The sequence below is a fragment of the Bradyrhizobium sp. SZCCHNR2028 genome (assembly GCF_032380995.1).
Lineage (GTDB): Bacteria > Pseudomonadota > Alphaproteobacteria > Rhizobiales > Xanthobacteraceae > Bradyrhizobium.
In genome coordinates this window covers 1-56995 of the sequence record NZ_JAUHJF010000006.1, presented here as the reverse complement: position 1 = coordinate 56995, position 56995 = coordinate 1, and the positions used below count along the sequence as shown (strand labels likewise).

The window sequence follows — 56995 nt, the reverse complement described above, 5'->3', positions numbered from 1 at the left end:
TGAAGCTGCTGCTGGATCTACCGCGACCGCGGCTTCTCCGGCCGAGGCCGCTGCTGCCGCCGAGCCCGTCCTGGTCGAGGTCTGGCGGCCGGGCGGGCGCTCGGAGGAGCGCAGGCCGCGCCACGACCATCATCATCGCGGCCGGCCCAACCGTCCGCAGCACGAGCGCGGCCAGGCGGCCGCTGGGACGACCCCGGCCGAGGGCGGCGAGGCGCGCGAGCGCCATCATCGCGGCCAGGGCCGGCGCGACCGGATGAAGGAGTTCGGCAAGGACTTCCGCAAGGGCCCGCCGGAGACTGGTGCGGCTCCAGCCGAGGGTGCATCAGCGCCGGCGCGTGAGGAGCGCGGGCCGCGCCGCGACCATGACGCCAAGGGGCGCGACCAGAACCGCGATCGCAACAAGGGCGGCAAGTTCGGTGGTGAGGGACGCGGCGGCCGCGACTTCGGCAAGGGCGGTCGCGACAAGCGCGACGGCGGTCCGGCGCTGCGGCCCTACGCCTCGAGTGGCGGCGGAGGCCGGGATCGCGATCGTCCGGTCGATCCCAACTCGCCGTTCGCCAAGCTTGCCGCGCTCAAGGAGCAGCTCGCGGCGAACAACCGCAAGGATTGAGCGGCAAGATCGGTTGGCAAGATAGGTTGGAAGGACAACGCCGACGTCCGGCACCCCGTCAGAGCGCCAGCGCCTCGACAAATGGCTGTGGCATGCGCGGCTGGTGAAGGCGCGCACCAGCGCCGCGGCACTGGTGTCGTCGGGCCATGTCCGGATCAATGGCGTGCGCGAGACGTCGCCCGGCCACGGGGTGAAGACCGGTGACGTGCTGACCATCGCGCTCGACCGCAGCGTGCGCGTGCTCAAGGTGACCGGCTTTGCCGAGCGCCGCGGCGATGCCGCCTCCGTGCGCGGACTGTACGATGATCTGGATGGCGGACGGTCCTGATGGATTGCGCCAGATCGATTGCGCCAGAGCAATTTCCGGTTCAGTTCTTCGCCCCGCTTCACTTGCGGCACAACACGTCCTGCGCTAGTCCAAGCCAGCCGAATTGTCGATCCGTTCCGGAGCCTTGGATGACTTACGTCGTCACCGAAAACTGTATCAAGTGCAAATATACCGATTGCGTTGAGGTCTGCCCGGTAGACTGCTTCTACGAGGGTGACAACATGCTGGTCATTCATCCGGACGAATGCATCGATTGCGGCGTGTGCGAGCCGGAATGTCCGGCCGACGCGATCAAGCCGGATACCGAGCCGGGGCTGGAGAAGTGGCTGGGCGTGAACGCCGAATATGCCAAGTCCTGGCCCAACATCACCCAGAAGAAGGACCCGCCGGCCGACGCCAAGGAGCACGACGGCGAGGATGGAAAGTTCCAGAAATATTTTTCGTCGAAGCCCGGCGCCGGAGACTGACGGTCGTCTCGCGACCTGCGCGTTCACCAGCGCGCACCGGCCTGCGGGGCGCCGTCGCGCCGATCGAAATCGTTACGCGGAAACAATGGCCTAGAACACCTCTTGCGGCGAGCGGGACGCGCTGCACGAGTTGTTCTATTCCGGCACGCTTCACTTAACCCTAACTTCGTGGATCCGTCACAATACCGCCCCTGCGGCCTCTAAATCATTGATTTTTGCGGCAAATGTGCTATATATAGCACATTCTCAGAGCCGAACCCGGCCATGCGTAACCTTTTTTGGCCGCCCTTTTAGGTTCCCGCAACATCAAACAGGGGCGTGGCAGTTCCGCGCGCAGGCTGTGTCACAGAAAACGCGTAAAAAGAGTGCTTCCAAGAGTACAAAAAAAGCCGCCGCGGCCAGCCGCAGCGTTTCCAAGGGCCGTGCCCGGACTCCTGTAAAGGAGATTCGGGCTGCCGCGAAGGCCTCGGCTGCCAAGTCCACTAAGAACAAAAGAAGCGCAATGCCTGAAAAGACTGCCAAGACTGCCGCGAAAGCATCCGCCGCGAAGACCACTCTTGCAAAGGACTCTGTTGCCAAGGCTGCGCCTGCCAAGGCCGCCGCTGCGCCCAAGGCTGCCACCAAGACCGCCGTTCCTGCCGCTGCTGCCCCTGTTGCCAAGCCCGCTGTCGCCGCCAAGCCGGCTGCTCCCGCCGCGGCCGCGCCGCGCGTCGAGGAAAAGAAGCTGCCGACCCAGCGCCAGGGTTTCAAGACCAACGAATTCGTCGTCTATCCGGCTCACGGCGTCGGCCAGATCCTGGCCATCGAGGAGCAGGAGATCGCGGGCGCCAAGCTCGAGCTGTTCGTCATCAACTTCATCAAGGACAAGATGACGCTGCGCGTGCCGACCGCCAAGGTCGCCAATGTCGGCATGCGCAAGCTGTCCGACCCGGCGCTGGTGAAGAAGGCGCTCGAGACGCTGAAGGGCCGCGCCCGCGTCAAGCGCACCATGTGGTCTCGCCGCGCCCAGGAATACGAAGCGAAGATCAATTCGGGCGACATCGTCGCGATCGCGGAGGTCGTGCGCGATCTCTACCGTTCGGAGTCGCAGCCCGAGCAGTCCTACAGCGAGCGCCAGCTCTATGAAGCGGCGCTCGACCGTCTGTCGCGCGAGATCGCCGTCGTGCAGCACTCGACCGAGACCGAGGCCGTCAAGGAGATCGAGACGCAGCTCGCCAAGAGCCCGCGCCGCGGTGCCAAGACCGAAGCCGATGCGGTCGCCGAAGGTGATGCCGACGCCGAGGGCGATGATATCGACGGCGACGACACCGCCGTGGCCGACGAGGCCGCCTGATCGACCGTTAGCGCGTTTTCCAATTAGTTGCTTACGAAAGCCCGGCCGAAAGGTCGGGCTTTTTGTTTGGGATGCACGTCGACGGCACCGCTTCATGGCCATGGTGTAGACGTGCTCGCCGTTCGCGAGTTGGCGATGGACTGCGTGCGAAGGTGGGGCGCTGGTCGCACTTGCTCCGCTGTCGTCCCGGCGAACGCCGGGACCCATAATCCCGGGCGCCTGCAAGGACGCTCGCTGGAGCTCCAGCGCTCAAGCCATTTGCACTTGTGGTTATGGATCCCGGGTCGGCGCCCGGCAACGCTGTCGCGTTGCCGGTCTTGCCCGGGACGACAGTTGTGGTGTGGCCGTCCTGGCATGGTATCAACCCGCCGGAGCAAGCGGGGAATCCGTCCCTCAGCCCGTCACTCCACCACGATCTTGACGCGGTCGCGGACCTTGACCTGGGCGCGGGCGTCGAGGCCGTTGAGAACGCGGAAGCGCTCGACCGGGCGGTCGACGCCGGTCATGCGGTGCGCGAGCGACTCGACCGTGTCGCCCGGCTGCACGGTGATCACCTTGATGCGCAGCGGCCGCGCCGACTGGATCTCCTCCAGGCTGAGCCGGCGGAACGAGTTCACCGTCTCCCGCGCATTGCGCTCGCTCTCGGTGGTCTTCTGGCGCGAGGCGAAGATGAAGCGGTAGACGTCGCTGCCGACGCGCAGCGCGTAGACCTTGAACTGCCAGGGATCTCCGCTCGCCGAGGTCGAGGCCGCCGGGAAGCCGTTGATCGTCAGCTCCTCGGTCGCCGACTTGTCGACGTTCTCCATCCAGCCGGAATTGAGATAGTCGCCGAGCGTCTGCTGGGCCGGCACGCGCACCACGTCGAAGCGCATCGCCTGGGCGCCGCCTTCGCGCACGCCAATCACGGCCTGCGCGGTGTTGTCGAGCGTGAAGTTCTCCGGCGCCTGGAAGGTGAAGCCGAGCTTCGGATGCAGGAAGCGCCGTCCGCGCACGAAGCCCTCGCTCGGGTCCTCGCCGTAGACGATGTTGTCGACCGCAGCCAAGTAGGTCTCGCGGTCATGCTCCCTGGCCTCGGGGGAGACGTATTGCTTGGCGATGGCGGCAGCGTTCTGCACCCGCTCCGGCGTCGCCGGATGCGACGACAGGAAGTCCTGCGCGCGCGGGTCGATCGCCACCTTGCCGGCCTTCAGCTCGGCGTTGCGCTCCATCGAGCTCAGGAAGCGCGCCGCGCCGTAGGGATCGAACTTCGCCTTGGCGGAGATGCCGACGCCGATGCCGTCGGCCTCGAACTCCTGGGTGCGAGAGAAGCTCGCCATCGTCAGCTTGGTCTTGGCGAGCGCCAGCGCCGTCAGGTCCGGATCGTTGCCCATGTCGGAGACGACGCGGGTCACCACTGCGGCTTGCCGCGCCTGGTCCTCGCGAATCGCAGCATGGCGCGCCAGCACATGCGCCATCTCGTGGCTCAGCACCGACGACAATTCGGAGGTGTCGTTGGCGAGCGCGATCAGGCCGCGCGTCACGTAGAGCTGTCCGGTCGGCAGCGCGAAGGCGTTGACCGCACCGGAGTTCAGGATCGTGACCTTGTAGCCCTGGTCGGGCCGATCGGACACGGCCACCAGCCGGTCGACGATCTTGCCGATCAGGCCCTCGAGCTGGGGATCCTCATAGGCGCCGCCATAAGTTGCGAGAATGCGCTCGTGCTCGCGATCGCTCGCCGGCGTCGTCTGCACCATCGCCGGCTTCGGCCGCGGCGTCGGCATCGGCGCCGTCGCCTGCTGCAACTTGCCCATGTCGCTGCAACCGGACAACGCCAGTCCCAGGCACAGCAACGCCGGTGCGATCCACGAACCGCAGTTCATCACCGTCATGCGCTTTCGAACAGACAGGCTCACGTCGCTACTCACGTACCTTAGCGGTCAATTCCCGCTCAAAATCTCGATCTGGGCGATCTGCGTCAGTTCCAGTCTCGGACCCGCATGCGCTTCGATCCAACCGCGCACGCGAACCTGTCGATTCGCAAGTGATTTGACGTCGACGCCGGCACCTTCCAATACCGCCATCATACGCTTTGGAATAGTCACCGCGAAGCCCCGTGTCCAGCTACGAGCGAAGTTCAGATAAGTTGTTGTCCCCGTCTGTCGTACGGACAACACCTTCCCTTCGACAACCGTAAATTGCCCTAGGCGAGACAAAATATCGTCTGGACTTTCCGTGTTTTTTATGACGGTCCCAATCTTCCAGAGACCGCGTCCGGCGCTGCGTGCCTCGGCTTCCGCCGCACCCAGGCTGAGGGCGCAATCCCGGTCCGGCAGGTCGATCCCGCGCAGCACGGCGCCCTGTCGGAGCAGCTCGCTCTGCACCGGCTGGTCCGCACCGGCCACGAAGGCGAAGGCGCGCTGCCGGCCGTAGCGGTCCGGAGTGTCGTCCTCGCCGCGCAGCACGACGTCGCGGCCGCGCAGCAGCACGCCCAGCGCATCGATCGCTGCCGCGCGCTGCTCCTCCGGCGGCACCTCGATGCCGGCGAGCCTGACCTCGCGACCGTCGTCGAGACGGACGCTGCGTGCATCGATGATCTCGCTGACGTGTCCTTCGCCGAGCTCGGCGAACATGCACGGCGAGGCGTGACTCGCCGACATCATCGCGATGGTCGCGACGCTCGCGCCGAGCGCAATCAGCCTCCATCTGCTCCGCATCCTGCGCTCTCTCGTCATGCTGCATCATCGCACGAAATTTCCATTCCACTGAGCGGAAAGCGGCGACCGGCGATGCTTTTGCTGAGCGTGCTGAGCGCTTGCCGCCTGCGGCCACGTACGCCATGATGCGAACTATCAAAGAGGCCGTCGCCATGTAGCGATGCGCCCGGCAGGGAGGATATCTATGACCAGAACCATCCGCGGCGCGGCGGCGTCGCTGTTCATGCTGGCGTCGGCGCTGACGTTCTCTGCGGGCGTGGCGCATGCGCAGAGCAAGCCGCCGCTGAAGATCGGCGGCATCCTGGACATGTCGAGCCTCTACGCCGACATCACCGGTCCCGGCAGCGAGACCGCGGCGAAGATGGCCGTCGAGGATTTCGGCGGCGAGGTGCTGGGCCGCAAGATCGAGGTGCTTGCGGCCGACCATCTCAACAAGGCCGATCTCGCCGCCAACATCGCCCGCGACATGCTCGACAACCAGGGCGTCGAGATGATCTGGGATGTCGCAGCCTCCGCCACCGCGCTGGCCGCCGGCGAGATCGCCAAGGCGCGCAACAAGATCATCATCTTCAACGGTCCCGGCTCTGTCAGGCTGTCCAACGAGGCCTGCGGCCCGTACACCGTCCACTACGTGTTCGACACCTTCGCGCAGGCCAATGTCACGGGATTGGCGGCGGTGAAGTCCGGCCTCGACAGCTGGTTCTTCCTGACCGCCGATTACGCCTTCGGCCAGGATCTGGAGAAGGACACCACCGCCGTGGTGGTGAAGTCGGGCGGCAAGGTGCTCGGCAGTGTGCGTCATCCGCTCAATACATCGGACTTCTCCTCCTTCCTGCTCCAGGCCCAGGCCTCCAAGGCCAAGGTGATCGGGCTCGCCAATGCCGGCGGCGACACCATCAACGCGATCAAGCAGGCGGCGGAGTTCGGCCTCAGCAAAGGCGGCCAGAAGCTGTCGCCGCTGCTCGCCTTCGTCTCCGACATCGACAGCGTCGGGCTCGAGACGGCGCAGGAGCTTCTGGTCGCGGAAGCGTTCTATTGGGATCTCAACGACGACACCCGCGCCTTCACCAAACGCTTCATGGAGCGCACCAGGCGCGTGCCGACCTCGGCCCAGGCCGGCGTCTATTCCTCCGTCACGCACTATCTGAAAGCCGTGAAGACGGCCGGGACGACCGATGCGGACGCCGTCATGAAGGTGATGCGGGCGACACCGATCAACGACATGTTCGCCAAGGGCGGCCGCATCCGCGAGGATGGACGCATGGTGCATGACATGTACCTGTTCGAGGTCAAGAAGCCGTCGGAATCGAAGGGGAAGTCCGACGACTACAAGCTGCTCGCGACCGTGTCGGGCGACGAGGCATTTCAGCCGCTCGAGGCGTCGCGCTGCCCGCTTGTGAAGAAGTGACGGCCGGGGCCACGGCATTCCGGGGCGCGCCTGCGCAAGGCGCAAACTCTGCCACGACATCCGTCGTTCCGGGGCAACGCGCAGCGTTGAACCCGGAACCTCGATGTGAGTCCATCAGCTCGGGATTCCGGGTTCGACGCCGCCGTGTCGCCCCGGAATGACGGGAGACATAACACCGGGAAACAACAAGGAGCGCCGGCCATGACCACCAACACGACAGTCCTGCAGCATCTCGACTCCGGCCTGCTCACGATCACGATGAACCGTCCGGAGCGACGCAACGCGCTCAACAGCGACATGACCAAGGGCCTGGTCGAGGCGGCGCATCGCGCGGCCAATGATCCCGAGGTGCGCGCCGTGCTGCTCAAGGGCGCCGGCGGCACCTTCTGCGTCGGCGGCGACGTCAAGGCGATGGCCGAAGCCAAGACCGCGCCCTCGTTCGAGACCAAGGTCTCGACCTTGCGCGAGCGCATGGAGGTGTCGCGGCTGCTGCACCAGATGCAGAAACCGGTGGTGGCGCAGATCGACGGCGCGGCCGCCGGCGCCGGCCTGTCGATCGCGCTGGCCTGCGATCTGCGGGTGGCCGGCGAGTCGGCCAAGATCACGACGGCCTTCGCCAAGGTCGGGCTGTCGGGCGATTTCGGCGGCACCTACTTCCTCACGCAACTGCTCGGCAGCGCCAAGGCGCGGGAGCTGTATCTGACCTCGCCGGTCCTGACGGCGCAGGAGGCGCTCGCACTGGGCATGGTCACCAAGGTCGTGCCCGCCGCCGAGGTCGAAGCCGCCACGCGCGCGCTGGCGCTGTCGCTGGCGCAGGGGCCGAGCGTGACGCTCGGCTACATCAAGCGCAACATCAACAATGCCGAGACGATGACGCTGGAGGCCTGCTTCGACGCCGAGGCGATGCACCACTCACGCTGCAGCGACACGGAGGATCACAAGGAGGCGGCGAAAGCCTTCGTCGAGAAGCGCGCGCCGGTGTTTCAGGGTCGGTAGCTCCGCGTTCTCCGTCATTGCGAGCGAAGCGACGCAATCCAGGGTCATGGCCTGAGCTCTGGATTGCGTCGCGTCGCTCGCAATGACGCCGCGGGCTTGTGTGAACACGTGATTCCTCAAAGAGGGCTGCGATGCCTTACCTCCACCTCCGTCAGATCTGCCTGGTCGCGCCCCGGCTCGAGCCGGTGGTCTCGGACATCACCGCGATCATGGGGCTGGAGGTCTGCTACCGCGATCTGCATGTCGCCAAATACGGACTGGAGAATGCGCTGCTGCCGGTCGGGCCGATCCTGCTCGAGGTGATTGCGCCGACCCGCGAGGACACCGCGGCGGGACGCTTCCTCGACAAGACCGGCGGCCGCGGCGGCTACATGGCGATCTTTTCCTGCGATGATCCCGATGGCCGCGCCGCCCGCGCCAACGAGATGGGTGTGCGGACCGCCAACGTGATCGATCATCCGCCCTATCACGGCGTGCAACTGCATCCGCGTGACTGCCGCGCCGCCTTCATCGAGCTCAATCACACCGAGGGCAGCGACGATGTGCTTGGCGCCTATCCGCCCGCCGGGTCGGATTGGACGCGCGCGATCCGCAGCGACGTGACGACGGCGATGACCGAGGTGGTGCTGCGGAGCCCCGAGCCGACCTCGCTCGCCGCGCATTGGGGGCGGATTCTCGACGTGGTGCCGGCGGCCGGCAGCGATGGTGTTGAGCAGTTGTACTTGCCGAACGCCCGTATCCGTGTCGAACCCGGCGAGCGCGAACTCATGAGCGGCCTGACGTTCCGCGTCGCCGATGCTGCACGTGTGACCGACGCCGCGCGCGCCCGTGGCTATGCGGTTTCAGGCGGTTGTTTCACGATTGGCGGCGTTGCCTTCGCGTTGCAGGGGGCGGTCGCCAGTTAGTTGCTCGTCATGGCCCGGCCATGACGACGTTGGAAGCTCGAGGCTCGTCACCGCCCCTTGAAGTTCGCGAAGCGCCGCTCCTCCGTTGCCTTGACGCCTTCCTTGAAATCCTCGGTCGCGCGCAGCCGGGTCTGTTCGGCGAGCTCGTGCTCGGTTGCTGCCATCACACGGTCGGCGAGGCTGGCGCGCATCGTCGCGCGGGTCGACAGCAGGCCGAGCGGCGAGCATTCGGCGATCTCGGCGGCGAGCTTCATCGCGGCTGTCCGCACCTGGTCCTGCGGCACGCATTCATTGGCGAGCCCCATCTTCAGCGCCTCTTCGCCGGTGACACGGCGGCTGGTGTAGAACATCAGCTCGGCGTTGTTCTTGCCGATCAGCTCGGGCAGCGTCACCGTCAGCCCGAAGCCGGGATGGAAGCCGAGCTTGGTGAAATTGGCGGAGAAGCGCGCTTCCGGACAGGTGACGCGGAAGTCGGCCGAGACGGCGAGGCCGAGCCCGCCACCGATGGCGGCGCCGTGCACGGCGGCGACGACCGGTTTCTTGCAGCGGAAAATCCGCACGGCCTGCATGTAGAGATGGTTGATCGCCCCGAGGCTGTCGGCCGGATCGCCTTTGGCGCCGGCCGCTTCCTGCGCCTGGCGCGCCGGATCGGTGAAGTTGGCGCCGGCGCAGAACGCCTTGCCCTGCGCCGCCAGCACCGAGGCGCGGATCTCGATGTCGCGGTCGAAGCCTTCGAGCGCGTCGGCGATCTGGTTGATCAGCGAAATGTCGAAGAAGTTGAGCGGCGGCCGGCGGATCTCGATCAGGCCGACATGGCCGTGGATCTCGACCCCGATGTCAGGAAAGTGGGTCATGGTTGTGGTCTCCGATTCTGCTTTCCGGGCGTCATTGCCAGCGCTATCAGTTCGCGACCGTCGGAATGCTGTCTGCCTCACCGCAGTCCCAGCCCGCGCGCGATGATGCCGCGCAGCACCTCGGTGGTGCCGCCCTGGATCGTCAGCTTCGGCGCGGTTTGCATCGCAAATGTCAGCTGGTTCTCCAAGGTTTCGCGATTTCCTGCGTTCTCCTCGACGAAGGCGGCGAGGTCGCGGACGCGGTGCGGCAGCTGCTGCTCCCATACCGTGCCGACGTCCTTGACGATCGAGGCCTCGACCACCGGCTCCTTGCCGGCCTGCAGCATGCCGGCGACCGACACCGACATCCGCCGCATCGCATGCAGCTGCGCCACCAGGCGGCCGATGCCCTCGGCGCTGCGCGTGTCCGGATCGGGACCGATCGCGCGCACCAGCTCGGTCAGCACGTAATAGGTTTCGAGGAAGCGCTCCGGTCCCGAGCGCTCATAGGCGAGCTCGGAGGTCGCCTGCTTCCAGGCGCCGTCGATCTCACCGAGCTGATGGTCGTCGGGCACGAAGGCGTCGGTGAAGACGACCTCGTTGAACTCCTTCTGTCCGGTGATCTGGCCAATCGGATTCACCTTGATGCCGGGCGATTTCATGTTCACCAGGAACTGCGTCAGACCATGACGCCTGTTCTCCTTGGTCGACGGCGAGGTGCGGAAGATCGCGATCATGTAGTCGGCCATGTGCGCCGACGTCGTCCAGATCTTCGAGCCGTTGATCAGCCAGCCGCCCTCGGTCTTGGTCGCGCGCGTCTTGGCTGCGAACAGGTCCGAGCCGGAGTTCGGCTCGCTCATGCCGATCGCGAAGCACAGCTCGCCGCGGCAGATGCGCGGCAGGATGTCCATCTTGATATGCTCGGGTGCGTAGCGCAGCAGGATCGGGCCGCTCTGCCGGTCGGCGACGAAGAAGCGCCTGACGGGCGCGTTGGCGACGCGCATCTCCTCGGTCACGACGTAGCGCTCCAGGAACGAGCGCTCGTGGCCGCCATATTGTTTCGGCCATGTCATGCCGATCCAGCCGCGCGCGCCGACGCGGGCTGCAAACTCGCGCGCGTCGGCATCCTCGCGCTTGGGCTGGTACGGGTTGAAGGTGCCGGCCGCGATCTCATCAGCGAGGAAGGCGCGCACCTCCTTGCGGAGCTCCTCGCATTCCCTCGGCAGGCGGATCGGATCGAAACGAAGTGCGGTCATGCGGCAATCCCCTTCGTCGTCAGCGCGAGGCGACCAGCGGCCACAGCTCATCGGCACCGCGCGCGGCGACGCGATTGCCGAGCTCCACGGCCCAGTGACTCTCGGATCCGAAATCGTCGCGCCAGGCCAGCGCGCGCAGCGAGAAGCGGTGCAGGATGTGCTCGGTGGTGAAGCCGATGGCTCCGTGGACCTGATGCGCGATCGCCGCACCCTTCTCGGCGGCCTCGGCGCAGCGGATCTTGGCCGCGGCGGCTTCGAGAAACACCGCCTCGTCGAATGCGCCGGCACGCGCGATCGCATCCGCGGCGGATGTTGCGGCCGCGCTCGCGGCGGCGCTCTCACCGGCCAGCCGTGCCAGGTTGTGCTGCACCGCCTGGAATTTGCCGATCGGCTTCTCGAAGGCGACGCGCTCACCCGCATAGTTCACGCTGATCGCGAGCAGCCGATCCAGCGCGCCGGCGATCTGCAGTCCGCGGGCGACGCCGCCCATCAACATCAGGGTGGTGGCGTCGAAGCCGGCCGGCGCCGGCCGGCATGCCAGCGGCATGATCTTGTCGAAGGTCACCGTGTCGCTGGGATCGTTGGCGAGGTTGAGGCCCGCGTCGATGCGCAGGCGCGCGGTCTCGACCAGCGCGATCGACACGCCGTCTCCGCCCTGGGCGAGCACGGCAACATGCTGCGCCGTCCTGGCGAACGGCACGCCGCGGGCACTGCCGGACAAGGTGCCGTCGGTGTGGAGCGTGATCCGGTCTCTCGGATGAGCCGGCGCGATCGTCATGGCGCCGTCGGGCGAGGCAATGCCGCCTTGTTGCAGCAGCCAGCCCGCAAGCAACGTCTCGGCCAGCGGCACCGCAATCGCAAAACGGCCGGCGGCATTGATGATCTCAAAGCCGTCGGCGAGGTCAGTGCCGGCGCCGCCGAACTCCTCGCCCACCCAGGCGAGCGGCAGGCCGGCCTCGCTCAGCGCCCGCCACAGCGGCGCCGTCCAGCGGCCGTCCTTGTCGTGATTGATCGTCTGCGGGTCGGCAAGATCGGCGAAGATCCTTTCCGCGGTCGCAACGACGATGTTCTCGGCTTCCGCCACAGCGCTCCTCGCCCTCGTTGTCGTCGGTCTCGGCGCGCCATGTCCTGCGCGCGCCGGCGATGTTTTGCCGGCATGATGAGCGCAAGCGACGGTCCTGACAAGCGTAGCCCGCTGCAGGGGCCCGTCCGCTCGCCGCATGGAGGCGAGCGATTTCCGCGCTGCGGAGATTGTGCCGATTTTGCAGATGCAGCGATGTTGGCTAAGAAGAAGCAAAGCAAACAGGGAGGTGCGGAATGGCTGAAGGTCTGTGCGCGATCGTGACGGGTTCGGCGTCCGGCCTCGGAGCCGCGACCGCGTTGCTGCTGGCGAAGGCCGGCATGCGCATCGTCGTGAACTATTCGAACAGCAAGAGTGAGGCCGAGCAGACCGCCGATCTTTGCCGCAAGGAAGGTGCCGAGGTCGTCGTCATCCAAGGCGACGTGTCGCGCGACGAGGATTGCCGCAAGATCGTCGCCGCCGCTGCGGCCTGGGGCCGGCTGGATGCGCTCGTCAACAATGCCGGCACCACCAAGCACGTACCGCACGATCAGCTCGACGGCCTTTCGGCCGAGGATTTCCAGCGCATCTTTGCGGTCAACACCATCGGCCCCTTCCAGATGGTGCGCGCCGCGCGGCCGCTGCTGGAAGCGGCGGCCAAGGCGACGGCGCGTGCGTCCGCGGTCGTCAACGTCTCGTCGGTGGCCGGCATCAGCGGCGTCGGCTCGTCGGTTGCCTACGCCGCCAGCAAGGGCGCGCTGAACACGATGACGCTGTCGCTGGCGCGCGCCCTGGCGCCTGCGATCCGCATCAACACCGTCTGCCCCGGCTATATCGATACGCCGTGGTTCACCAAGGGCCGCGGCGAGGCCGGTGCCAAGCAGGTGCGCGATGCCGTGGTGGCGCGGGTGCCGCTGCGCGCGGCTTCATCCGCCGAAGATATCGCGCAGCTCGTGGCGTTCCTGGCGAGTCCGGCATCAGGCCACATGACCGGCGAGGTCGTGCGCATGGATGCGGGGATGCATCTGTTGGGGTGAAATGGTCATGGCGAGCGGCCGTTGTGGTCGCTCGCAATGACGTGGCGTGAGGCGGTTACCGATTGAAATCGCGGATCGTGCCGCTGGCGACCAGCCTGTTCCAGATGAATAACACCACGACCGCGCCGAGGGTCGCGGTCACGTAGCCCGCGCCCTGGTCGGGGCCGTAGCGGCCGATGGCCTGCCCGATGGCGGTGGCGAGGAACGCGCCGAGGATTCCGAGCACGATGGTCAGGATGAAGCCGGAGGGATTGTTGGGACCCGGCGATAGAAGCCGCGCCAGGAAGCCGGCGACCAGCCCGACGATCAGAATGTGCAGCATGAGTGTCGTCCTTCCCGTCAGCGATCGCGGAGCGTCAGATCCGGCCCGCCAACTCGTGCTCGGTCGGCAGCCGCCCGTCCGGCGTGAGCTGATCGATCACTTTCGGCAGGTACTGGCTCAGCCCGTTCAACAGCTCCTCGCGCGACAGCCCGCTCTGCGCGGTGAGCTGATCGATCTGATCGGCGCCGAGCGCATTGGCGAGATCGCCGGGCGAGATCGGCTTGTTCTCGCCGGGGGAGACCCAGGAGTTCGCGGTGTCGCCATGGCCCTTGTCCTGGAACTGGCGCAGGAGATCGCCGAGCCCGCCCGACAGCACGCTGCCGGCCGCGCCGCCCGCCAGCAGTCCGCCCAGGCCGCCGGCGATGATGTTGCCGAGGCCGCCACTCAATCCGCCACCAAGCGCACCGCCTTGATTCCCGGTCGGCTGGGGCGGCGGGACCGGCGCAGGCGCCGCGTTCGGCTGCTGCCCATTCTGCGAGAAATGCTTCACCGCTTTCCACGCCAGCAAAGCGAGGATCGCCATCGTCATCGGCGACATGCCGCCGCTCTTCTGCGTGGTCGGATGACTCGGCCCGTTCGGGCCGTTCTGCATGCCGTTGAGGATATCGAGTAGACCCATGACCCTGCCTCCTGCGCCCCACGCCGACAAAACCTATGGGCTTGCACGCGGCGTTACAAGCCGCGTGCAGAATGGTCGCGTAGGGGGAACGTGTCGCGCGCGGCTCAGTTCCTGGCTTCGGCCCGTTTCGGCGCCTTGGCCCCGGGCGGCGCGGCCGCGGTCTGGCTCGGACCGGTGAACATCCGCTTCAGTTCGTCGAGCTTCTCGGACAGGACCGGAAAGTTGCACGAGAACGAATCGCGGCGCCAGCCGTCCTTGGCACATTGCGCCGCCTTGATGCGGGCGCGTGCCTCCACGTTCGACGTCGGCGGTGGCAATCCGCCTTGCGCGGACGAAGCCGGCGGCTTGCTCGGCCGTTGCGGCGGCGGGGCCGGCATGGCCGGCTTCGGCGGCTCGATCGCGGCCCGCGCCGTCATGTCCCGGAGCGAGGGCTGGAGGTCCTGCGTTTGCGGCCGCGACATCATCGCCGAGCTCATGTTGGCGTGGCGCTGGCGCTCGAGGTATTGCGTATACTGCTGGTCGATGAACTTCTGCTCTTCGGCCGTGGGATTGGGACCGGCAATGTCGAAGCTGCGATCCTGCATGAAGTCGTAATAGACATAGCCGCCGCCCGGCTTCCGTCTCCCGGCAAATTTAGCGTTGCACTGCGCCAGCGCCGCCGTCTTCTCCTCCTTGGAGGCCGACTTCTCGGCGGCGTCGGCGCATTCCTCGAAATCCGTCGGGGAGCGGCTCCACCACTCTGCGTGCGCGCGTGGAGGTTGCACGGCGGGCAGGCAGGTGATCGCTGCAAAGATCAGTACTGGCAGGCGGGGTGGGTACACGAACGGCAATCCTCAGCGGCTCCCCGCCTCAGATGACGGGAGATTGTCGCCATTTTGCGGCGAGGTGTGACTCCAATGCTGCGTAATTTGCGACTTTCTTCTTTATTTGCCGTGGTTCCGTGATCTGGTTGCCACAGTCGGGTCGGCATTGACGGCGGTGCCGCTCGTGAATCGCACCTTGCTGTGGCGCCGGAACGATACGCAGCACCTTTCCACCATTTTCATCCCGCCGTAGTTGACAAAACTAATCTTGACGTTGGAAAGATTGGTGTTGACGGAACCAGGCGAGCACTCCTATGAATATCTTGACAATGGAAAGATAACCTGCGCCGCGTCCGGCGCGGAGGAGGCTGCCATGAAAGTGTTCCTCACGGTCAAGCTGGCGCTGCTGCCGTTCGTCGTGTTCTGGGCGCTACTGGCCTGGCACCAGCCGGCATGGGCGATGTGGTCCGCACTGGGCCTGGCGCTGGCCGCCAACGTCTGGCGAGCCTCCCGGGGCCAGCTCGCGCCGCTGGAACTCGGAAGCCTCGCGCTGTTCGTCGTGCTGGCGATCGCCAACGACGTCGCGCCGAATTGGACGGCCGGCAATGCGCTGTGGCTGTCCTTCGCAGGGCTCGGCCTCATCAGCTTTGCTTCGCTCGCCGTCGGTCGTCCCTGGACCGCGGACTATTCCCGGTCGGCCTATGCCGACAGCGCCGCGACGCCCCAGTTCCACCTGATCAACATGATGATGACCGGGCTCTGGGGCGTCCTGTTCCTCGTGCTCGGCCTGTGCCGCTGGGCCGGCGTCGCCTCCTGGATCACGACGATGATCGTCGTCGTCGGCGCGCTGATCTCGATCTTCGGCCCGCGCTTCGCGATTCGCCAGGCCTTGCTGCGCATGCGGGCCGCGCGCGAGGAGTGCCAATGGCCGGCGCCGAGCTTCACCCAAGCGGCCGACACCGAGTGCGACGTCGCGGTGATCGGCGCGGGCATCGGCGGGCTGACGGCGGCAGCCCTGCTCGCGGAGTCCGGGCTGAAGGTGAAGGTGTTCGACCACCACGTCGTGCCCGGCGGCTTCTGCCACACTTATCTGCGCAAGGCCCACCACGACAACAAGCCGGTGCTGTATCGCTTCGATGCCGGGCCGCACGATTTCTCCGGCGTCTGGCCCGGCGGGCCGGTCGACAGCGTGCTGCGCCGGCTCGGCGTCGCCGACCGCATCCAGTGGAAGCGGGTCATTCACTCCTACCGTCTCGCCGGCCGCCGCATCGACGTGCCCGAGGACTGGCGCGCCTATGTCCGACTGCTCTGCGAGATGTTTCCGGCCAGCGCGGACGGGCTGACCCGGCTGTTCGACACCATCCATGCCATCTTCGAGAGCATGTATGCGACGGGGCAGGGCCGCAGCGGCATTCCCGGCATGCCGGCCACATTGGAGGAGATGCTGGCCTTCCCGCGCAAGCATCCGCAGGCGTACCGCTGGATGAACCGCCCGTTTGACGAGCTGGTCGCCGCCCATGTCTCCGATCCCGAGCTGATCGCCTATCTCAATGCGCTGTCGGGCTATCTCGGCGACGGCAGCGAGAAGCTGAGCTGCGCCCAGATGGTCCCGATCTTCGGCTACTACTTCAAGGGCGGCTTTTATCCGGTCGGCGGCTCCGGCCACCTCGCGGACGTGCTCGCCGAGGCGGTCACTGCCCGGGGCGGCGAGGTGCATCTGAAATCCAAGGTCGCGCGCATTCTGGTCGAGGACGGCCGTGCCGCCGGTGTCGTGCTCGGCAATGGCCGCACGGTCCGCGCGCAGGCGGTGGTCTCGAATGCCGATCTCGGCCGCACCTTGACCGAGCTGCTGAGGCCCGACGATCTGCCCGCCGTCTTTCGTGAGCGTGCCCGCAGCCTCGCGCCGGCTACGTCGTGCTTCTCGGTGCATCTCGGCCTCGACATGGTGCCCGACATCGCGCCCACCACGCATCTCGACTCGCCGATGGGGATCGGCCTCGCGGTGATGTCCAAGCTCGATCCGTCGGCTGCGCCCGACGGACATGCGACGATGACGATCATCACCCTCGTTCCTCACGAGCAGGCCAAGGGCTGGTTTCCGGGCGAGGGCGGCGACGACTGGAAGGCGTGGCGCCGCTCGCCGGACTACGAGGCGCGCAAGCAGCAGCTCGGCGATGCCATGGTCGCGGCGGCCGAGACCATCATTCCCGGCCTGTCGCAGCACATCGTCTACCGCACCGACGCCAGCCCCGTGACCTATGCGCGCTACGACCTCGCCAGCGCCGGCGCGATCTATGGCGTGGCCCGGTCGGGACGGCTGAAGGGCGCCAAGGCTCCGCTGCGCAACCTCGTCATCGCCGGCGGCGGCAATGCCGGAGCGGGGGTGGAGGCCGTGGTGATCTCGGGCGCTGAGGCGGCCGAAGCGCTCGTGCCCGGCCTGTTGGCGCGCGCATCAGAGGTCGCGTCGGATCCGCTGAAGGCACGGGCGCGGGCGGCGTGAGCGCGGCGCCTGCCGCAGCTCGGGCGTATCAAGGCGTATAGAGGTAGCGCAGCAGGGTGCGGCCGACGGTCTCCAGGCTCTGCGCCGAGCACTGCTCGATCGTATCCTGCGTGGTGTTGAAATAGGGCTCGTAGTCGAAGTCGATGACGAGGAAGCTCGGAATCCCGGCCTGCTGCAGCGCCGTGTGGTCGTCGCTGATCGGATACGCCGTGGGCTCCGGCGAGAACGCCGATGGCGCGATACGGCTGCCGATGCTCCAGAACTTCTTGAGCTCCGGCAGCGCCGAGCCGAGCGACGAGGGCTCCGGCTGCAGCTTGAGATCCTTGTCGCAGACCATGTCGAAATCGACCGCCTTCTCCGGCTTGTGCGCCGGATAATAGGTCTTCAGATTGGCCGCGAAATGCGGCGAGCCCAGCGGACGCCAGGTCGGATCGCCGGCGCCGAGCGATTTCGGCCCCTCCTCGCCGTCGAAGAAGATCATGTCGATGCCGACGTCGGGCTTCGGCGACAGCGACAGCACGCGTGCGGTCTCCAGCAGCAGCGCGACCGCCGAGGCGGAGTTGTTGGCCCCCGGCATCGGTGCGTCCGGCGATTTCGGGTCGCGATAGGCCTTGACGATGCTGTCGTAATGCGTCGCGACGATGATGCGGCGCGGGTTCTGCGCCTGGAAGCGGGCGATGATGTTGGTCAGCGGGATCGTCTTGCCGTCGTCGCCCTTGGCGGTGAAGCTCTGCGTCAGCACCGCGTCCGCCGCGCTCTTGGCCATCGCCGCCTTGATGTAGTCGATCGTTTTCTGATGTCCCGGCTCGCCCATCGAGCGCGGCGTGAATTTCAGCAGGTCCGCGATATGGGCCATCGCGCGCTGCCCGTCCCAGAGCTCGATCTGCACCTCTGCGGCGCGTGCCGCGGGGGATGCAAACAGCAATGCCGCCATTGCCACCGTAGCGGTCAGGCGAGGCCAGAACTCAGTCATCGAGAAGCTCTTCAAAATGAAAATCAGGACGTCTTCTTGCCGAACGGAATGAACAGGATGCCGGCGCAGACAGCCAGCGCCACCGCGAAATAATAGGTGATCGCGCGCGAGCCGATCGTCGGGATCAGCGCGAAGGTCGTGACCAGCGTGCCGACGACGTTGCCGATGGTCGAGACGCCGTAGACCAATCCGGCGACGCGGCCGGCCTCGTCGGCCGAGCGCGTCAACAGGCTGACGGCGATCGGGGAGAAGGTGCCGAGCAGGGTCAGCGGCACCAGCAGCAGCGCGGTCGAGGCCATCAGCGTGGCCGCCGGACCGTCGCCGACCGTGTCGAGGATGTCGGCCATGACGATGTCGGCCGTCGCCGGCACGAGCGCCATGTAGGCGGCGGCGATCAGGATCATGGTGCCGATGGTGCGCGTCGTCGGCTGCCGGTCGACGATGGCGCTGCCGGCGAAATAGCCGATCGCGAGCGCGCACAGCACCGTCGAGATCAGGCTGGCCCAGGCGCCGATGCCGCTGCCGAAATACGGGTTGAGATAGCGGCTGCCGAGCATCTCGAAGCCCATCAGCACGCAGCCGACCAGGAACGAGCAGAGATAGATCGCCAGCAGGCCCGAGCGTGACACCGGCGCGCTCACGGCAGCTTCCTGTTGTGGCGCTCGATGCTCTTCAGCGCCTCGACCGGCGCGAAGTCGTCTGTCAGCACCTTGGCGTTCGCATCGATCACCTGGCCGCCGTCGATGTCGATGCGCTTGCGCTGCGCCAGCATCTCGGCAAGCTTGTAGCGGAAGCCGAACTCCTTGTCGCGCTCCTGCGCGATGGCGGCGAGATCCTCGGGCTTCCGCTCGTCGCCGAGATAGCCGACCATGACGATGTTGCCGCCGGCCTCGTAGAAGTCGACCTGCGGGAACACGCTGTGAATGGTCTTGACCGCGGCGTCGAACAGCATCGTCGACGGCTCGACGTTCTGCGCCACCACGCCGCCCTCGGCGAGATGGTCCTTGACGAGCTGGTAGAACTCCTTGGTCAGCAGATGGAACGGCACGAACGGGCCGCGATAGGCATCGATCAGGATGATGTCGTAGCGCTCCTTGGATTCCTGCACGAACAGCCGGCCGTCGCGGTTGGCGACGTGGAAGTTCGGCTCCTCCTTGATGCCGAAATATTTCTTGGCGAGCTCCAGCACGGTCGGATCGAGCTCGACCGAGGTCACCTGCACCTTGGGCAGGGAGCGGTGCAGGTACCAGGCGGTGCGGCCGCCGCCGAAGCCGATCTCCAGGATCGAGCGGACGTCCTTGGCATACATCACGCTCGCGGTCATGAAGCGGGTATAGTCGACCGGCAGATCGAGCTCGTCGCGGGTGTTGTAGACGCTCTCGGTATAGATGCGCCGGTTGTGACCGAAGGTCATGCTGCGGTAGGGCGCCTGCTCGTAGACATAGATGTTGTTGTAGAGCGACTCCTTGGACTCCAGCAGATGGCGGGTATCCTGCGCGCTTGCGGCGGCGACGGAGAGCAGAGCTGCGAGCGCGCCTGAAATGACCGATCGGATGAGCATCGACTTGTCTGTTTCCCTCGGCTGAAATGGGCAGGCGGCTGGCCCGGCCGCGTGACGCGCTCAGGCACGACCAATACGGCGATCCCAAGGCCGGGGTCCGGATCGGCGCCGTTCTCTTAGACCATCGGCTGCCTTCCGGATAGTCAAACCACCCCTCCCTACGGGCCTGTGATCGGTAGGCGCCCCGCCTCAACCGGGATCACGCGGCCGCGTTCCCGCCGTCTTCCCCTCACAGGACCCGAGCGTCGTTGTGCCACGGCCGGCCGTCCGGTTCAGGCGACGACCGGAGAGGCTTCCGGTCGGTGGCCGGGTCTGCTATGGAGGCGGCGAAGCAGGTGCACTTCGGTGCAGGCTCCGGTCCCGTAGCTCAGCTGGATAGAGCGGCGGTTTCCTAAACCGTAGGTCGCATGTTCGAGTCATGCCGGGATCGCCAACTGCCGCAGCCTTGCGCGCGCAGACCTCTCCAGATCAAGCCCGGCGCACGCGTGATCCGGCCCGTTCGGGAATCGGGTGGAGCGGTTCGCTGCCATCGAGGAACTTCTCCGGGTGAGACGGCGGCCTGAGCCCCGTCCGTGCGGCGCGCAATCGCCGCCGAGATGCATCACCCTGGAGAGCTTTCCATGCACACGACCATCGAGCCGGGCATCCTTTATTTTGGGACGCCGGTCGTCCTCATCAGCACGGTCAATGAGGACGGCGGCTTCAACCTCGCGCCGATGTCGTCGGCGTTCTGGCTCGGCTGGCGCTGCATGCTGGGCCTCGCCGCCGGATCGAAGACGCCGCAGAACATGCGCCGCACCGGCGAGTGCGTGCTGAACCTGCCGTCGGTCGATCTCGTCGCCGCCGTCGATCGCCTGGCGCAGACCACGGGATCGGACCCGGTGCCGGCGATGAAGCAGCGCAAGGGCTATCGCCACCTGTCCGACAAGTTCGCCGCCGCCGGGCTGACCGCAACGGCGTCGGAGACCGTTGCGGCTCCGCGCGTCGCCGAATGCGCGGTCCAGCTCGAAGCGCGCATCGAGTCGGTGCATGGCATCGCCGACGACGACGCGATCCTGAGGGGGCACATCCAGTGCTTCGAGGTGCGGGTGCAGCGGGTCCATGTCGACGAGGCCATCCTGATGGACGGCACGCGTGACCGCATCGACCCGGACAAATGGCGGCCGCTGATCATGAGCTTCCAGCAGTTCTATGGCCTGGGCGCGCGCCTTCACGAGTCGCGACTGGGCACCATTCCGGAGGCGGCCTATCGCACGCCCGACGTCGAGCGCGCCCGCAAGGCGGCCGTGCGGATGGAGGTGGCGGCAGGCTGAGCCGGCTCGGCCCCGAGTCTCGCCTGGAATCGCGCTGCCACACGTTCAACTCTGCATCCGAGTGCGAGAGGTTGAGGACATCATGGGGGCTGTTGCCGTCGAGCGGCTGCTGATCGAGGCGGCTGATCACTACAATGCCGGGCGTGCCGGTTCGGCCAAGGCCCTGTGCAGCGACATCCTCCAGGCGGTGCCGGATCATCTGCCGGCGCTGCATCTGTCCGCGATCCTCGCCTTCGCCGATGGCCGCATGGCAGACGGCGCGGAGCTGCTGGCGTGCGTGTTCGCACGCGATCCCAACCATGCGCCGGCCTATGTGACGCTCGGCGACGCGCTGGCGGTGAAAGGTGAGCGCGACGGCGCTGCCGACGCCTTTGCGCGCGCCGCAGCGTTGAGGCCGCACGATGCCGCCATCCACAGCAAGCTCGGCAGCGCGCTGCTGGAGCTCGCCCGCTTTTCCGAGGCCGAAGCCGCCTATCGCCACGCGCTGGCGCTTGATCCGGCGCTGTTGCGCGCGCGCTGGAATCTCGCGCTCGCCTTCAACCGGCAGGGGCGGCTTGCCGAGGCGGAAGCGGCCTATCGCGCGCTGCTCGAGCGCGATCCGTCCTTTCCCGGCACATGGCGGGCGCTGGCCCATGTGCTCGCCGACCAGGCCAGATACGACGAGGCCGTGCCCGCTTATCTGCATGCGCTGGCGGCGCAGCCGGCCGATGCTGGCCTCCACCTCGCCCTCGGCGACGTGCTCTACAAGCAGCGCGCCTACGCTGACGCCGCGATCCATTACGGCCGCGCCGGCGATCTTGCGCCGGGCGATGCCAAGGCCGCGCGATTGCTGGGGCACGCGCTGCACGAGGCCGGCCGCCCGGCCGAGGCCGTCGAGGCCTATCGCCGCGCCGCGGCGCTCGATCCCACCGATGTGGTCGTGCTCAGCAATCTCGCCGCCTGCCTGTGCGGGACAGGCCAGCTCGATGCGGCGATTGCCGCCTGCGAGCACGCGCTGGCGCTGCAGCCCGATCACGCCCCGGCGCATACCAACCTCGGCATCATCCATGAGCTGCGCGGCGAGATCGATGATGCCGTCGCGGCGCATCGCCGCGCCGTCGCCGCCGATCCGGCCTATGCCAAGGGCTACGCCAATCTCGCGGTGGCGCTGCGTAATGCCGGCGACATCGACGCCGCGCTGGCGGCCTCGCATCACGCGATTTCGCTCGCGCCCGACAACGCGCTCGCGCGCTACAATCACGCGCATTTCCTGCTGATGTGCGGCGACCTCGTGAACGGCTTTGCCGAGCATCGCTGGGGCCGCGACTGTCCTGATCTCTCCGCGGGCATGCCGCGCTTCGGCGCGCCGGAATGGCAGGGTGAGCCGCTTGAGGGACGCACGTTGCTGCTGTTCGCCGAATACGGCATCGGTGATGCGCTGCAATTCGTGCGCTATATGGATCGCGTCAAGACGATGGGCGGCAATATCGTGCTGCAGGTGCAACCGGCGATCGCGCCGCTGCTGCGCTGTCTGGAGGGCGTGACGGTGGTGCCGCGCGGCGCGCCGCTGCCGCCATTCGACCTGCAGGCGCCGCTGATGGATCTGCCGCGCATCTTCGGCACCACGCTGGAGACGATCCCGGCCGAGGTGCCTTATCTTGCGGCCGATCCGATCAAGGTGGCCGCGTGGCGCAACGTGCTCGGGCGCGCGCCGTCGTTGAAAGTCGGCGTGGTCTGGGCCGGCAATCCCAGGCACAAGGGCGACCGCCAGCGCTCGCTCACCGCGCAGGCGGTGCTGCCGCGGCTGGTGATGCCGGGCGTGCAGCTCTATTCCTTGCAGAAGGAGCCGCGGCCGGACGATGCGCTAGGGCTCGCCGAGCTTGGCACCGACGTCATTGATCTCGCGCCGCTGCTGAGCGACTTCGCCGAGACCGCGGCCGCCGTTGCCGCGCTCGACCTCGTCATCTCCGTCGACACGTCGGTGGCGCATCTCGCCGGCGCGCTCGGCCGCCCGGTCTGGGTGCTCTTGCCCTATGCGCTCGACTGGCGCTGGCTGCGCGACCGCGCCGTCACCCCGTGGTATCCGACCATGCGGCTGTTCAGGCAGGGGCAGCCGATGGCGTGGGATGGCGTGCTGGCGCGGACGGCCGGGGAGCTTGCGCGGCTGGCGGCAGGTGAGCGCGGGCCGTTGTTGCCCGGGCAGGTATGAGGCGGTGAGCGACGTCGAAGGCTTACAGGGCCTGACGCTTATCGCATGGCCATGCGTGCGGGACCGGTCTGATCCGAGCGCGTGGACGGAAACGACAATCGCCACAAGCTGAAGAGCATCGGGAGTTGGAAAACGAAGCTGATCGCCGCAGCGCCCGCCAGCACCTCGAAACGTTGCGCCTCGATCAGACCCTTGGCGCTGGGGACGACGTGGACCAGGCCGTCGGCGACGTAGACAAGCGCAACGATCCGCCAGATGTTGGCGGAGAGCCAGCCCATCCCGAAGGCGTGATCGAAAAGCGCGATCAATCCGCCGAGCGCGAGCGTCGAGCTCACCATGTGAGACGGCGTATCGTAGAAGCCGGGCTCCAAGGCGGCCTGAACGAACCAGAGTCCGTAAACCACCGCGATGATCTTCAGCAACATCAGTTCGTCCCCAGGCTTGCAAGTTTGTCGTCCGCCTCCGGGCAGCCGATCGGATTGCGCCCCCTTGATCGGAGCAGGCACGCGCGACGTCGAGCTTACGATGCGTGTCACGAAGGCTCTATTAACCGGCTCGCTTGGATTGTCCTGAACGAGCCGTTTTGGTCGCGCCTTTGATCCAGGTCCCGTGATGCAAGAGCCAGGCGCGGTTGCGGACATGGTGACGGACCGCGTAGGCAGCCTACTGCTCCTCCAGCAACTCCCTCACCCTCGGCACCACCACCCGCCCATACAGCTCGATGCTGCGCATCAGCCTGGCGTGCGGCAGTGGACCGGCTGAGTATTTCAGCTGAAACCGCGACAGGCCGAGCGCCTTGATCGTCGCGGCGATCTTCTGCGCCACGGTCTCCGGCGAGCCGACATAGAGCGAGCCGCGATCGGCCTCCTGGACGAACTCGTCGCGGCCCATCGGCGGCCAGCCGCGCTCGCGGCCGATGCGGTCGCGCATGGTCTTGTAGTCCGGCCACAGCTCCTCGCGCGCCAATTCGTCGGTGTCGGCGACATAGCCCGGCGAATGCACGCCGATCGGCTTCGTCTCGCGGCCGAACTGCTTGAGCGCGCGATGGTACAGCTCGACATAGGGCGCGAACCGTTTCGGGTCGCCGCCGATGATCGCGAGCATCAGCGGCAGCTCGTAATGCGCGGCGCGCACCACGGACTCGGGACTGCCGCCGACGCCGATCCAGGCCTTCAGCCGCCCATGTTCGACGGGCGGATAGACCAGTTGATCCCTCAGCGGCGGGCGCAACTGGCCCTGCCAGGTCAGCGGCTGCTGCGGCAGCAGGCTGACGAACAGATCGAGCTTCTCCTCGAACAGCGCCTCGTAGTCCTTCAGATCGAAGCCGAACAGCGGGAAGGACTCGGTGAACGAGCCGCGGCCGAGGATGACCTCGGCGCGGCCGTTCGACACCGCGTCGAGCGTCGAGAAGCGCTGGAACACGCGGATCGGGTCATCCGAGCTCAGCACCGTCACCGCCGAGCCGAGCTTGATCTTCGTGGTGCGCGCGGCGATCGCCGCCAATGCCACCTCCGGCGCCGAGATCGCGAAATCGCCGCGATGGTGCTCGCCGAGCCCGATGAAATCGAGCCCGAGCTGGTCGGCCAGCACCGCCTCCTCGACGACGTTGCGGATCACCTGGGCATGGGCGGCCATCGCGCCCTCCGCGTTGCGGGTGACGTCGCCGAACGTGTCCAGGCCGAATTCGATCGCTGTGCTCATGTCTCATTCCGTTGCGTCGGGCCGTCATACGGCCTCTGCTCGTCAGCTGGAAGGGGCGTAGCCGGATTGCAAGCGGCTGACGCGAAACACAAGGTTTCGACAAGCTCTTCGTGTCCACCGTCATTCCGGGGCAATCGTCGGCGCGCAGGCGCAAAGCGCCTGCGTGTTGGCGATTGAACCCGGAATCTCGAAGTGAGGAAAGCAATGTCGAGATTCCGGGTTCAAGGCCGGCGGCCTTGCCCCGGAATGACCGGGGCTCAAATGGTCTGGAATGAGACACTTTCGGCGCTCGAATATTTTTCTTTCGTTTTTACCGAAAGTGTGCTCTACTGCGTCCATCCTGCCTCATCGATGAGGGGCGTACGCGCGGTCGTCACGAGACGCGAGGCGGGGATGCGGTGGCCGTAGCGGGTCGCAGCGCGGTGTCGCGCCGACGAACGATCCGATGCGGACAGTCAAGTCGCGTGGTCCTGGCCTCCCGATGCTGAGGTCAAGCCGGATGATGGTGCGGAAGCGCATCACGCCGACGATGGGGGCAACACAGCCGGTCCCCAGGGAGAGCGCGAAGCAGCTGTTAAGACCATCGCGCAGGGAAGGCCGGGATGTCCCAGCCGAACCTGTGGTTCCTGCCGCCTGCACTTTTTTTCGCAGGCGGGCCATGGGGGCGGCGAGCTCCCGGTCTTCCCTGCGCCCTCACGTTTCAGAGGGCAGGCGATCCGGACAGAGCTCGGGCTTGAGAGGCCGCGAGAATGCGAACCCATGGCCTCGGCTGATGCGATTGCCGCCCGCGCCTCTTGCGCGGTCATGCCATGCCAAAAAATGGGCGTGTGAGCCGGTGACGCATCACGTAGGCTCAAGGCACCTCTCACCCGGACACACGCGCATGACGGCAGGCGGCGACTATCAGATCTTCGAGGCGGGCGACGTCGTGTTGCAGTCGGGCGTGACGTTCCCGTCGCTGCGGCTCGCGTACAAGACCTACGGCACGCTGAATGCGGCCAAGGACAACGTCATCCTCTATCCGACCTCGTTCGGTGCCCAGCATATCGACATCGAATGGATGATCGCGCCCGGCGGCGCGCTCGATCCGAGCAGCTACTTCGTCATCATTCCCAACCTGTTCGGCAACGGGCTGTCGTCGTCGCCTTCGAATACGCGCGAGCTGTTCGGCGACGCGCCGTTTCCGGCCATCAGCTATCACGACGCGGTCGCGGTGCAGCGCCGGCTCGTTGAGGAGCAGTTCGGGATCAGCCGGATCGCGCTGGTCTATGGCTGGTCGATGGGCGGCATGCAGGCCTATCACTGGGCCGCCTGTCATCCGGACATGGTGGAGCGTGCGGCGGTGGTGTGCGGCAGCGCGCGCTGCTCGCCCTACAATCACCTGTTTCTCGACGCGGTGAAGGCGGCGCTGATGGCCGATCCCGCGTTTCGCAACGGCCGCTTCGCCGAGAAGCCGGTGGCCGGCCTGCGTGCGATGGGGCGGATCTATGCGGGCTGGGCGATGTCCTACGAGTTCTACCGCGACGAGGTCTGGCGCGAGCAGGGCTTTGGCTCGCAGGAGGACTATCTCGCCGCCACCTGGGACTTGGCCTTCGCGCATCGCGATGCCGACAACCTGCTGGCGCAGATCGCGATCTGGCAGGGCGGCGATATCAGCAACTGCGCCGCGTTCGGCGGCGATCTGGATCGGGCGCTCGGCGCGATCACCGCCCGCATGTTGCTGATGCCGGGCCAGACCGACCGCTACTTCGATTGGCGCGACAACGAGCGAGAACTCCCCAAGCTCGTGAACGCCCGCTCCGCGGCGCTGCGGCCGATCCCCTCGATCCACGGCCACCGCGCGGGCAATCCGATCCGCATCCCGGCGGACCGCGATTTCATCAACGCCAACGTCTCCGCCCTTCTCCAGAGCTGACACCCGAGTTCGACATGACCGACGTGCCCACCGACGAATTCGCGCCCCGTCCGAAGCTGCTGACACCGCCGGTGCTGCAGCAGCTCTGCACGCGCTCCAACATGCAGGGCGCGCTGCGCACGCTCAGCCATTACGGCGCGATCATCGGCGTGGGTGCGCTGATCGGAGCGATCGCATCGACGCATGGTGTGCTGTGGACGCTGCCCTTGCTGCCGGTGCAGGGCGTGCTCATCGCGTTCCTGTTCATGGCGGTGCACGAGACCGCGCACAAGACCGCCTTCGACAGCCGCAGGCTCAACCTCGCGGTCGGCTATCTCTCCGGCTTCCTGATCGGACTGCCTTATGAATATTACTGCCTGTTCCATTGGGAGCATCACCGCCACACCCAGGATCCCCTGCGCGATCCGGAGCTGATCGTCGGCCCCAAGCCGCGCTCGGAGACGCAACTCGCGATTGCCTATTCCGGCCTGGTCCAGGTGGCCGGCCGGCTGCGACTGCTGCTGCAACATGCGATCACCGGCGAGGTGACGGTGCCATGGGTGCCTGCCGGCCGCCGCGCCACCATCGTACGCGAGGCGCGCGCCTATGCCGCCGGCTACGCGCTGCTGCTGCTCGGCTCGCTCGCGCTGCACAGCGCGCTGTTGCTGTGGGTCTGGGTGCTGCCGCTGCTGCTGGGGCAATTGGTGTTGCGACCCTATCTCTACGCCGAACACACCGGCTGCGACCATACCAGGAGCGCCTTCCAGAACACCCGCACCACCTTCACCACACGCGCCGTGCACTGGCTCGCCTGGAACATGCCCTATCACGTCGAGCACCACGCCTATCCCGCGGTGCCGTTCCACGCGCTGCCGAAGCTGCATGCGATCGTCGACGGCGAGATCAAGTATCGCGGCGAGGGCTACATTGCGGTGACGCGGCAGACCTGGGCGTGGTTTCGGGCGCAGTGGAAGGAGAGGAAAGCCGAGACGTCATGAAATTAGATCCTGCGGCGAGCGCGGTGCTTACCTCGCCCCGCTTGCGCGGCGAGAGATCCCGCCAAACGACGCAAACTGCGCAAGCAGCAAGGGCCCAGTTCGTAGCAGGGAGGGCGAAGGATCCGCTCACCGCCAGCGCTCGCGCATGCGGGCACCGAGGTCGATGCGCGGACCCTGGCTTGCATACGCCGCGCCGGGCTGCGCCCGCGGCCAGCTGGTGCGTTCGAACAGCGGCACCAGCGCTTCCGGAATGAACCGCGTGCGTGAGGCATAGACATGACGATCGCCGCGCACCGGCTGGCCATGGACGAAGAAGCGCTGCGGCACCAGCAGATGCAGGTCATCCTTGGCGCGGGTCATGGCGACGTAGAGCAGCCGGCGCTCCTCTTCCAGCTCGGCGCTCGTGCCGGCGCCGAGATCGGACGGCATGCAGCCGTCGACGACGTTGAGGATGTGCACGGAATTCCACTCCATGCCCTTGGCGGAATGGATGGTGGAGAGGATCAGATAGTCCTCATCGAGCAAAGGCACGCCGGACTGATCGGAGGTGGCGTCGGGCGGGTCGAGCGTCAGCTCGGTGAGGAAACGCTCGCGCGATGGATAGCCGCTCGCGATCTGCTCGAGCTGCAGCAGGTCGGCGGTTCGCACCTCCGCATCTTCATGAACGCGCTCGAGATGCGGCTGATACCAGTGCCTGACGCGCTCGATATCCCCGGGCCATTCCGAGACGCGCAACTGCTCCAACGCACGCACGAACGCCGTCCAATCCTCGGCGGCGCGCGCCGGCGCGGGTTGCTCACACAACCGTGCGATCGGATCGGCGCTGTCGCTGATGGCATCGAGCAGGCGCTGCGCCGACGCGGGGCCGATGCCGGGGATCAGATGCAGCACGCGGAAGCCGGCGATGCGGTCGCGCGGATTCGCGACGAAGCGCAAGCAGGCCAGCACGTCCTTGACATGGGCGGCATCGAGGAACTTCAACCCGCCGAACTTCACGAACGGGATGTTGCGGCGCGTGAGCTCGAATTCCAACGGCCCGCTGTGCGACGACGTCCGGAACAGGACGGCCTGCTGCTTCAGCACGATGCCTTCCTCGCGCTTCGCCAGCACCTGCTCAACGATGTAGCGCGCCTGGTCGGTCTCGTCGCTGATCGTCACGAGCTGCGGTTTTCTCGAGCTCGTGCGGTCGGTCCACAAATTCTTGGTGAAGCGTTCGCGCGCCAGCCCGATCACGCCATTGGCGGCGGTGAGGATCGGCTGCGTCGAACGGTAGTTGCGGTCGAGCGTGATGATGTCGGCGCGCGGGCTGAACTGATCGGGAAATTCGAGGATGTTGCGCACGGTGGCGGCGCGGAAGGCGTAGATCGACTGCGCATCGTCGCCGACCACCGTCAGTCCCGCGCCGTCGGGCTTCAAGCCGAGCAGGATCTGCGACTGCAGCCGGTTGGTGTCCTGATATTCGTCGACCAGCACGTGGTCGAAGCGATCGCCGATCTCGCGCGCGATGGTTTCGTCCGCCATCATCTGCGCCCAGTACAGCAGCAGGTCGTCGTAGTCGAGCACGGCATTGGCCTGCTTGGCTTCGACATAGGCCGCGAACAGGCCCTTCAGCTCGCCGGCCCATTCCGCGCACCACGGAAAATGCCGCACCAGTGCCTCGTCGAGCGGCATGTCGGCGTTGACGCAGCGCGAGTAGATCGCAAGGCAGGTGCCTTTGGTCGGAAAGCGCCGCTGCGTGTTGGACAAGCCGCGCTCGTGCCGCACCAGATTCATCAGGTCGGCGGAATCCTCGCGATCATGGATCGTGAACACAGGGTCGAGGCCGACACGCTCAGCGTAGTCGCGCAGCATCCGCGCGCCGAGGCCATGAAACGTGCCGGCCCAGGTGAGCGCGGCCGTGATCGGCTCGGCCTTGCCGCCCAGCACCTTGCGGGCGATACGCTCGACGCGCCGGCTCATCTCGCTGGCGGCGCGGCGCGAGAACGTCATCAAGAGGATTCGACGCGGGTCCGCACCGTTGACGAGCAGATGCGCCACGCGATGCGCGAGCGTGTTGGTCTTGCCCGAGCCCGCGCCGGCAATGATCAGCAGCGGCGGGCCCGGTGTGGCCAGCGCACCGCCATGCTCGACGGCGCGGCGCTGCTCCGGATTGAGATCGTCGAGATATGTCGCAGCCGTGGCCTGCACGAATCGTCCCTCAGCCTGCAAGAATCAGTGATTTGCGCCTCATGTGCAACGCGATGGCCCGGTCGCGGCAGCGTTTTACATGATTCGCAACCGGTCTTTTTTGTCACGGTTGCCCACAGAGCGTCCGCCAGCCGCTTGCGCTGGCGCGCGTGCACTCCTATCCAATCAGCCCCGTCACGAATCTCGGAAGAACACCGTGTCGAATTTTGCCTCCATCATCGCCGCTGAGCTCGCCGTCAGGGATGCCCAGGTCCAGGCCGCGATCGACCTGCTCGATGGCGGCGCGACCGTGCCGTTCATCGCGCGCTACCGCAAGGAAGCGACTGGCATGCTGGACGACACGCAGCTGCGCACGCTGGAGGAACGGCTGCGATATCTGCGCGAGATGGATGCACGGCGCACCGCGATCATCGAGAGCATCAAGGCACAGGGCAAGATGACGCCGGAGATCGATCTGGCGCTGGCGACCGCCGACACCAAGGCCCGGCTCGAGGACATCTATCTGCCGTTCAAGGAGAAGCGCCGCACCAAGGCGCAGATCGCCAAGGAGGCCGGACTCGAGCCGCTCGCCGACATGCTGATCGGCGATCCGATGAAGGCTCCGGAAGTCGAGGCCAAGGCGTTCATCAAGAAGGACGGCGACAATCCGGTCAAGGACGTCAAGGCGGCGCTGGAAGGCGCACGCGCGATCCTGGTCGAGCGCTTCGCCGAGCACGCCGATCTCGTCGGCTCGTTGCGTGAGGAGATGTGGACCCGCGGCGCCGTGAAGGCGACGGTGCGGCACGGCAAGAAGACCGAGGGGGCGAAATTCGCCGATTACTTCGACTTCTCCGAGCCGTTCACCAAGCTGCCGTCGCACCGCATCCTGGCGATGCTGCGCGGCGAGAAGGAAGATGTGCTGCAGCTCGATTTCGGCGATGGCGAGCCGGAGGATTCGAAGGATCCGTCGCTGTATGAGAACCGCATCGCGGTGACCTTCGGCATCTCGCGGCAGGGCCGCCCGGCCGATCAGTTCCTGTCCGACTCCGTGCGCTGGGCCTGGCGCACCCGCATCAAGACCTCGCTGGCGCTCGATATCCGCATGCGGCTGTGGCAGGAGGCGGAGAAGGAGGCGGTGCGCGTGTTCGCGGCGAACCTGCGTGATCTGCTGCTCGCTGCTCCCGCCGGCGGCCGCGCCACGCTCGGCCTCGATCCCGGCTTCCGCACCGGCGTCAAGGTCGCGGTGATCGACCGCACCGGCAAGTTCGTCGACCACGCCACGATCTATCCGCACGAGCCGCAGCGGCAGTGGAACGAGAGCATGCTGACGCTCGCGCAGCTCTGCATCAAGCATCGCATCGAGCTGGTCGCAATCGGCAACGGCACTGCGTCGCGTGAAACGGAGAAGCTGGTCAACGATTTGATGAAGCTGAAGCCGGATCTCAAGCTGACCAAGGCGATCGTGTCGGAAGCCGGCGCGTCGGTCTATTCGGCCTCGGAGTTCGCCGCGAAGGAATTCCCCAATCTCGACGTGTCGATCCGCGGCGCCGTTTCGATCGCGCGCCGCCTGCAGGATCCGCTCGGCGAGCTCGTCAAGGTACCGCCGGCCTCGATCGGCGTCGGCCAGTATCAGCACGACCTCAATCAATACGAGCTCGCGCGTGCGCTCGATGCCACCGTCGAGGACTGCGTGAACGCCGTCGGCGTCGACCTCAACACCGCCTCGGCGCCGCTGCTCGCACGCGTGTCGGGCATCGGGGAGAGCCTCGCACAGAACATCGTCGCGCACCGTGACAGCAACGGCCCGTTCCCGAGCCGCGACAAGCTGAAGGAAGTGCCGCGGCTCGGACCGAAGGCGTTCGAGCAATGCGCCGGCTTCCTGCGCATCCGCGACGGCGACAATCCGCTCGACGCCTCCGGCGTGCATCCGGAATCCTATCCGATCGTGAAGAAGATCCTCGAGGCGACCAAGAGCGACATCAAGGCGCTGATTGGTGAGACCAAGGTGCTGAAGGCGTTGAGCCCGACGAAGTTCGCCGACGAGCGCTTCGGCGTGCCGACGGTCACCGACATCATCAAGGAGCTGGAGAAGCCCGGCCGCGATCCGCGTCCGGAGTTCAAGACGGCCACCTTCCAGGAGGGCGTCGAGAAGATCACCCATCTCAAGCCCGGCATGATCCTGGAGGCGACTATCACCAACGTCGCGGCGTTCGGCGCCTTCGCCGATATCGGCGTGCACCAGGACGGCCTGATCCACATCTCGGCGATGTCCGAGAAGCGCATCAATGATCCGCGCGAGGTGGTGAAGCCGGGGCAGGTCGTGAAGGTGAAGGTGCTCGACGTCGACGTGCCGCGCAACCGCATCTCGCTGACGCTTCGGCTGTCCGATCCGCTGCCGGCGAAGGGCGAGAAGCGGACCAGCGCACGGCCGCCGGCGGCCCGCATGACCACGCGTGAGGAGAAGTCGTCGGGCGGCGGCGCGCTTGCGGCGGCGATGGCCAAGGCGGCGGAGCGGCGCAAGGGCGCCTGAGGCGGATGGCGATGAGGCGCCGCGGAGGGCATGTCCCCTCTGCGGCGTCATGTCTGCGGCGTCATGGCCTTCGGCGGCGTGTCGTTGCCGTCTTCCCTATCTGTGCGGTGATGCTTACCTTGCTCGGCGGGCCGCGAGTGGAGACCGAGCATGATGAACCGGACCGTGATCATTGCCGGCGCGACCGGGCTGGTGGGACGGGAGCTTCTTCGCGGCCTGCTTGCCGACCCGACCGTGGATCGCGTGCATGTCGTCGGCCGCCGCGCGCCGCCTGACCATTCGCCCAAGCTGACGGCGCATGTCGTGGATTTCACCGCGCTGCCGTCCCTGCCGCCGGCCGACGAGCTCTATCTGGCACTCGGGACCGCGATCAAGGTGGCCGGGAGCCAGGCCGCCTTCCGCGCCATCGATCACGACGCGAACCTCGCCGTCGCCAAGGCCGCGCTCGCGAGCGGCACGAGACGCGTTGGTCTGGTCAGCGCAATGGGCGCCGACAGCAGCTCGCCCGTCTTCTATAGCCGGGTGAAAGGCGAGCTCGAGGACGATCTGACCGCGCTGCCCTTCGAGGGCTTGGTGATCGCGCGGCCTTCGCTGCTGGTCGGCCCGCGGGCGGAGCTGGGACAGCCGAGCCGGCCGGGCGAGGAATGGGGCAACAGGCTGAACAGCATCATCGGCTTCCTGATTCCGGCGAACTACAAGCCCATCGCGGCGGCGGACGTCGCCAATGCACTGCTGATGGCTGTTCCTACGGTTGCCGGCACGCGAGTGATGCTGTCAGGGGCCATGCGCCGATGATCGAGCCTGCCGCTCTTGCGTAGCGGCTTGGTCTCACCATTTTCGATAAATCGAAATCAAGTATCGCGCCGCGCCTCAGGCTTTGGATCGACAGGTGAACTCGGCGGTCTCCGTAGTTTTACGGCCGTATCGCATGTGACTATCAGGGAGTGAATGGCTGAAGCGGGCAAGACGGGAATCGCGTCTTAACATCTTAACCATATCTCGCTGGTAGTTGTGCATCGAGGAAAAACGAACCCGGTGTTTCATGCGCAGACAGCTGCTTGAAGTTTGTTTCTTGGCATTGGTGGGAACCCTGCTCGGAACCCAAGCGGCAACGGCGTCTCCGCGAATGGTGTCGCTGGTCTTCAACTCGCAGATTCAGAACCCGCAGCAGATCGGGTCGGACGAATTTCGCGTGAAGCTGCAGGCGCTGGCCGGCAAGCGGCTCATCATTGATGAGCGTGCGGGCAACGCATTCGGCAGCGAGGCGGCGGTGCTGGCTGCGACCCGGAGCGGCGCGGTGGACGTGGCCGTGGTGTCCGGCGGCATCGCCAGCGCGGTCGTCCCCGAGCTTGGCGTCTTCGACATCCCGTTCCTGTTCCGTGACACCGCGCATGCCAAGGCGGTTGCGCAAGGGCCGGTCGCTGCCGCGATCGGCGCCAAGTTCGCCGACAAGGGACTGGTGCTGCTGGCGCTGGGCAAGCAGGGCTTTCGCAATCTCACCAACTCGAAGCGTCCGGTCCGTACCGTCGATGACGTCAAGGGCCTCAAGATCCGCGTGATCCCCAATCCCGTCTACCAGATGACATTCAAGGCGCTCGGTGCCGACGTGATGCCGATGGATTTTCCGCTGGTCTATGCAGCGCTCAAGGACGGTCGTCTGGACGGTCAGGAAAATCCGGTCGCCACCATCGCGGCCAATCGCTTCGACGAGGTGCAGAAATATCTGACGCTCACCGGCCATTTCTTCGCGCCGATCGCCTTCGTCGCCAACCGCGCGATGTTCGATCATCTCGATGCGGCGGACCGTGACGCGCTGGTTGCCGCCGCCAAGGCGGCTGCGGAGCTCACTTGGCAGGCCCAGCTCGATGCGCAGAAGCTCGACGAGCTGCGCAAGGGCGGCATGGAGGTGATCGAGACGTTCGATCGCAAGACCTTCGTCGATGCGGTCAGGCCGCTCGATCCCGATTTCGAGAAGCGCTTCGGCAAGGAGCTGCTCGCCACTATCAGGTCCACTCCGTGAAACAGCCGGGCAAATCGATGAAATTGTCTTCTCTGATGTCTTGGATTGGCGTCCGCCCACGAATCTTCGGCGGCTTTGCCTTGATCCTGAGCTTCCTGGTGTTGCTCGGCGGCTTCGCCATGATCCAGGTCGGGCGCATCGGCGGCACCGTGGACGAACTCGTCACCAGCGCGGCCGGGGACGCCGGCATGTCGCAGGTGCGTGCCGCGCTGCTCGGTGCCAACGGCGCGGTTGAGAGATTCATCCGCACCTGGAACGTCGGTGACAAGGATGCGGCCAGCAAGGCCATTGACGCCGTCGGCGGTCTCGCCGATCAGGTCGAGAAGCAGTCCGGCAGGCTGAAGGTGCTGGCTGACGGCGTGGGCCCGGTGCGAAGCGCGCTGGCGGCCTATCGCTCATCGTTCGCTGCCGCGGCCGAGGCCGTGGACCGCCTGCGCGCGGCGACGACCAAGACCGACGCCTTGGGCGCCGTCGCCGGAATCAACATGGGCGGCATCCAGGTTGCCCTCGCCAATCGCGCGGGCAGCGAGCCGTTGATGAATCCGTTGCGTCTGGCCAGCGTCGTCGACGCGGTTCGCATCGCGGTGATGCGCTATACCAACACGTTGTCGAATGGCGATGCCGACGATGCCAGGCTCACCTTCGTCTATGCGAAGCTCGCGATTGCCGATACGGAGGCCGAGATCGCGGGTGTCGATGATGCCAAGCTGAAGGCGCTGGTTGCGGCGCTGAAAGAGGCCCTGACGGCGGATGCGGCTGCGCTCGAGGAGGTGATCAAGGTGGCCACTGACCTGCGCGCCAAGCAGGCGGAGCTCGCCAAGGCGAGCGCCTCGATCGATACCCAGGTCAGCCGGATCAACCAGCAGCTCGGTGCGGCGCGCGCAGAGCAGGCCGCGAGGACCGGCGTCGCGGTCGAAGATACCAAGCAGACCATCATCGTGACGGCAGCCGCAGCCGTGATATTCGGAGCGGTGCTTGCTTGGCTGATCGGCGCCAGCGTGTCGACCCCGATCCGCGGCATGACGGACCGCATGCAGTCGCTGGCGGCTGGCGAATTGGACCAGCCGATTCCTGGCGGCGAGCAGCGCGACGAGATCGGTCGGATGGCGCGCGCTGTGGAGATTTTCCGTGACAATGCGCTTGCTGTACGCCGCATGGAGCAGGAGGCCGCGGCACAGCGTGAGGCTGCGGAGGCCGAGCGCGCCCGCATGATGTCCGATCTGGCTGGTCGATTCGAGCAGGGTATGCAGGGCGTCATCACCGGCGTCGGCGGGCGTGCGACCGAGATGGGCGAAAGCGCCAGCGAGCTTGCACGCGTCGCAGAACGCGGCCGTGGCCTTGCGGAAGCGGTCGCCAGCCGGGCCGAGCAGGCGTCCGTCAATGTGCAGACGGTGGCCTCGGCGACCCAGGAGCTCGCGGCCTCGATCAGGGAGATCTCCTCCCAGGTCCAGCGTTCGGTCACGGTGTCGACCCGGGCGACGCACGAGACCCAGCGGACATCCGAGCTGATCGACGGGCTGTCCAGCGCGGCGGAGAGGATCGGCACCATCGTGCAGCTGATCCAGGCGATCGCGAGCCAGACCAACCTGCTGGCGCTCAACGCCACCATCGAGGCGGCGCGCGCCGGCGAGGCCGGCCGTGGATTTGCGATCGTCGCGAGCGAGGTGAAGAACCTCGCCTCGCAGACTGCGCAGGCGACGGAGCAGATCTCGAGCCAGATTGCGACCATCCAGAGCGCGACGCAGGAGACGGTCGGCGCGATTGCCCAGTTCGGCACGACCGTGCGGGAGATTGCCGAGATCTCCAATGCGATCGCCGCCGCGGTGGAGCAGCAGGGGGCTGCGACCAGCGAGATCGCCCGCAACGTCGAGCAGGCGGCCAGCGGCACGGCGGCGGTCACGCAGGAGATCGGCGACGTGCGTAACGTGGCCGGGCAGACCGATGCCGGCGCTGAAGCTGCGCTGGCGGCGGCCGCCGCGCTGCAGCAGCAGGCCGCTTCGCTGAAGAGCAATGTCGCCGACTTCCTGCAGACGATCCGGACCGCGGCCTGAGCTGCAAAGTCGGTGGCGACTGGAGTTGACGCAAGGAGCGCAGGCTCACACTCTGCGGTATGACCGAGCACCAGCCGCGTTCCCTCACACTTCCCATCGACGGCGCGGGCGTCGTGTCCGCGCTGTTCATGTCTCCGGCGGAGGCGCGCGCCTGCTTCGTGTTCGCCCATGGCGCGGGCGCCGGCATGACCCACGTCTTCATGAACCAGGCGGCCGCAAGCCTTGCCGCGCGCGGCATCGCGACGCTGCGCTTTCAGTTTCCCTACATGGAGAAAGGCAGCAAGCGCCCGGATCCGCCCGCACTCGCCCACGCCGCGGTGCGGGCTGCCGTGGCGGAGGCCGCGCGGCTCTGTCCGGGGCTGCCGCTCGTCGCGGGCGGCAAGTCGTTCGGAGCGCGCATGACGTCGCAGGCGCAGAGTGCAGCGCCGCTGCCAGGCGTGACCGGGCTCGCCTTTCTCGGCTTTCCGCTTCACCCCGCCGGGAAGCCCTCCATCGCGCGCGCCGATCATCTCGCTCCGATCGAGGTCCCGATGCTGTTCCTGCAGGGGACGCGCGACAAGCTGGCGGAGATGGAGCTGCTCGCGCCCGTCGTGAAGCGGCTGGGACCGCGCGCGACCGTGCATTGGATCGATCAGGCCGACCACGCCTTCCACGTGCCTGCGCGCTCCGGCCGGAATGATCAGGCCGTCATGGAGGACCTGACGGAGGCGTTTGCGGCGTGGCTGGAGACTCTGGAAGCGCGTGCCGGCTGACGCGCCGAGCGCCTCTTTCGGAGAAAATGACATGAGAACAAAAATAGAACTTCTCCGTCAGCAGAGGCTGAGGCATAGTCATAATAAAAGGGAGGGGAGTTCGATGAGGTCGGCAGTGTTGGCGGTGTCGGTGTGCGCGCTCGGCGTGCTGATGATCTCTGCAGCTCCGTCGCGCGCCGATGCCAGGCTCACCGGCATGGTGGTCGTGAAGGGGACTTGCCAGAAGCTCATCGTCGCGGGAGAGGATCGCAGCTCCGAATGCAAGGGCGCGCTGCTCAATACCGACTATGACGATCAGCGCACCGGCTTCTACTTCACCTTGCTCGACGGCAGCGTGGTCACGTTCTCGAACCGCGGCGATCTGCAGGAGCAACCCGGACCGGACAAGTTCGTCACGCCGGTCGATATGATGATCATTGGCCAAAGTCGGAAGACGATCAACAAGGTGACGGCGAAGGGGCAATGCCGTCACGGCAATCCCTTCAAGGGACCCGACCTGATCGAATGCACGGCCGACAGCGAGATCGGCCGCTTTGAAGGGCTATTTCTGTCCAATGGCGAGAAGCCAGTGATGCAGACCTTCTGAGGCCGTCACCCCTGTGCGCAAGCAGGATGAGCCAGCAGGAGAGCTCGTCGCTGCGTCGCCGGTCGTCACTCGCCACCGTACGGTCCACGCGGCAAATCCGGCCTGCTCGGCAATATCCACTTTGTCAGAGGATCGCGATGAGAAAGACAGCTTCATCCGTTTGGCCGCTGGCCCTCGGCGTGGCGAGCCTGCCGGCCAAGTCGGTCCGTGCAGAGGATGGATTGAAGGGGATCGAGACGTTTCACGGCGCCTGCAAGAAGCTCACGGTCGCGGAAGGACCGGACCGCCGACTGCAAGGGCGTTTAGCTCAACACGCGTTACCGTGATGGACGAGCCGGCTTGGAGCAAGACGCCCGTCCTCTGAGGCTGCGATCTCCCGACTCCCGAAAATTTGGCGCGACATCAGGCTCGAAATATTGCAACAAGTCGGCGTCGTCGTTGGGCCGGGTGTGCAGGTCGCCAGATCTTGGAGAGTGTGATGTTCCGATGCGTTGGCGTCGTCCTGGGGCTGCTCTGGAGCCTCGTATCGATCAGCACCGCGCTGGCCGACGACGCCAAGCTCCGGATCGGCGTTCTCCGGCTGTCCTCGTCCGCGCCGGTGTTCATCGCGTTGGACAAGGGCTACTTCCGCGAAGCTGGCCTGGACGTCGAGCTGAAGTTTTTCGATGCAGCGCAACCGATCGCCGTGGCGACGGCCACCGGCGACGTCGATGTCGGGGTGACCGCCTTCACCGCAGGACTGTATAACCTCGCAGGCAAGGGCGCGTTGAAGATCATCGCCGGCATGAGCCGTGACCGCCCCGGGTTTCCGCTGATCGGCTACTTCGCCAGCAACAAGGCTTACGAGGCAGGTCTCAAGGCGCCGAAGGATATTGCCGGCAAGCGCGTGGCGATGACCCAGGTCGGGTCGAGCTTTCACTATTCGGTGGGGCTGCTGGCCGACAAATACGGCTTCAAGCTCGCCGACGTGAAGATCGTGCCGCTGCAATCGATGTCCAACATGTCGGCGGCAATCAAGGGTGAGACCGTCGACGCAGCGCTGATGCCGGTTTCCGTCGCACGCAAGCTGATGGAGGAGGGCGCCGTCAAGCATCTCGGCTGGGTCGGCGACGAGACGCCGTGGCAGGTCAGCGGCGTGTTCGCGGGGCCGAAAACCTTGGCCAACACCGTGCTGGTCGGCAAGCTGCTGACGTCGCTTCAGCGCGCCGAGCGCGAGTATCATGACGTCGTGCTCGCCTCGGTCAAGGACGGCGCTGCCGCGATCGACGGCAAGACCAGGCCATTGCTGGAAATCATCGGCAAGTATACGAACCTACCGGTCGAGCAGGTGGTCGGCAATTGCGCCTATATCGATCCTGACGGCAAGCTCGATGTGAAGAACATCGACAGCCAGATCAAATGGCTGCAGGCGCAGGGGTTCGCGGACCAGGGCTATGATGCGGCCGCGATCATCGCCAAAGACCTTGTGAAGCCGGATTGATGAAGGCGGGCGCAGCGAGGAACTGCAGCGGGATCGCCTGACATGGACCTGATCGCCGAGACCATCAGCCATCGTTTCGACGCGCTCGAAGTGCTCGATGGCGTATCATTCACCGTCGGAGCCGGCGAGGTGGTCGCCGTCGTTGGGCCGTCCGGCTGCGGCAAGAGCACGCTGCTGGCGATCCTCGGAGGGTTGTTGCAGCCGAGCAAAGGTCAGGCGCTGCTGCGCGGAGCCCCGCCGCCCGGCAGCCTCAATCCCCTGACGTTCGTGTTCCAGGACTTCGCGCTGCTGCCGTGGGCAAGCGTCGCCGACAATGTTGCCTTTCCGCTCCTCCATACGTCCCTGTCGGCGCAGCAGCGCGCCGTCGCCGTCGACGATGCGTTGCAGCGGACCGGGCTGGCAGACTTCCGGACCGTCTATCCCAAGCAGTTGTCGGGCGGCATGCGCCAGCGGGTCGGCATTGCCCGGGCGCTGGCGGTCCGCCCGGCGATCCTGCTGATGGATGAGCCGTTGTCGGCGCTGGACTCGCAGACCCGCGAGCTGCTGATGGAGGACTTCGTCGATCTGCTCGCCGACGGCACCATGGGCGCGGTCTATGTCACGCATAATCTCGAGGAGGCGGTGCGGCTCGCCGACCGCATCGTCGTGCTGTCGCGTCGTCCTGGCCGCATCCGGAAGGTCGTCAGCGTCCCGGCGACGCGGCGCAGCCGCGGCAATGCCGGAGTACGCGCGCAACTGCTGGACCTGCAGAACGAGCTCTGGGGGCTGATCCGGACCGAGGCAATCGATGCCGAGCGCGAGGTTCAGAATGCTTGAACGCTCCCCGGCCGAACCGCCTGAGGTCGTCGGCACGCAGGCCCGGAAGGTGCCGTTCCGGGGCGGCGGCTTCACGCCGGCCGCAAGCCGCTGGGCCGGCTGGCTTGCGCTCGCGGCGGCTCTCGGTCTGTGGCAACTGATCGGCAGCTTCGCCCTGGTCAATCCCTTGTTCCTGCCGACGCCGCTGATGATCCTGCGTGCCCTGTATCGATTGGCCGAAAGTGGCGCGCTTTGGCAGCATGTCTCGGCCTCGTTCGTGCGCATCGTATCCGGCTGGGCGCTCGGCACCGCCACCGGCATCGTCGTCGGCTTCTCGATCGGCCTGTGGCGCATTGCGCGCAGCATCGGCATCACTTTCGTCTCGGCGCTGTTTCCGATTCCGAAGATCGCCGTGCTGCCGCTGCTGATTCTTTGGCTCGGCATCGGCGAGCAGCCGAAGATCGCGACGATCGCGCTCGGCGTGTTCTTCTCGACCACGATCTCGGTCTATAGCGGCGTCGATGCGGTGCCGCGCAACCTGATCCGCATGGCGCAGAGCTTCGACGTGCCGTTCCCGACCATCGTCCGCCGCGTGATCTGGCCCGGGGCGCTGCCGTCGATCCTCGCCGGTTTCCGCATCACCGCGTCGGTGGCGCTGATGCTGGTGGTCTCGGCGGAGATGATCGGCGCCGAGACCGGCATCGGCACCTTCGTGCTGCAGGCCGGCAATCTGATGCAGACCGATCAGCTGATGGCGGGGATCCTGATCCTGTCGCTGTTCGGTCTCGCCGTCGGCCGGCTGATCAGCATGCTGGAAGCGCGGCTCCTGCGCTGGCGCTGATCCGGCGGTGTCAGGCGTTGCCGCGATCCTCCCGGAACAGGTCGAGCTTCTCCTGCACCGGGCGATCCGAGAACGAGAACAGCACGGCATCCTCGTCCGGCTCATGGCTGACCCATTGCCAGCTCGGAACGACGAACAGATCGCGCGGTCCCCATTCGAAGGTCTGGTCGCCGATGCGGCTGCGGCCCTTGCCTTCGATCGCGGTGAACACGGTCGCGTCGGTCGAGCGATAGCGCGCAGTCTTGAAGCCCTTCGGCAGCAGCTGGATGAAGGTGCCGATCGTCGGCATGGCGAAGTCGCCGGTCTCCGGATTGGAGAACTTCAGCTTCAGCCCGTGGCACGCATCCCATTCCTCGCTTCGCTTGGCGCTCTCCAGCGCCTCGCGCGTGTAGGAATAGGGATAGTTGAAGATCGGCGAGGTCCGCGATCTGCGCTTGGCGTCGACCGGCAGCAGGTTGTGGCCATAGCGGGCGAAGCTGTCGCCTGAGGGGCGTGCGACCTTCTGCTGATCCTCCTGCGCACCTTGCGCGAAGGAGGCGTCGAGGAACTGCACCAGGGGAATATCGAGGCCATCGAGCCAGAACATCGGCTCGGAGGTCTCGTTGCCGTGATCGTGCCAGGTCATCGACGGCGTGATGATGAAGTCGCCCGGCTTCATCAGGGTGCGCTCGCCCTCGACGGTCGTGAAGGCTCCCTTGCCTTCCAGCACGAAGCGCAATGCGGACTGGCTGTGCCGATGGGCGGGTGCGACGTCGCCGGGGATCACCATCTGAATGCCGGCATAGAGCGAGGTGGTGATCTTGGACTGCCCACGCAGGCCCGGATTCTCCAGGATCAGGACCCGCCGCTCGGCCTCCTTCGCCGTGATCAGACGCCCGGCCTCGACCATGTAGTCGCGTATCGCCGCGAACTGCCAAAGATGCGGACGGCAGGCGCTCTTCGGCTCGGGAGTGATGAGATCGCTCATCACGGTCCACAGCGCCGTCATGTTTTCGCCGTCGATCTTCTTGTAGAACGCCTCGCGTTCCGGGGTCGAAACTGCGGCCATGCGCGCCTCCCGATCAGATGTCGTTATTGATTGACAGTATACTGTCAATACCGCTACCGTCAATTGCGACCAGAGCTATCAATTCGGGAGGACTGCCATGATGAAGCTGCACGGCTATTTCCGCAGCAGCGCATCCTATCGCGTGAGGATCGCGCTCAATCTCAAGGGTCTCACGGCCGAGCATCTGCCGCATCACCTCCGCAAGGGCGAGCAGCGCGCGCCCGACTATCTCGCGCTCAACCCGCAGGGCTTCGTCCCGACCCTCGAGGACGACAGCGGCGCCGCGTTGATCCAGTCGCTTGCGATCATCGAATGGCTCGATGAGACCCATCCCGAGCCGCCGCTGCTGCCGAAGGATCCGTTGCGCCGCGCCCAGGTCCGTGCCTTCGCGCAGGTGCTCGCCTGCGACACCCATCCGGTGCAGAACCTGAAGGTGCTGGCGCGGCTCCGGGAACTCGGCCTGCCCGAGGACAAGGTCACGGCCTGGGCCGGCTGGGCCAACCGCGAGGGGCTCGCTGCGTGCGAAGCGCTGATCAGGCATGAGCCTGGCCCATTCTGCTTCGGCGCGACGCCAACCTTGGCCGATCTCTGCCTGGTGCCGCAGCTTGGCAATGCACGCCGCTTCGGCGTCGATGTCGCAGCGTTCCCGCGCCTGCTGCAGGCCGAAGCCGCGGCGAAGGCGTTGCCGGCTTTCGCCGATGCTGCTCCGGAGCGTCAGGCCGATGCCGAGTAGGCCGCCCGACATCACGATGGACGCAGTCTACACCAAGCCGGGCTATCTGTTCCGGCGGATGCAGCAGATTGCGGTGTCCATTTTCGTTGAGGAGTGCCGCGAGTTCGACCTGACGCCGGTGCAATATGCGGCGCTGGTCGCGATCCAGACGCACCCGGGCATCGATGCCACCAGGTTGTCGGCGGTGATCGCCTTCGACCGTTCGACGCTCGGCAGCGTGATCGAGCGGCTGGAGAGCAAGGGTCATATCGAGCGCAGGCCGTCGGCCGAGGACAAGCGCGTCAAGCTGCTCTATCTGACCAGGACAGGTGGCGCGCTGCTCCGAGCGATCATGCCTGCGGTCGATCGCGCCCAGGCCCGCATGCTGGCGCCGCTGAAGGCCGCGGATCGCAAGATGCTGATGGCGTTGCTGGCGCAGCTCGTCGATCTCAACAACGAGGTCTCGCGGGTGCCGCTGCGTGCCGAGGATGCGCTTGAGCATCTCGGCAAGACCGGCTGATCGCGGAAGTCCGCGGTTGTCGGGCGGAAGGCATAGGCTCACAGCCGCATCACCGCCTGACGGTCGATCTTGCCGGTGCCCGTCTTCGGCAATTCGTCGATGAAGACGATCTCGCGCGGATATTTGTAAGGCAGCAGCTTCGCCTTTACGTAGTCCTGCAGCGTCTTCGTCATTGCCGACGCGTCGTGCGATCGGCCATTGGTCACCACCACGGCCTTCAGGCTCATCCGCCGATCCGATAGCTCATGCGCGAACACGGCGCATTCCCTGATATCGGGATGCTCGGCGAGGCAGAGCTCGACCTCGAGCGGATAGACCCATTGGCCCGAGATCTTGACCAGGTCGTCGGCGCGGCCGCGGAAGAAATGGAAGCCGTCGGCATCGCGCACGAAACGGTCGCCGGTGTAGATCCAGCCGTCGTCGCGGATCGTCTCCGCGGTCTTGTCCGGACGGTTCCAGTAGAGCGGCGTGTTGGAGTCGCCGCGCACCCAGAGAATGCCCTCTTCGCCGGTGGCGACCTCGCGTCCTTCGCCGTCGCGCAGCGCGATCTCGTAGCCGGGAACGCGCAGTCCGGCGGCGCCGAGCTTCTTGCGGTCCTCGCGGTTCGAGAGATAGACGTGAAGAACCTCGGTCGAGCCGAGACCTTCGACGATCTCCAGGCCGGTCAGGCTCTTCCAGCCGTTGAAGACCTCGGCCGAGAGCACCTCGGCCGCGGAGACCGCGAGCCGCAATGACGAGAAGTCCGCCTCCTTCGCACCCTCAGCCTTGGTGAGCGCGGTGTAGAGCGTCGGCAGGCCGAAGAACACGGTCGCACGGAAGCGGCCGATCGCATCGAAGATGGCGGCGGGCTTCGGCTGGCCCGGCAGCAGCAGCGTCGTCGCTCCGGCCGAGAATGGAAAGGTGATCGCATTTCCGAAGCCGTAGGCGAAGAAGATCTTGGGCACCGAGAAGCAGACGTCGTCCGGCTTCAGCCGCAGCACGTTGCGGGCGAACGCCTGCTCGCTATAGGCCATGTCGTGCTGCAGATGGACGATGCCCTTGGGACGTCCGGTCGAGCCGGACGAATACATCCAGAACGCCATCTCATCGCGGTGCGTGTCGGCCTCTGGCAGCTGATCGGTGAAGCCTGGCAGCCACGCATCGACCGCGACCGTCGCTGCGACGGCGGTGGCCGGCACCGCGCCATTGACGACAACCAGCGTCTGCAGTGCGGTATCGGCACAAGCCTGCGCGTCGAATCGTGCCGCAAACTCAGCATCGGCGACCGCGACCTTGGCGCCGGAATCAGCGAGATAGAATTGCAGCAAATCCGGCGGTGTCAGCGTGTTGATCAGCAGCGGCACGAAGCCGGCGCGCACCGCGCCGAAGAACGCGGCCGGATAGGCCGGCGTGTCGTCGAGGAACAGCAGGACACGGTCGCCGCGGCTGAGCCCGAGCGCGGTGAAGCCGTTGCCCCAACGGCAGGCGTCGGCGCACAGCTCGGCATAGCTGCGCGGACCGGCCGGGCCGATCAGCGCGGGCTTGTTCGCGTTGCCCTTTGCGAGATTGTCGAACAGCACGCGGCCGGCATTGTAGCGGGCGGGAATCGCGAAGCCGATCTCACGCGCGCCGGCGCTGTCGCGCGGAACGTGGTCGGCGATCTCTCGTGTCATACGCGTGCTCCCGTGTTCCGAGACGCCTCGTAGCGGGCCATGAACTGCGGGGCCATGGCTCGCAGCCGCGTGTCGTCGATGCGGCCGGACCGGGTGATATAGCTGTAGGCAAATTCCATCAGGCCGAGCGTCATGTGCGCCGGGAAGGACTCGTACCACTCGGCGCTGGTCCGGGCCGCCGCCACCAGCTTCTTCACGATCGGCTGCCGCTCGGCCTGATAGCGGGCGAGGCCGTCCGAGAGGCTGGTCTCCGCATCGAGCGCCTTGGCGAGCGCGATCGCGTCCTCGATCGCCAGCCGCGTCCCGGAGCCGATCGAGAAGTGGGCGGTATGCAGCGCGTCGCCGATCAACACCATGTTCCGGTGCCACCAGTGCTCGTTCCAGACCCAGGGAAAATTGCGCCACACCGACCGGTTGGAGACCAGCGCGCGACCGTCGAGCGTGGCGGCGAACACCTGCTCGCAGACGCGCCGGGATTCGTCGACCGACATCTCGGCGAAGCCATAGGCGTGCCACGTGGCGCGATCGCATTCCACCAGGAACGTGCTCATGTCCGGCGCATAGCGATAATGGTGCGCGTTGAAGCTGCCGCGGTCGGTCGCGACGAAGGTCTGCGACAGCGTGGCAAAGGTCTTCGACGTGCCGTACCAGGCGAACTTGTTGCTGGAGTAGGAGACGGAGAAGCCGAAATCCCCTTCGAAGCTGCGGCGAACCAGCGAGTTCAGTCCGTCGGCAGCGACGATGAGGTCGTAGCCTGCGAGCTGATCCAGCGACTGGATGATCGTGCCGTAACGGGCCACGACGCCGACGCTTTCGGCGCGCGCCTGCAGCAGCTTCAAGAGTTCGAGCCGGCCGATCGCAGAGAAGCCGACGCCGTCGATCTCGACGTTCTCGCCACGCAGATTGAGCGTGATGTTGCGCCAGCTCTCCATGCACGGCGCGATCGCATCCACGGTGTCGGGATCGTCGGCACGCAGGAATTCGAGCGCCTGGTCGGAGAACACGACGCCAAAGCCCCAGGTCGCCCCGGCCGGGTTCTGCTCGAACAGATCGACCACGGCGGCGGGGTGCCGCTTCTTGAAGAGATAGGCGAAATACAGCCCGCCAGGGCCGCCGCCGAGCACGGCGATGCGCAAGGGCGTCCTCCACATTGACAGTATACTGTTTAGTTTGGATCGGAGACTAATCCCTCATTTCGATCGAGGCCAGGGAAATCTTATTGCTGAAGATCGAGCCGGCGGCCGCAGGTCACCCCGACGGGCTTCTGCCAAAGATCGCGTCGAGTGCGGCGATATAGGTGCTTTCGACCAGCTCCGGCGCATGCCGGCCGAGCGCCTCCATCTTCACGCCCGAATTGATTTCGAGCACCTGCCAGCGCCCATCGGCCAGCACGAGGTCGACCGATGCGTAGCGGATGCCGATGACGCGTGCCGCCGCGGTCGCGAGCGCGGCACAGAGGTCCCGCTGCGCGCCTGGTTCGAGCAGCTCGGGGTGAGCTCCGAACTCGAGATTGTGCCGCCAGCTCAGCAGGCGCTGCTCGCCGCGCGGCACGATCGCGCGCAAGGCCGACGCGTCGAATTCCGCATCGAGGCGCCGCAGGAGCTGTGCGTGCCCCGTGGCCGGAGTCGCCGACAGCGCGAGATCGAGCAGCGGCTGCACGCCGTCGCCGGTCACGGTGGGGCGCTGCTTGCGGTAGACGATCATGGACGCGTCATCGAGCTGCACGACACGGACTTCGTCAACGATGTCCATGAGCGGTGCGATCGCAACGTTCGCGCCGGTCCCGAAGATGCGGTTCGCTGCGCGCAGCAGTTCATCCTTTCCCGTGACGCGGACCACCATCCGTCCAGAGGTACCCTCGTTGGGCTTGACCACCAGCCCGCGCGGATACGTTTCCAGCAGCGCCAGCGCGGCCTCGGCCGTCTGCCCGGGCTGGCCGCTAAGGGCCGGAGCAAGAAAGAACGCGTGTGGAACCGCGGCAATCCCGTCGGCTCTCAGCAGCGCCGAGGTCGCCGCTTTGTCACAGGCCAGTCTGTGCGCCACCGCACTGTTCAGGCCGAGATCATAGCCGAAGATCAGGTGACGCCGGTTGGCATCCTCGAGCACCAGCAGCCAGCCGTCCTCCCGCACGTCGAGCGCGATGCCTCGTTCGACGCAGTAGCGGGTGATGGCGGCGAGCTGGGTCTGCGGATGGTTAATCATTGCTCAAGGATTGGGCCAGGATGCGGAATTAAAGTGCTGGAAAATTGGAATCTCGGCAAGTAAATTACCCTTATCGTTTGTGTACGAACGAACGGCCGATCGAGGCGAATCCGGGCATCAGCCGGCATGCATTTGATCGTGATCAATGGTGCGTCCATGCGGGTTGATTATTCGCTGTTTTCACGTACATCAGGCGCCGAAATCGCTGGATCTATAGGGTTTTTGCGGTCCTGCCTCCGTCACGACTTGTTTCTTCCAACTTCAGCCCACGTGAAAAAACAAACGACATGAGCGCGTTCTATAAAGAGAAAGTTCTTTCCGTTCACCACTGGACGGACACCCTGTTCTCCTTCCGAGCCACCCGCGATGCGGGCTTCCGCTTCCAAAATGGTCAGTTCGCGATGATCGGCCTCGAGGTCGAGGGCCGCCCGCTGCTGCGTGCCTACAGCATGGCCAGCGCCAATCACGAGGAGGAACTGGAGTTCTTCAGCATCAAGGTGCAGGACGGCCCGCTGACCTCCCGGCTGCAGCAGATCAAGGAAGGCGACACCATCCTGGTCGGCCGCAAGGCGACCGGCACGCTGATCCCCGACAATTTGCTGCCCGGCAGCCGGCTGCTGCTGCTGTCGACCGGCACCGGCCTTGCCCCGTTCGCCAGCCTGATCAAGGACCCCGACGTCTACGAGCGGTTCGAGAGCATCGTGCTGGTCCATGGCTGCCGCCAGGTCGCCGAGCTCGCCTATGGCGAGAGCGTCGTCGCGAAGCTGCGCGAGGATGAGCTGTTCGGGCCGCTGCTCGACGGCAAGCTGCAGTATTATCCGACCGTCACCCGCGAGCCGTTCCGTAACCGCGGCCGCATCACCGACCTGATCTCGTCGCAGCAGCTCTTCAACGATATCGGCCAGCATGAGCTCGACATCGCCAAGGACCGCATCATGATGTGCGGCAGCCCGGCGATGCTGGAGGAGCTCAAGACCATGTTCGAGTCGCGCGGCTTCCTCGAAGGCAGCGGCAACCAGCCCGGACACTTCGTGATCGAGAAGGCCTTCGTCGAGCGCTGAGCCGCCGACCCTTCGTTTGCGACTTTTCTGAAAGAGCGCCTCGACGCAATCGGGGCGCTCTTTTCGTTGGCAATATCCTCCTTGCGCGCGTCCGAGCGGCCGTGCGATTTTCGGCGCCAAGACCGGGCCTTCAGACGTCCGGCGCGAAACAGGGAGGGGACTTGGATTGCCCGCGTGGCGGCCATCCCCGTGATGACAGAGGGGATGAGCATGGATTCCATCGTACGGCGACAGACGCTCGGTGATCTCCTGCGGCGGAGCGCGGCGCGGACACCGACCAAGACGGCCGTGATCTGCGGCGAGATCAGCTGGACCTACGCCGAGTTCAACGCCATCGTCGACCGCCTCGCGGCCGGCCTCGCCGCCCAGGGGGTCGCCAAGGGCGAGCGCGTCGCGATCCTCGCGCGCAACTCGCATGCCTTTGCCGCCCTGCGCTTCGCGCTGGCGCGGCTCGGCGCCGTGCTGGTGCCGATCAACTTCATGCTGAAGCCGGAGGAGGTCGCCTACATCCTCAAGCACGCCGGGGCGCGGCTGCTCGCGACCGACAGCGGCTTCGCCGGCGTGGCGCGCGCCGCCAAGGCACTGGTGCCGGCGGTCGAGCAGCTGATCTGGCTGCCGTCAGAAGGTCCGAGCGAGCGGCAAAGCGACATGATCGACTTTGCGGAGCTCGCGGCGTCGACGGCGACGGTGCCTGCCGTCGAGATCGCCGGAAGCGACGTCGCGCAGATCGTCTACACCTCTGGTACGGAGTCGCTGCCGAAGGGCGCCATGCTCACCCATGACGCCGTCATTTGGCAGTATGTGAGCTGTATCGTCGATGCTGGCATCGCCGCCGATGACGTCACCCTGCACGCGCTGCCGCTGTATCATTGCGCGCAGCTCGACGTGTTCTTCGGTCCCTCGATCTATGTCGGCGCCACCAACATCATCACGGCGTTTCCGACGCCCGATAATCTGCTGCCGCTGATCGCGAAATATCGCATCACCTCGTTCTTCGCGCCGCCGACGGTGTGGATCTCGATCCTGCGCTCGCCGCTGTTCGAGACCACGGATGTGTCGACCCTGCGCAAGGGCTATTACGGCGCGTCGATCATGCCGGTCGAGGTGCTGCGCGAGCTGGCGCAGCGGTTGCCGAAGGTACGGCTGTGGAATCTCTACGGCCAGACCGAGATCGCGCCGCTGGCGACGATGCTCGGACCGGAGGATCAGCTGCGCAAGCCGGGCAGTTGCGGCCGTGCCGTGCTCAACGTCGAGACCCGCGTCGTCGACGACGACATGAACGACGTCGCGCCGGGCCAGGTCGGCGAGGTCGTGCACCGCTCGCCGCATCTGATGCTCGGCTACTTCCACGATGACGAGCGCACCGCCGCGGCCTTCCAGGGCGACTGGTTTCACTCCGGCGATCTCGCGACCATCGACGAGGAGGGCTACATCACCATCGTCGATCGCAAGAAGGACATGATCAAGACTGGCGGTGAGAACGTCGCCAGCCGCGAGGTCGAGGAGGCGCTCTATTTGATCCCCGAAGTGTCCGAGGTCGCCGTCGTCGGCCTGCCGCATCCGCGCTGGGTCGAGGCCGTGGTGGCGATGGTCGTGGTCAAGTCCGGCTGCGAGCTGACCGAGGAGGCGGTGCTGAAGCAGGCCTCGAGCCGTCTCGCCACCTTCAAGACGCCGAAGCGGATCGTGTTCGTCGATGCACTGCCCAAGAACCCCAGCGGCAAGCTGCTGAAGCGGCAGCTGCGCGAGGCGCATTCGGGGTTGTTCGCGCAGGGGTAAGCGGCTGCCGTCTTCGAACAGTGCATATCGGCGCCGGGAGTCTCGGAGGCCCGCCCGGCGCTGCGGCTCGATCTCGCAGCGCGGCAGTCGACAGAAGGCGGCTATCGACGTTGTGATATCATCGATGGCCGACTGCGCGCGCTTGTGTAACGATTGCTTCGCGATACGCGTAGTATGGTGACACCAGACCTTCCACGAGCCGCCTCGAGGCCTCCCATGGATACGCTGCTGCTCCCGTTTTCGCCGCGCTTCATCGTGCTGACGATCTGCGCCACGGCGACCGCCCTGCTGCTGATCCTCGGCATCTACGACCGCAAAATCTTCGATCTCGTCCTCATCCCACTCTTGATCTTCGGCGCGCTGACCTTGCTCGGCGTCCGCGATCTCATGCAGAAGAGCCACGCGGTGTTGCGCAACTACCCGATCGCGGCGCATCTGCGTTTCCTGCTCGAGGAGATGCGGCCGGAGATGCGGCAGTATTTCTTCGAGAGCGAGAAGGACGGCATGCCGTTCTCGCGCGACACCCGTGCGGTGGTCTATCAGCGCGCCAAGATGGTGCTCGACAAGCGCCCGTTCGGCACCCAGGAGGATGTCTACCGCGAGGGCTATGAATGGATGCACCATTCGATATCGCCCAAGCCGCGTGCGGAGGAAAAATACCGCATCTCCATCGGCGGCCCCGATTGTGCAAAGCCCTATTCGGCCTCGGTGTTCAACATCTCGGCCATGAGTTTCGGGGCGCTGAGCCCGAATGCGGTGCGCGCGCTCAACGGTGGCGCCAAGCGCGGCGGCTTCGCGCACGACACCGGCGAGGGCGGCTTCAGCCCGTACCATGCCGAGATGGGCGGCGACATCATCTGGGAGATCGGCTCCGGCTATTTCGGCTGCCGCCGCCATGACGGCACGTTCGACGCCGACGCGTTCGCGCGGGTCGCAGCCACCGAGCAGATCAAGATGGTCGAGCTCAAGATCAGCCAGGGCGCCAAGCCTGGCCACGGCGGCGTGCTGCCGGCTGCCAAAGTGTCCGAGGAGATCTCTAAGATCCGCGGCGTCGCGATGGGCGAGGACTGCATCTCGCCGGCGGCGCACCGCGCGTTCTCGACGCCGATCGGCATGATGCAGTTCATCGGCGAGATGCGCCGGCTGTCGGGCGGCAAGCCCGCGGGCTTCAAGCTGTGCATCGGCCATCCCTGGGAATTCCTGGCGATCTGCAAGGCGATGCAGGAGACCGGCATCTATCCCGACTTCATCGTCGTCGACGGCAATGAAGGCGGCACCGGTGCGGCGCCGCTGGAGTTCATGGACCATCTGGGCATGCCGATGCGCGAGGGCGTCAACTTCGTGCATAACGCGCTGGTTGGGATGAACATCCGCGACCGGATCAAGATCGGCGCCGCCGGCAAGATCGCCACCGCCTTCGACATGGCCCGCGCAATGTCGATTGGGGCCGACTGGTGCAACTCGGCGCGCGGGTTCATGTTCGCGCTCGGCTGCATCCAGTCCTTGAGCTGCCACACCGACCGCTGCCCGACCGGCGTTGCGACGCAGGATCCGACGCGCGCCCGCGCGCTGGTCGTTCCGCACAAGATCGATCGCGTCTACAACTATCATCATGCGACCCTGCATGCGCTGGCCGAGCTGCTCGCTGCCGCCGGCCTGGAACATCCGCAGGACCTGCGTCCCATCCACTTCTCACAGCGGACGTCGACCACCGAGGTCTCCTCCTTCGCAAAACTCTATCCGGCGCTGCGGCCGGGTGAGCTGCTCGAGGGTACGCAGGACATCCGCTTCCGTGATGCCTGGGCGCTGGCGCGGCCTGATACGTTCGCGGCGGTGCAGTGAAGCGTCTCGCGCAATCTTTTTTGGGAACCTTCGGGCTCGAATTCCATCTAAGCCATGCGTGCTCAGTTGGGATGATCGACAATGCCTTGGACCATAGCGACCACAGTCTCTGCGGCGACGACCGCCGAGGATGACCTGATCCGACGGGCAAAAGCCCGCGACGAGGCGGCCATTCGGGCCATCCTGCAGGCCAACAACCGCCGCCTGTTCCGGATCGCCCGCGGCATCCTGCGCAACGACAGCGAGGCGGAGGACGTCGTGCAGGAAACCTATGTCCGCGCACTCACCCATCTGGACGAGTTTCGCGGCCAGTCCAGCCTGTCGACGTGGCTGGTTCGCATCGCGATGAACGAAGCGATGGGGCGGCTGCGCGGACAGCGACCGGCATTGCAACTGGATGCGGAGCGAGAGAATAAACCTGGGGCCGAGGTGATCCAATTTCCCGCCACGTCGAGCGATCCGGAGAAGTCTGTGGCGCAGCGCCAGATCCAGGCCGTCGTCGAGCGGGCCATCGATGAACTGTCCGAGCCGTTTCGCCTCGTGTTCATCGCCCGCGTGATCGAGGAGATGAGCATCGACGAGACCGCGGACTTGCTGGGGTTGAAGCCCGAGACCGTCAAGACGCGCCTGCATCGCGCCCGCGGCATGTTGCGCGAGAACGTCGAAAAAGAGATCGGCCCCGTCCTTATGGACGCGTTTCCCTTCGCTGGTGCGCGTTGCGAGCGGCTGACGGATGCCGTGCTTGAGCGTCTGGCACGTCCGAGCTGAAGATTCTTGGGAACGTCGGCTCCCGTTTTTCATCCAATCCCTGTGCAGCCATTCATCCGCCGGCCACGAGGTCCGGCGGCACAGGAGATGAGAGCCATGTTCAAGCATATCGGCACGACGGTCGTCGTGCTCTGCCTCACGAGCAGTGTCGCGCTGTCGCAGGGCGCCAAGCTCAACGATCCGCAGATCGCCCATATCGCCTACACGGCCGGTGAAATCGACATCAAGGCGGCGAAGCAGGCCTTGGGCAAGTCCAGCAGCAAGGAGGTCAAGGAGTTCGCCCAAGGCATGGTGCGCGACCACGAGGCGGTCAACAAACAGGCCCTCGCCCTCGTCAAGAAGCTGAAGGTCACGCCTGAGGACAACGACACCAGCCGCGCGCTGTCGAAGCAGGCGAGCGAGAAGCTCGACGAACTCGGCAAACTCAAGGGCGCCGCGTTCGACAAGGCCTACATCGCCAACGAGGTCGCCTACCACAAGACGGTGAATGGCGCGCTGGAAACGCAGCTCATTCCGTCGGCGAGCAATTCCGAGCTGAAGGAGCTGCTGCAGACCGGCCTCAAGCTGTTTCAGGGGCACGAGCAGCACGCCGAGCATGTCGCGGCGGATCTGAAGTAGGATCAGCCGATGCTGTCGGGACGTCTCGCCTTCCTGAGTGCGGTCGTGCTTGCCGCGGTGAGCGTTCCGGCGCGCGCGGCCACGATCCGGATTACGATAGACAAGCTCGCGTTTTCGCCGGCCGTGGTTTCGGCCAGGGTCGGCGACACCGTCGAATGGGTCAACAAGGATGCGCTGGCTCATACGGCCACGGCGCGGGATGGCGCCTTCGATGTCACTTTGCCGCCGAGCAAGACGGTGAGCTCGGTCCTCAAGAAGGCGGGCACGCTCGACTACTACTGCCGCTTTCACCCGAACATGAAAGCGACCCTCACGATCGCGCCGTGACGCCGCAAGGCTCAATGCGGGTTCTCCAGGCTGAAGGTTTCGGACTGCTCGTCATAGGCGAACAGCTCGGCATAGCGGCCCCATGACACGATGGTGTGCAGCGTCTCGTCGGCATAGTGCTCGGACATGTAGTCCTCGAGCTCGATGCGGAAGCGCGCCGCTGGTGCTGCGTGCGCGGGGCGGTCGTCGAGCACGCGGCGGATCAGCCCCATCAGCGGCACGTTCTCCATCAAATGCTGCGCGAACAGCTTCTTGCGTTCGTCGGTATCGAGATGGGCGAACCGCCGTCCGGCCTCGGTCAAGGTCAGATCGCCTTCGCTGAGCTGGGCGAAGCGCAAGAGCTGCAGCGCCTCGGCCAACGGAAAGATCTCGTCGACCTCGAGCTGCAGATGGCCCGCCAGCACGGGCAAGTCGGCATGCCCATTATAGGGTTCGCCGGCAAGCGTCTCGACCAGGCCGGAGATCGAGTTCGAGGACACGTGGCTCAGCACCATGCCGACGCCGGCGCTCGCGGTGCTCGGCAGCTTCGGCTCGGGCCGCTGCGTCATGCGCGCGTAGAGGCTGTCGACCAATTGGCGGAACGCCGCATCGAGCCGGTTGCGCGGATGCGGCAGGTCGACCTTGAACTCGGCGGCGACGCGGCCGGGATTGGAGGAGAACACCAGGATGCGGTCGCACATCAGCACCGCCTCCTCGATGTTGTGCGTTACCATCAGCACCGATTTGATCGGCAGCCGGCCGTCGGTCCAGAGATCGATGAGGTCGGTACGGAGTGTTTCGGCGGTCAGCACGTCCAGCGCCGAGAACGGCTCGTCCATCAGCAGGAGGTCGGGATGCACCACCAGCGCGCGGGCGAAGCCGACGCGCTGGCGCATGCCGCCCGACAGCTCCTTGGGAAAAGCGGATTCGAAGCCGTCGAGGCCGATCAGATCGATCGCCGCGAGCGCGCGCTTGCGCCGCTCAGCGGCCTCGATGCCGAGCGCCTCCAGGCCGAGCTCGACGTTCTGCAGCACGGTGAGCCAGGGAAACAGCGCGAACGACTGAAACACCATGGCGACGCCGCGCGGGGGGCCGGCGATGATCTCGCCGCGGCAGCGCGCTTCGCCGGAGGAGGGCGACACCAGGCCGGCGATGATCCGCAGCAAGGTCGATTTGCCGGAGCCGGAGCGTCCGAGCAGGCCGACGATCTCGCCGGCGCGGATCGTGAGGTCGACCTTCTCGAGCACCACGAGATCCTCGCCGCTGCCCTTCGGAAACAGCCGGCTCACGCTCTTGATCTCGATCAGCGATGTGTCTTTGACCTGGTCGCGCATGACAAATTCTCCCGGTCAGCCCAGCCGCAGCCGGCGTTCGCCGAAGGCGTAGAGCGGCCGCCACAGCAGCCGGTTGAACAGAGTGACGAGAATGCACATCACGGCAATGCCGAGCACGACGCGGGGGAAGTCACCACGCTCCGTGGCCGCGGCGATGTAGGCGCCGAGGCCGCTCGCGGTGAGATGGGTATCGCCCCAACTCGCGACCTCGGCGACAATCGCCGCGTTCCACGAGCCGCCGGAGGCGGTGATGGCGCCGGTGATGTAGTAGGGGAAGACGCCGGGCAGCACGACCTTGAACCACCAGCGCCAGCCGGTCAGCTGCAGGCTCGCGGCGGCCTCGCGCAGGTCGGTCGGGAAGGCGCTGGCGCCGGCGATGACGTTGAACAGGATGTACCACTGCGTGCCCAGGATCATCAGCGGGCTCAGCCAGACATTGGCGTCGAGGCCGTAGCGCACGATCAGCACGACGAACACCGGGAAGGCGAGGTTGGCCGGGAATGCGGCGAGGAATTGCGCCAGCGGCTGCATCCGTTCGGCGAGCTTCGGCCGCAGCCCGATCCAGACGCCGACGGGGACCCAGATCAGCGACGCCAGCGCGATCAGCACCACCACCCGCACCAGCGTGATCAGGCCGTAGCCGATCGCGCTGAGGACATCGGACGGTGCCAAGGTCGCCGAGAGATAGAGGGTAGTCTTCCAACCGGCATAGGCGCAGCCGAGGACGACCACTGCAAGCCAGAGACCGTCGACGAGCTGCGAGGGCGGCGCATGGCGGACAGGGCCGCTCCAGGCGTTCGGCCAGTTGATCCGCAGGTTCGAGAAGGTGCGGTTCAGCGCGGCGAAAGGCACGGACAGCCTGCGCAGCGCGCGGGTGCGCCGGAACAGATCGAGCATCCAGGAGGTCGGCGGATTGCCGGAGGCGGTCTGCTCGAAGCGGAACTTGTCGGCCCAGGCCACGATCGGACGGAATAGCAGCTGGTCATAGGCGGTAATCACCAGCAGCATCGTCAGCAGCGCGGCGGCAATTGCCGTGGGATCCTTCTGCTGGATTGCGAGTGCGACGTAGGAGCCGATGCCCGGCAGGGTGACCGTGGTGTTGCCGACGGTGATCGCCTCCGACGCCACGACGAAGAACCAGCCGCCGGACATCGACATCATCGCATTCCAGATCAGGCCGGGCATCGCGAAGGGCACGTCGAGCCGCCAGAAGCGCTGCCAGCCGGAGAGGTGGAAGCTGCGCGTCGCGTCCTCCAGATCCTTCGGCACGTTGCGCATCGACTGGTACATGCTGAAGGTCATGTTCCAGGCCTGGCTGGTGAAGATCGCGAACACGCAGGCGAGCTCGGCACCGAGCACCTTGCCGGGGAACAGGTTCATGAAGAACACGACGGTGAACGTCAGGAAGCCCAGGATCGGCACCGACTGCAGGATGTCGAGCAGCGGGATCAGCACGATCTCGGCGCGCCGGCTCTTGGCCGCCAGCGCGGCGTAGACGAAGGTGAACACCAGCGAGCAGGTGATTGCGAGCAGCATGCGCAAGGTGGTGCGCAGCGCGTAGAGCGGCAGGTTGGCCGGATCGAGCGAGACCGGGACCACGTCCAGCGCCGACAGCGGCTGCGTGGTCTGCTCGCCGCCATAGACGATCAGCACCATTGCGCCGACCACGATGATCAGCGCGACCACGTCCCAGACGTTGGGACGGACGGCGTCGCGCAGCACGGTGGTCCGGAGGTCCTGAAGCATCATCCGCGTGTCTCGTCTCGTCGTCCGCAGCCGACGGCTCCGGACGTCTCCTTGTCATGGCGCTGAGGGCTGGTTCGCGCCGGCGGGGCTGCCGGCCAAATCCGCACCCTAAGTGCCCTCTGTGATGGTTTGATTTCAAGCGGCGTCTGCCGGGATCCGGCCCCGTGGTCCGGCCTATCAAAGGATACGCAGGCCGCGTCTTCACGTTCCCGCGACATCGGATGTCCGGGGTGTGCTGGTCCGTCGGCCCTCGTTGAGCGTGAGGGCGCAGGGAAGGCCGGGCCTCGACTGAGGCCCGTGGCCCGCCTGCGAGAAAAATGCAGGCGGCAGGTACCACAGATCCTATGGGGCGGCGGGTGGTCAAGAAGGGTTAGGATTGGATTTCCGAACC

The 56995-nt window shown here is 66.1% G+C and carries 49 protein-coding genes, 1 tRNA gene and 1 pseudogene (1 of these 51 cut by a window edge); 31 read left to right on the top strand and 20 right to left on the bottom strand.

All coding sequences use genetic code 11. From position 1 onward, the window contains the following. The 4 genes and pseudogenes from QX121_RS12285 to QX121_RS12270 form a co-directional block, all read left to right on the top strand. Positions 1 to 610 carry the final stretch of a helicase-related protein gene (locus QX121_RS12285; RefSeq protein ID WP_315783282.1) on the top strand. It extends 2930 nt beyond the left edge of the window, so 610 of the gene's 3540 nt are visible here — the last part of the coding sequence; its start codon lies beyond the left edge, outside the window; it ends in the stop codon at positions 608 to 610. Positions 611 to 671: 61 nt separating this feature from the next. Then, positions 672 to 938 (top strand): annotated as a pseudogene (locus QX121_RS12280) (RNA-binding S4 domain-containing protein); the annotation flags it as partial. A 128-nt stretch (positions 939 to 1066) separates the two neighbouring features. Continuing rightward, positions 1067 to 1405, top strand: a complete 339-nt coding sequence (gene fdxA, locus QX121_RS12275; RefSeq protein ID WP_315715248.1) for a ferredoxin FdxA — start codon at positions 1067 to 1069, stop codon at positions 1403 to 1405. Positions 1406 to 1907: 502 nt separating this feature from the next. Next, a complete protein-coding gene (locus QX121_RS12270) occupies positions 1908 to 2738 on the top strand; it encodes a CarD family transcriptional regulator (protein WP_315715249.1) in 831 nt (276 codons plus the stop codon). Positions 2739 to 3139: 401 nt separating this feature from the next. Here the strand turns inward: QX121_RS12270 and QX121_RS12265 are convergent, their stop codons facing one another. Beyond that, positions 3140 to 4606, bottom strand: coding sequence for a M48 family metalloprotease (locus QX121_RS12265; RefSeq protein ID WP_315735734.1), 1467 nt, complete (start codon positions 4604 to 4606; stop codon positions 3140 to 3142). Between the two features lie 48 nt (positions 4607 to 4654). After that, positions 4655 to 5449 (bottom strand): thermonuclease family protein, encoded by a 795-nt coding sequence (locus QX121_RS12260; RefSeq protein ID WP_409999333.1) that lies wholly within the window; start codon positions 5447 to 5449, stop codon positions 4655 to 4657. 205 nt (positions 5450 to 5654) lie between these two features. Between QX121_RS12260 and QX121_RS12255 the strand changes: the two genes are divergently transcribed. The 3 genes from QX121_RS12255 (at position 5655) to QX121_RS12245 (ending at position 8740) form a co-directional block, all read left to right on the top strand. After that, a complete protein-coding gene (locus QX121_RS12255) occupies positions 5655 to 6839 on the top strand; it encodes an ABC transporter substrate-binding protein (protein ID WP_315812191.1) in 1185 nt (394 codons plus the stop codon). Positions 6840 to 7040: 201 nt separating this feature from the next. Then, positions 7041 to 7835, top strand: a complete 795-nt coding sequence (locus QX121_RS12250; protein WP_315812051.1) for an enoyl-CoA hydratase — start codon at positions 7041 to 7043, stop codon at positions 7833 to 7835. 131 nt (positions 7836 to 7966) lie between these two features. Further along, positions 7967 to 8740 carry a hypothetical protein gene (locus tag QX121_RS12245; RefSeq protein ID WP_315812050.1) on the top strand — a complete coding sequence of 258 codons (774 nt, stop codon included), beginning with the start codon at positions 7967 to 7969 and terminating at the stop codon, positions 8738 to 8740. 47 nt (positions 8741 to 8787) lie between these two features. On the opposite strand, the gene QX121_RS12240 is transcribed toward QX121_RS12245, so the two are convergent. From QX121_RS12240 to QX121_RS12230, 3 genes are all read right to left on the bottom strand, one after another. Further along, positions 8788 to 9594, bottom strand: coding sequence for an enoyl-CoA hydratase/isomerase family protein (locus tag QX121_RS12240; RefSeq protein ID WP_315735138.1), 807 nt, complete (start codon positions 9592 to 9594; stop codon positions 8788 to 8790). Positions 9595 to 9671: 77 nt separating this feature from the next. Further along, complete coding sequence (locus QX121_RS12235; RefSeq protein WP_315812049.1) at positions 9672 to 10829, bottom strand: acyl-CoA dehydrogenase family protein; 1158 nt, start codon at positions 10827 to 10829, stop codon at positions 9672 to 9674. 19 nt (positions 10830 to 10848) lie between these two features. Continuing rightward, entirely contained in the window at positions 10849 to 11913 is a 1065-nt protein-coding gene (locus QX121_RS12230; protein WP_315812048.1) for an acyl-CoA dehydrogenase family protein, read from the bottom strand. A gap of 233 nt (positions 11914 to 12146) precedes the next feature. Between QX121_RS12230 and QX121_RS12225 the strand changes: the two genes are divergently transcribed. After that, positions 12147 to 12926, top strand: coding sequence for an SDR family oxidoreductase (locus tag QX121_RS12225; RefSeq protein ID WP_315812047.1), 780 nt, complete (start codon positions 12147 to 12149; stop codon positions 12924 to 12926). 55 nt (positions 12927 to 12981) lie between these two features. Here the strand turns inward: QX121_RS12225 and QX121_RS12220 are convergent, their stop codons facing one another. From QX121_RS12220 to QX121_RS12210, 3 genes are all read right to left on the bottom strand, one after another. Next, positions 12982 to 13248 (bottom strand): GlsB/YeaQ/YmgE family stress response membrane protein, encoded by a 267-nt coding sequence (locus QX121_RS12220; RefSeq protein ID WP_315735131.1) that lies wholly within the window; start codon positions 13246 to 13248, stop codon positions 12982 to 12984. A gap of 34 nt (positions 13249 to 13282) precedes the next feature. After that, positions 13283 to 13867, bottom strand: coding sequence for a YidB family protein (locus QX121_RS12215; protein WP_315783266.1), 585 nt, complete (start codon positions 13865 to 13867; stop codon positions 13283 to 13285). A 104-nt stretch (positions 13868 to 13971) separates the two neighbouring features. Beyond that, a complete protein-coding gene (locus QX121_RS12210; protein WP_315735127.1) occupies positions 13972 to 14688 on the bottom strand; it encodes a hypothetical protein in 717 nt (238 codons plus the stop codon). 355 nt (positions 14689 to 15043) lie between these two features. Between QX121_RS12210 and QX121_RS12205 the strand changes: the two genes are divergently transcribed. Next, a complete protein-coding gene (locus QX121_RS12205; protein WP_315812046.1) occupies positions 15044 to 17170 on the top strand; it encodes an FAD-dependent oxidoreductase in 2127 nt (708 codons plus the stop codon). A 28-nt stretch (positions 17171 to 17198) separates the two neighbouring features. Here the strand turns inward: QX121_RS12205 and QX121_RS12200 are convergent, their stop codons facing one another. Genes QX121_RS12200 through QX121_RS12190 form a run of 3 tightly spaced genes read right to left on the bottom strand, consistent with a single transcriptional unit; the run spans position 17199 to position 19704 of the window. Next, positions 17199 to 18143: a M28 family peptidase gene (locus tag QX121_RS12200; protein WP_315812045.1), complete on the bottom strand. Its 945-nt coding sequence runs from the start codon at positions 18141 to 18143 to the stop codon at positions 17199 to 17201. A 23-nt stretch (positions 18144 to 18166) separates the two neighbouring features. After that, positions 18167 to 18784 carry a fused MFS/spermidine synthase gene (locus QX121_RS12195; protein ID WP_315735121.1) on the bottom strand — a complete coding sequence of 206 codons (618 nt, stop codon included), beginning with the start codon at positions 18782 to 18784 and terminating at the stop codon, positions 18167 to 18169. After that, a complete protein-coding gene (locus QX121_RS12190; RefSeq protein ID WP_315756937.1) occupies positions 18781 to 19704 on the bottom strand; it encodes a fused MFS/spermidine synthase in 924 nt (307 codons plus the stop codon). Before QX121_RS12190 ends, QX121_RS12195 begins: the two co-directional genes overlap by 4 nt. Positions 19705 to 20060: 356 nt before the next feature. On the opposite strand from QX121_RS12190, the gene QX121_RS12185 reads away from it, so the two are divergent. The 3 genes from QX121_RS12185 (at position 20061) to QX121_RS12175 (ending at position 23205) form a co-directional block, all read left to right on the top strand. Next, positions 20061 to 20137 (top strand) — tRNA-Arg (locus tag QX121_RS12185). Positions 20138 to 20324: 187 nt separating this feature from the next. Next, positions 20325 to 21017, top strand: coding sequence for a flavin reductase family protein (locus QX121_RS12180; protein ID WP_315812044.1), 693 nt, complete (start codon positions 20325 to 20327; stop codon positions 21015 to 21017). 82 nt (positions 21018 to 21099) lie between these two features. Next, on the top strand, positions 21100 to 23205 hold the full coding sequence (locus tag QX121_RS12175; protein ID WP_315812043.1) for a tetratricopeptide repeat protein: 2106 nt from the start codon (positions 21100 to 21102) through the stop codon (positions 23203 to 23205). A 38-nt stretch (positions 23206 to 23243) separates the two neighbouring features. Here the strand turns inward: QX121_RS12175 and QX121_RS12170 are convergent, their stop codons facing one another. Further along, positions 23244 to 23627 carry a hypothetical protein gene (locus QX121_RS12170; RefSeq protein ID WP_315812042.1) on the bottom strand — a complete coding sequence of 128 codons (384 nt, stop codon included), beginning with the start codon at positions 23625 to 23627 and terminating at the stop codon, positions 23244 to 23246. Between the two features lie 241 nt (positions 23628 to 23868). After that, positions 23869 to 24906, bottom strand: coding sequence for an LLM class flavin-dependent oxidoreductase (locus QX121_RS12165; protein WP_315812041.1), 1038 nt, complete (start codon positions 24904 to 24906; stop codon positions 23869 to 23871). Between the two features lie 883 nt (positions 24907 to 25789). On the opposite strand from QX121_RS12165, the gene QX121_RS12160 reads away from it, so the two are divergent. Together QX121_RS12160 and QX121_RS12155 are read left to right on the top strand one after the other, a co-directional pair. Next, positions 25790 to 26821 (top strand): alpha/beta fold hydrolase, encoded by a 1032-nt coding sequence (locus QX121_RS12160; protein WP_315812040.1) that lies wholly within the window; start codon positions 25790 to 25792, stop codon positions 26819 to 26821. 14 nt (positions 26822 to 26835) lie between these two features. Further along, positions 26836 to 27798: a fatty acid desaturase gene (locus QX121_RS12155; protein ID WP_315812039.1), complete on the top strand. Its 963-nt coding sequence runs from the start codon at positions 26836 to 26838 to the stop codon at positions 27796 to 27798. A 126-nt stretch (positions 27799 to 27924) separates the two neighbouring features. On the opposite strand, the gene QX121_RS12150 is transcribed toward QX121_RS12155, so the two are convergent. Then, a complete protein-coding gene (locus QX121_RS12150) occupies positions 27925 to 29985 on the bottom strand; it encodes an ATP-dependent helicase (RefSeq protein WP_315812038.1) in 2061 nt (686 codons plus the stop codon). Positions 29986 to 30181: 196 nt separating this feature from the next. On the opposite strand from QX121_RS12150, the gene QX121_RS12145 reads away from it, so the two are divergent. The 9 genes from QX121_RS12145 to QX121_RS12105 all read left to right on the top strand — a co-directional run bounded on the left by QX121_RS12145 (position 30182) and on the right by QX121_RS12105 (position 41019). Further along, positions 30182 to 32494: a Tex family protein gene (locus tag QX121_RS12145; RefSeq protein ID WP_315812037.1), complete on the top strand. Its 2313-nt coding sequence runs from the start codon at positions 30182 to 30184 to the stop codon at positions 32492 to 32494. Positions 32495 to 32644: 150 nt separating this feature from the next. Beyond that, entirely contained in the window at positions 32645 to 33289 is a 645-nt protein-coding gene (locus tag QX121_RS12140) for an NAD(P)H-binding protein (RefSeq protein WP_315812036.1), read from the top strand. 331 nt (positions 33290 to 33620) lie between these two features. Then, positions 33621 to 34514 (top strand): TRAP transporter substrate-binding protein, encoded by an 894-nt coding sequence (locus QX121_RS12135; protein WP_315735097.1) that lies wholly within the window; start codon positions 33621 to 33623, stop codon positions 34512 to 34514. A 35-nt stretch (positions 34515 to 34549) separates the two neighbouring features. Beyond that, positions 34550 to 36565 (top strand): HAMP domain-containing methyl-accepting chemotaxis protein, encoded by a 2016-nt coding sequence (locus QX121_RS12130; RefSeq protein WP_315812035.1) that lies wholly within the window; start codon positions 34550 to 34552, stop codon positions 36563 to 36565. Positions 36566 to 36624: 59 nt separating this feature from the next. Next, on the top strand, positions 36625 to 37317 hold the full coding sequence (locus QX121_RS12125) for an alpha/beta family hydrolase (protein ID WP_315812034.1): 693 nt from the start codon (positions 36625 to 36627) through the stop codon (positions 37315 to 37317). A gap of 103 nt (positions 37318 to 37420) precedes the next feature. Beyond that, the gene (locus QX121_RS12120) at positions 37421 to 37903 is read left to right on the top strand and encodes a hypothetical protein (protein ID WP_315812033.1); all 483 of its coding nucleotides are present in this window, start codon (positions 37421 to 37423) and stop codon (positions 37901 to 37903) included. Positions 37904 to 38381: 478 nt separating this feature from the next. Continuing rightward, positions 38382 to 39383, top strand: coding sequence for an ABC transporter substrate-binding protein (locus tag QX121_RS12115; RefSeq protein ID WP_315812032.1), 1002 nt, complete (start codon positions 38382 to 38384; stop codon positions 39381 to 39383). 42 nt (positions 39384 to 39425) lie between these two features. Next, positions 39426 to 40199, top strand: coding sequence for an ABC transporter ATP-binding protein (locus tag QX121_RS12110; protein ID WP_315797320.1), 774 nt, complete (start codon positions 39426 to 39428; stop codon positions 40197 to 40199). Then, entirely contained in the window at positions 40192 to 41019 is an 828-nt protein-coding gene (locus QX121_RS12105; RefSeq protein ID WP_315753924.1) for an ABC transporter permease, read from the top strand. The genes QX121_RS12110 and QX121_RS12105 overlap by 8 nt, the downstream gene beginning before the upstream one ends. Positions 41020 to 41029: 10 nt before the next feature. On the opposite strand, the gene gtdA is transcribed toward QX121_RS12105, so the two are convergent. Next, positions 41030 to 42067 carry a gentisate 1,2-dioxygenase gene (gene gtdA, locus QX121_RS12100; RefSeq protein ID WP_315783230.1) on the bottom strand — a complete coding sequence of 346 codons (1038 nt, stop codon included), beginning with the start codon at positions 42065 to 42067 and terminating at the stop codon, positions 41030 to 41032. A gap of 100 nt (positions 42068 to 42167) precedes the next feature. Here gtdA and maiA point away from each other — a divergent pair, with 100 nt between their 5' ends. Continuing rightward, entirely contained in the window at positions 42168 to 42800 is a 633-nt protein-coding gene (maiA, locus tag QX121_RS12095; protein ID WP_315753993.1) for a maleylacetoacetate isomerase, read from the top strand. Further along, the gene (locus tag QX121_RS12090; protein ID WP_315735076.1) at positions 42790 to 43299 is read left to right on the top strand and encodes a MarR family transcriptional regulator; all 510 of its coding nucleotides are present in this window, start codon (positions 42790 to 42792) and stop codon (positions 43297 to 43299) included. Before maiA ends, QX121_RS12090 begins: the two co-directional genes overlap by 11 nt. A 38-nt stretch (positions 43300 to 43337) precedes the next feature. On the opposite strand, the gene QX121_RS12085 is transcribed toward QX121_RS12090, so the two are convergent. The 3 genes from QX121_RS12085 to QX121_RS12075 all read right to left on the bottom strand — a co-directional run bounded on the left by QX121_RS12085 (position 43338) and on the right by QX121_RS12075 (position 47153). Continuing rightward, positions 43338 to 44951, bottom strand: coding sequence for a benzoate-CoA ligase family protein (locus QX121_RS12085; protein WP_315812031.1), 1614 nt, complete (start codon positions 44949 to 44951; stop codon positions 43338 to 43340). Then, positions 44948 to 46087, bottom strand: coding sequence for an FAD-dependent monooxygenase (locus tag QX121_RS12080; protein ID WP_315812030.1), 1140 nt, complete (start codon positions 46085 to 46087; stop codon positions 44948 to 44950). Before QX121_RS12080 ends, QX121_RS12085 begins: the two co-directional genes overlap by 4 nt. Positions 46088 to 46199: 112 nt before the next feature. Continuing rightward, the gene (locus QX121_RS12075) at positions 46200 to 47153 is read right to left on the bottom strand and encodes a RimK-like protein (RefSeq protein ID WP_315783225.1); all 954 of its coding nucleotides are present in this window, start codon (positions 47151 to 47153) and stop codon (positions 46200 to 46202) included. Between the two features lie 287 nt (positions 47154 to 47440). Here QX121_RS12075 and QX121_RS12070 point away from each other — a divergent pair, with 287 nt between their 5' ends. The 6 genes from QX121_RS12070 to QX121_RS12045 all read left to right on the top strand — a co-directional run bounded on the left by QX121_RS12070 (position 47441) and on the right by QX121_RS12045 (position 53545). After that, positions 47441 to 48214, top strand: a complete 774-nt coding sequence (locus QX121_RS12070) for a ferredoxin--NADP reductase (RefSeq protein WP_315735067.1) — start codon at positions 47441 to 47443, stop codon at positions 48212 to 48214. Positions 48215 to 48424: 210 nt separating this feature from the next. Next, complete coding sequence (locus QX121_RS12065) at positions 48425 to 49990, top strand: acyl-CoA synthetase (RefSeq protein WP_315812029.1); 1566 nt, start codon at positions 48425 to 48427, stop codon at positions 49988 to 49990. A gap of 216 nt (positions 49991 to 50206) precedes the next feature. After that, positions 50207 to 51832 carry an FMN-binding glutamate synthase family protein gene (locus tag QX121_RS12060; protein ID WP_315773216.1) on the top strand — a complete coding sequence of 542 codons (1626 nt, stop codon included), beginning with the start codon at positions 50207 to 50209 and terminating at the stop codon, positions 51830 to 51832. A gap of 81 nt (positions 51833 to 51913) precedes the next feature. Next, on the top strand, positions 51914 to 52600 hold the full coding sequence (locus QX121_RS12055) for an RNA polymerase sigma factor (protein WP_315735060.1): 687 nt from the start codon (positions 51914 to 51916) through the stop codon (positions 52598 to 52600). A gap of 96 nt (positions 52601 to 52696) precedes the next feature. Beyond that, positions 52697 to 53218, top strand: a complete 522-nt coding sequence (locus QX121_RS12050; protein ID WP_315735058.1) for a DUF4142 domain-containing protein — start codon at positions 52697 to 52699, stop codon at positions 53216 to 53218. A 9-nt stretch (positions 53219 to 53227) separates the two neighbouring features. Further along, positions 53228 to 53545, top strand: coding sequence for a cupredoxin family copper-binding protein (locus tag QX121_RS12045; protein ID WP_315735056.1), 318 nt, complete (start codon positions 53228 to 53230; stop codon positions 53543 to 53545). 11 nt (positions 53546 to 53556) lie between these two features. Here QX121_RS12045 and QX121_RS12040 read toward each other — a convergent pair whose 3' ends face one another. Together QX121_RS12040 and QX121_RS12035 are read right to left on the bottom strand one after the other, a co-directional pair. Beyond that, on the bottom strand, positions 53557 to 54858 hold the full coding sequence (locus tag QX121_RS12040; protein WP_315775643.1) for a nitrate/sulfonate/bicarbonate ABC transporter ATP-binding protein: 1302 nt from the start codon (positions 54856 to 54858) through the stop codon (positions 53557 to 53559). Positions 54859 to 54873: 15 nt separating this feature from the next. Next, the gene (locus QX121_RS12035) at positions 54874 to 56607 is read right to left on the bottom strand and encodes an ABC transporter permease subunit (protein ID WP_315812028.1); all 1734 of its coding nucleotides are present in this window, start codon (positions 56605 to 56607) and stop codon (positions 54874 to 54876) included. Positions 56608 to 56995: the final 388 nt, after the last annotated feature.

What these genes read in the sequence shown, in the direction of transcription:
- QX121_RS12055 (WP_315735060.1), top strand. Translation starts at nt 51,914, where the DNA reads ATGCCTTGGACCATAGCGACCACAGTCTCTGCGGCGACGACCGCCGAG.
- QX121_RS12120 (WP_315812033.1), top strand. Translation starts at nt 37,421, where the DNA reads ATGAGGTCGGCAGTGTTGGCGGTGTCGGTGTGCGCGCTCGGCGTGCTG.
- QX121_RS12215 (WP_315783266.1), bottom strand. Translation starts at nt 13,867, where the DNA reads ATGGGTCTACTCGATATCCTCAACGGCATGCAGAACGGCCCGAACGGG.
- QX121_RS12155 (WP_315812039.1), top strand. Translation starts at nt 26,836, where the DNA reads ATGACCGACGTGCCCACCGACGAATTCGCGCCCCGTCCGAAGCTGCTG.
- QX121_RS12135 (WP_315735097.1), top strand. Translation starts at nt 33,621, where the DNA reads ATGGTGTCGCTGGTCTTCAACTCGCAGATTCAGAACCCGCAGCAGATC.
- QX121_RS12255 (WP_315812191.1), top strand. Translation starts at nt 5,655, where the DNA reads ATGCTGGCGTCGGCGCTGACGTTCTCTGCGGGCGTGGCGCATGCGCAG.
- gtdA (WP_315783230.1), bottom strand. Translation starts at nt 42,067, where the DNA reads ATGGCCGCAGTTTCGACCCCGGAACGCGAGGCGTTCTACAAGAAGATC.
- QX121_RS12075 (WP_315783225.1), bottom strand. Translation starts at nt 47,153, where the DNA reads ATGATTAACCATCCGCAGACCCAGCTCGCCGCCATCACCCGCTACTGC.
- QX121_RS12040 (WP_315775643.1), bottom strand. Translation starts at nt 54,858, where the DNA reads ATGCGCGACCAGGTCAAAGACACATCGCTGATCGAGATCAAGAGCGTG.
- QX121_RS12085 (WP_315812031.1), bottom strand. Translation starts at nt 44,951, where the DNA reads ATGACACGAGAGATCGCCGACCACGTTCCGCGCGACAGCGCCGGCGCG.
- QX121_RS12270 (WP_315715249.1), top strand. Translation starts at nt 1,908, where the DNA reads ATGCCTGAAAAGACTGCCAAGACTGCCGCGAAAGCATCCGCCGCGAAG.
- QX121_RS12265 (WP_315735734.1), bottom strand. Translation starts at nt 4,606, where the DNA reads ATGACGGTGATGAACTGCGGTTCGTGGATCGCACCGGCGTTGCTGTGC.
- QX121_RS12090 (WP_315735076.1), top strand. Translation starts at nt 42,790, where the DNA reads ATGCCGAGTAGGCCGCCCGACATCACGATGGACGCAGTCTACACCAAG.
- QX121_RS12105 (WP_315753924.1), top strand. Translation starts at nt 40,192, where the DNA reads ATGCTTGAACGCTCCCCGGCCGAACCGCCTGAGGTCGTCGGCACGCAG.
- QX121_RS12180 (WP_315812044.1), top strand. Translation starts at nt 20,325, where the DNA reads ATGCACACGACCATCGAGCCGGGCATCCTTTATTTTGGGACGCCGGTC.
- QX121_RS12220 (WP_315735131.1), bottom strand. Translation starts at nt 13,248, where the DNA reads ATGCTGCACATTCTGATCGTCGGGCTGGTCGCCGGCTTCCTGGCGCGG.
- fdxA (WP_315715248.1), top strand. Translation starts at nt 1,067, where the DNA reads ATGACTTACGTCGTCACCGAAAACTGTATCAAGTGCAAATATACCGAT.
- QX121_RS12130 (WP_315812035.1), top strand. Translation starts at nt 34,550, where the DNA reads ATGTCTTGGATTGGCGTCCGCCCACGAATCTTCGGCGGCTTTGCCTTG.
- QX121_RS12070 (WP_315735067.1), top strand. Translation starts at nt 47,441, where the DNA reads ATGAGCGCGTTCTATAAAGAGAAAGTTCTTTCCGTTCACCACTGGACG.
- QX121_RS12140 (WP_315812036.1), top strand. Translation starts at nt 32,645, where the DNA reads ATGATGAACCGGACCGTGATCATTGCCGGCGCGACCGGGCTGGTGGGA.
- QX121_RS12160 (WP_315812040.1), top strand. Translation starts at nt 25,790, where the DNA reads ATGACGGCAGGCGGCGACTATCAGATCTTCGAGGCGGGCGACGTCGTG.
- QX121_RS12175 (WP_315812043.1), top strand. Translation starts at nt 21,100, where the DNA reads ATGGGGGCTGTTGCCGTCGAGCGGCTGCTGATCGAGGCGGCTGATCAC.
- QX121_RS12200 (WP_315812045.1), bottom strand. Translation starts at nt 18,143, where the DNA reads ATGACTGAGTTCTGGCCTCGCCTGACCGCTACGGTGGCAATGGCGGCA.
- QX121_RS12115 (WP_315812032.1), top strand. Translation starts at nt 38,382, where the DNA reads ATGTTCCGATGCGTTGGCGTCGTCCTGGGGCTGCTCTGGAGCCTCGTA.
- QX121_RS12225 (WP_315812047.1), top strand. Translation starts at nt 12,147, where the DNA reads ATGGCTGAAGGTCTGTGCGCGATCGTGACGGGTTCGGCGTCCGGCCTC.
- QX121_RS12060 (WP_315773216.1), top strand. Translation starts at nt 50,207, where the DNA reads ATGGATACGCTGCTGCTCCCGTTTTCGCCGCGCTTCATCGTGCTGACG.
- QX121_RS12165 (WP_315812041.1), bottom strand. Translation starts at nt 24,906, where the DNA reads ATGAGCACAGCGATCGAATTCGGCCTGGACACGTTCGGCGACGTCACC.
- QX121_RS12065 (WP_315812029.1), top strand. Translation starts at nt 48,425, where the DNA reads ATGGATTCCATCGTACGGCGACAGACGCTCGGTGATCTCCTGCGGCGG.
- QX121_RS12045 (WP_315735056.1), top strand. Translation starts at nt 53,228, where the DNA reads ATGCTGTCGGGACGTCTCGCCTTCCTGAGTGCGGTCGTGCTTGCCGCG.
- QX121_RS12245 (WP_315812050.1), top strand. Translation starts at nt 7,967, where the DNA reads ATGCCTTACCTCCACCTCCGTCAGATCTGCCTGGTCGCGCCCCGGCTC.
- QX121_RS12035 (WP_315812028.1), bottom strand. Translation starts at nt 56,607, where the DNA reads ATGATGCTTCAGGACCTCCGGACCACCGTGCTGCGCGACGCCGTCCGT.
- QX121_RS12125 (WP_315812034.1), top strand. Translation starts at nt 36,625, where the DNA reads ATGACCGAGCACCAGCCGCGTTCCCTCACACTTCCCATCGACGGCGCG.
- QX121_RS12240 (WP_315735138.1), bottom strand. Translation starts at nt 9,594, where the DNA reads ATGACCCACTTTCCTGACATCGGGGTCGAGATCCACGGCCATGTCGGC.
- maiA (WP_315753993.1), top strand. Translation starts at nt 42,168, where the DNA reads ATGAAGCTGCACGGCTATTTCCGCAGCAGCGCATCCTATCGCGTGAGG.
- QX121_RS12260 (WP_409999333.1), bottom strand. Translation starts at nt 5,449, where the DNA reads ATGACGAGAGAGCGCAGGATGCGGAGCAGATGGAGGCTGATTGCGCTC.
- QX121_RS12050 (WP_315735058.1), top strand. Translation starts at nt 52,697, where the DNA reads ATGTTCAAGCATATCGGCACGACGGTCGTCGTGCTCTGCCTCACGAGC.
- QX121_RS12250 (WP_315812051.1), top strand. Translation starts at nt 7,041, where the DNA reads ATGACCACCAACACGACAGTCCTGCAGCATCTCGACTCCGGCCTGCTC.
- QX121_RS12235 (WP_315812049.1), bottom strand. Translation starts at nt 10,829, where the DNA reads ATGACCGCACTTCGTTTCGATCCGATCCGCCTGCCGAGGGAATGCGAG.
- QX121_RS12205 (WP_315812046.1), top strand. Translation starts at nt 15,044, where the DNA reads ATGAAAGTGTTCCTCACGGTCAAGCTGGCGCTGCTGCCGTTCGTCGTG.
- QX121_RS12110 (WP_315797320.1), top strand. Translation starts at nt 39,426, where the DNA reads ATGGACCTGATCGCCGAGACCATCAGCCATCGTTTCGACGCGCTCGAA.
- QX121_RS12190 (WP_315756937.1), bottom strand. Translation starts at nt 19,704, where the DNA reads ATGCTCATCCGATCGGTCATTTCAGGCGCGCTCGCAGCTCTGCTCTCC.